This is a genomic window from Pseudomonas sp. NFACC32-1, from assembly GCF_900101215.1.
Classification (GTDB): Bacteria; Pseudomonadota; Gammaproteobacteria; order Pseudomonadales; family Pseudomonadaceae; genus Aquipseudomonas.
In genome coordinates, this window is record NZ_FMUL01000005.1 from 1 (window position 1) to 55291 (window position 55291).

The window sequence follows — 55291 nt, forward strand, 5'->3', positions numbered from 1 at the left end:
AATGAAGTCGTTTTTGTTGCCTTTGACGAACGGCTTAACGTATTGCGGGGCAATCAGTTTTACCTCGTGGCCCAATGCCTCAACCTGTCGAGCCAGCCAGTGGGCACCGCCACACGACTCCATCACCACCGTGCAGGCCGGCAGTTGGGCCAATGTGCCGAGCAATTGGCTGCGGCTGGTTTTCTTGCGCAAAACCTGATGACCTTTGGCGTCCTGGCCGTGCAGATGGAAACTGTGTTTACCAATGTCGATGCCGAGAAGCGTCATCGTGTTCATGAGAGATCCTCCGCCGAAAACGAGAAAAGCCCTGCAAGCGTAAACCTGCAGGGCTTCTCGGTCAGGCTGACCATCTCATTAAACCCGCTTCGGCGGGTTTTTTATTGCGCTGGTTGTTCAGGCAAGAACTTGTTTTGTGGTGAGCGGATGGGTTCCCTTGCCCCAAGAGATCCCTGTCGGCCGTGAGCACAATCGTCATTCAAAGTGACGAATCCAGTGATTGCCCCATCGCCAACCCCTGCCTAGTCTTTCAGCGTTCAGTCACTGGAGGTCACCCATGCAAGGCCCGTTGGCGTCGCTCAAGGTCCTGGATTTCTCGACTCTGTTGCCTGGTCCGTTCGCTTCACTGTTACTGGCGGACATGGGGGCAGAGGTGTTGCGTATCGAATCGCCGACCCGCCCGGATCTGGTGCGCAACCTGCCGCCCCATGACCAGGGGGTGTCGGCCAGTCATGCCTACCTCAATCGCAACAAGCGCAGCCTGGCCCTGGACCTCAAGCAGCCCGCGGCACGAGAGATCATCGGGCAACTGCTTGGCGAGTACGACATCGTGCTGGAGCAGTTCCGGCCCGGGGTGATGGAGCGGCTGGGGTTGGGATATGACACCCTTAAAGCTATCAATCCACGGCTGATCTACGTGTCGATTACCGGCTATGGCCAGACCGGGCCCTACAGGGACCGCGCCGGCCATGACATCAACTACCTGGCCCTGACGGGGCTTGCCAGCCATACCGGCCGTGCCGATAGCGGCCCGCTGCCTTTGGGTATCCAGGCGGCGGACATTGCCGGCGGTTCGTTGCATGGGGTGATCGGGCTGCTGGCGGCGGTGATTGCCCGGCAACAGAGCGGACAGGGCCAGCATCTGGATGTAAGCATGAGCGATTGTGTCTTCAGCCTGAACGCGCTGGCAGGCGCCGGTTACCTGGCCTGTGGTGTCGAACCGGGCAGGGAGGACCAATTGCTCAACGGCGGCAGCTTCTACGATTATTACCGCACGCGGGATGGCCGCTGGATGTCGGTGGGCAGCCTGGAACCGGCCTTCATGCAGGCACTGTGCGAGGCCTTGGGGCGACCGGAACTGGCGGCCCAGGGACTGTCGCCCAAGCCTGAAGAGCAATACGCCCTTAAGCAGGCACTGCAGACCGAGTTCCAGAAGCATGATTTTGCCGAGCTGTGCGGCTTGTTTGCCGGGGTCGATGCTTGCGTCGAGCCGGTGCTGAGCCTGGCGGAAGCTGTCCGGCATCCGCAGTTACAGGCTCGGGAGCTGGTGAAACAGGTGCCCCGAGGGGATGGTTCGAGCCAGGCTCAGATGGCCTGTCCGTTGAGGTTTTCAGATGGCCTGCCCGAACCTCGACATGTTGGCGTGGGGCTGGGGGCGCATACGGATCAGGTGTTGGGGGCGTTGGGGTTCAGTGCTGGGCGGATTGCCGAATTGCGCAGGAGCGGGGTGGTTTTGTAGGGCGGCAAGGCCGCCATCGCGAGCAGGCTCGCTCCCACACTGGATCTTTGGCATTCACGGATCCTGTGGGAGCGAGCCTGCTCGCGATGAGGCCGGCCCACACCACAAGAGCATCACTCCACCCGCGTTTCCCCACTGAACACCAGGGTATTGCGGCAGCTGCGGCACAAGTATCGCCGCCCCTGGCGCACCAGGCGATGGCGCTGGGCCGAAAACGGGAAGTCGCTGCCGTCGCAGGGGCATTTGTAGATGTAGCGGGTCACGCTGCGACGCTTGATTTCGTAGGTGTGGCAACGATTGGGCGGCAGTTCGTAGACCCCGCGCATGATCAGTTGCCATTCCTCGCCGTGGGGCTGGATGCGTTCGCCGAACAATTGATGGGCGATCAGGTGCGCGACTTCGTGGGCGACAGTCTGCTTGAGGAAATCCTCAGCGTTTTCCCGGTACAACTGCGGGTTGAAGCGCAGCAGGTTCTCGTGCAGATGCGCGACACCGGCTTTCTGGCCACGCAATTTGAAGCTGACTACGGGGCGTTTGAAGGAACGTTTGAAAAAGGCTTCGGCTTGTTGGTAACACTCTTCGACGCGGGTATTGAGTTGCTCGAGCATGCTTTACGGGTCTCCAGAACCCCGAGTATGCCGCAAGCGCCGGCCATTGCGAATCGCCCGGGCGCCCAATGGTCGTCTTGGCTGTTCCAGGCACAGGAAGGCCGCCTTGCGGCGGCCTGTATTGGCAGATCCTGTTTTTATAGGTGAGCCTTGGAGTTCAGTTGGTGTAGACCGGGCCGACGCCCAGCCCCCAGACAATGACCGTGAACGCCATGATCGCGACCAGCACCACCAGGCCGACGGCGAGCACCGAGCTGGAAAACAGGAACCCTTCGTCCTGGGGAATGTTCATGAAGGTGGGCAGGCCCACGTACAACAGGTAGACCGTGTAGCAGATCGCTGCCGTGCCGACGATCATCCCCAGCCACATGTGCGGGTAGAGCGCCGCCAGCCCGCCGATGAACAACGGTGTCGCGGTATAGGTGGCGAACGCGACGCAACGGGCCAGGCTCGGATTGGCGTCATAGGTACGGGCCATCCAGTGGATGAAGGCACCCATCACAGCCACCCCACCCAACATGGCGAGGTACGACATGATGGTCATCCATAGCGCGCTTTCCTGGGTAAGCATCACCGGTGGGCGATTGCCGATGACCCATCCCACCTGCGTGGTGCCGATAAACGCCGATACTGCGGGGATGGCCGCGAGAATCAGCGTATGGGTGAGGTACATGTGGCTGATGCTTTCCTCCTGATCGCCACGGATTTCCTTCCATTCTTGATCAGGGTGGGTAAAGAGCCCCACGACATGATGGATCATAGTCAGTCACTCCTTTGTTATTGCCATCGCCCCCCAACGGAGCGCCTACGGGCCAAATGGCCAAGTAAGTAAAGGTCTGAATATGTGTGCGACCTTATGACGCAGTATAGAAAGGAGTTATCCCTAGTGGGACTAGGGGCTTAGAGCAAATCGCGCTGTAGAAAAGTCTATTAATCGCCGATGAGTCTTGCGCCGGTGCGGTAGGCGGGGCTTACCCGTGGCCAGGGGACTTATCCCGCTGGACCATGCAACAGCTCCCCTCATCTGCAGTGTCAGGCTGGGAAGCCAGTGGAGCGGGGCGCTTCGCACTCCAGCAGGGAAAATTCCCTCGCCACAATCAGCGTTCATCATGGGTCTTCGCTGAAAGTGGGTTTTTTGCGTAAAATGCCGGCCTTTCGTCACACCTCACGGATTTCGCGTCATGGGCACTCTTACGGTCAACCAGAACAAACTGCAAAAGCGCCTGCGCCGCCAGGCCGGTGAGGCGGTCGCCGATTTCAACATGATCGAGGATGGCGACAAGGTCATGGTCTGCCTGTCCGGCGGCAAGGACAGCTACACCCTGCTGGATGTCCTGATGCATTTGCAGAAGGTTGCGCCGATCAAATTCGACATCGTCGCGGTGAACATGGACCAGAAGCAGCCCGGTTTCCCCGAGCATGTGCTGCCGGCCTACCTGGAGTCCCTCGGCGTGGAATACCACATCGTCGAGAAGGACACCTACTCGGTGGTCAAGGAGCTGGTCCCCGAAGGCAAGACCACCTGCTCGCTGTGTTCACGCCTGCGTCGCGGTACGCTCTACACCTTCGCCGACCAGATCGGTGCAACCAAGATGGCCCTGGGTCATCACCGCGATGACATCGTCGAGACCTTCTTCCTGAACATGTTCTACAACGGAACGCTCAAGGCCATGCCGCCCAAGCTGCGGGCCGACGACGGGCGCAACGTGGTGATCCGTCCGCTGGCCTATTGCAGCGAAAAGGACATCCAGGCCTATTCGGATTTCAAGCAATTCCCCATCATCCCCTGCAACCTGTGCGGCTCCCAGGAGAACCTGCAGCGCCAGGTGGTCAAGGAGATGCTCCAGGAGTGGGAACGCAAGACCCCGGGCCGTACCGAGAGCATTTTCCGCGGCCTGCAGAACGTCGTTCCATCGCAATTGGCCGACCGCAACCTGTTCGATTTCACCAACCTGCGCATCGACGAAAACGCCACGCCGCGGTTCGTCAACGTGGTGAACCTCTGACGGTGCCAACCGCTCTATTCACGGCGCCAGTGGCTATGAAGGCCACTGGCGCCGTTTTCATTTCAGACCCCAGGAGAGGGCATGCGCGACTACAAGTGGCTGCACGAGTATTGTCTGAACCGCTTCGGTTCGACGACTGAACTGGAGGCTCACCTGCCGGTGCCCAAGACCCCGGCGCAACTGCGCAAGATCAGCGACGATCGCTACCTGTCGACCCTGGCGCTGCGGGTCTTTCGCGCCGGGCTCAAGCACAGCCTCGTGGATGCCAAGTGGCCGGCATTCGAAGAGGTGTTCTTCGGGTTCGACCCGGAAAAGGTCGTGCTGATGAGCGCTGAGCACCTGGAGCGGCTGATGCAGGACGCAAGGATCATCCGGCACCTGGGCAAGCTCAAGAGCGTGCCGCGCAATGCGCAGCTGATTCTGGACGTGGCCCATGAAAAGGGCAGCTTTGGCGCGCTGGTTGCCGACTGGCCGGTGACTGACATCGTCGGCCTGTGGACCTACCTGAAAAAACACGGCCATCAGTTGGGCGGCCTGTCGGCGCCGCGCTTCCTGCGGATGATGGGCAAGGACACTTTCGTGCCCAGCTACGACGTGGTGGCCGCCCTCAATGCCCAGGACATCATCGACAAGGTTCCCACCAGCCTGCGGGATCTGGCGACGGTGCAGAATGCCTTCAACCGGTGGCATGAGGAGAGTGGCGGCAGGCCCATGAGCCAGATCTCGATGATGCTGGCCTATACCGTGAATCATTGAGACCGCATGGCGGCCATCGCGAGCAGGCTCGCTCCCACAATGACTCAGTGACACCCTGTGGGAGCGAGCTTGCTCGCGATAGCGGTTCATCAGGCGACGGGGATATCTCCCTCACCAGCCAAGCGCCGGTTCAACTGGAACCGCCAGCGCACATACAGCAAGGCCGAGCAGAACACCGCCACGCTCGCGGCCATTTCCAGCACGCCGAACCACTGCCGGTTCGGGTCATAGGCCGCCAGCGCACCCTTGATGAAATACAGGTTCACCACAAAGCACATCCAGGAGTGGCCACGGGCGCTGCCCATGATCATGCCCGGCGCCAGGATCAGCAGCGGCACCAGCTCGATCAGCAGGATCACCCAGGGCCGGGCGCCGTGCAGGTCGGCGATGAGCAGGTAGTACACGCAGAGCAGCCCCACCAGGCCGAAAAAGCACAGCAGGCTCACGGCGCGGGCGACGCGCACGCGTGGTTCCAGCCACTGGATCGGCGGCAGGGTCTTGGGCTTCTTAGCCACGGCCGTTCTCCAACAGTTGCGCGGTTTTCGCCAGGCGCGAACCCAGGGCCCGGCACAGGGTCACTTCGTGTTCGTTCAAGCCGCTTTTACCGTCGGCGCCCGCATGATGGCTCGGCCCGTAGGGGGTACCGCCGCCCTGGGTGTCGATCAGTGCCGATTCGCTGTAGGGCAGGCCGGTGATCAGCATGCCGTGGTGCAGCAGCGGCAGCATCATCGACAACAGAGTGGTTTCCTGGCCGCCATGCAGACTGGCGGTGGAGGTGAACACCCCGGCCGGTTTGCCCACCAGTGCGCCGGTCAGCCACAGGTTGCTGGTGCCGTCGAGAAAATACTTGAGCGGTGCGGCCATGTTGCCGAAACGGGTCGGACTGCCGAGGGCCAGGCCGGCGCAGTGCTTCAGGTCATCGAGGGTGGCGTACAGTGGGCCCTGGCCGGGAATTTCCGGGGACACCGCTTCGCACTCGGTGGACACTGCCGGCACCGTACGCAGCCTGGCTTCCAGACCGGCCTGCTCGACGCCGCGGGCGATCTGCCGGGCCATTTCGTTGGTGGCGCCACCGCGGCTGTAATACAGCACCAGGATGTACGGCGTGCTCACGGCAGGATCTCCAGGATCTTTTCCGGTGGCCGGCCGATGACGGCCTTGTCACCGACTTCGAGAATCGGGCGCTCCATGAGTTTCGGGTGCGCGGCCATCGCGGCGATCAGCTGGGCTTCGCTCAGGCCTGGATCGGCCAGGTTCAGGGCCGCGTATTGCTCCTCGCCAGTGCGCAGCAGTTGTCGGGCGGTGATACCGAGCTTGCCCAGCAGGCGCTCCAGCTGCGTGGCGTCGAGCGGGGTTTCCAGATAATGAACCACGCTGGGCGCGAGGCCTCGGTCCTCCAGCAGTTGCAGTGCACCACGGGATTTCGAACAGCGCGGGTTGTGATAAAGCGTCAGGTCGGTCATGAGCGGGTCGCATCTTGCGTAAGGTGGCGGCTATTCTACTGTGCCACGAGGTGCCAGGCATCCTGCGCAGGTGCCAGGCATTCACATTCATACAAGGACAGCACATGACAAGGCGACTGACGGCGGCATTGGCATTGATGGGCTCTTTATTGCTCGCCGGTTGCGGCAATGACTATGGTGTGGACCAGAACGGCCAGGCCATTGCCTCGCAGCGGCTGGACAAGCAATGGCTGGTGGTCAACTACTGGGCCGAATGGTGCGCACCGTGCCGCACCGAAATTCCTGAGTTCAACGCCTTGTCCGAGCAGCTCAAGGGGCGCGGCATCGGCGTGTTCGGGGTCAATTTCGATCAGGTGCAGGGCGAGGAACTCAAGAGCGCCAGCGAGAAGATGGGCATCCGTTTCACCGTGCTGGCCCGAGATCCGGCCGAGATCTTCGACCTGCCCCGCAGCGAGGGGCTGCCGGTGACCTACATCATCGACAACCAGGGCAAGGTGCGCGAGCAGTTGCTGGGGGAACAGACGGCGGCGGGGGTGATGGCGAAGCTTGAGGCGTTGCAGGCGTTCAAATAACCCTTGTTTTGACAGGTGGGATCCCCTCGCCACAGGGGATCCATGCCGGATCCAGGATCTTCGCCTGAAGGACTCAGCCTTCTTCGAGCCACCAGCGCAGCGGCTTGCCCTGGGCCGGCCAGAAACGGATCTGCTCGATGGGGGAAATGTCCCAGCGCTCGACCTTTTCCAATGCCTGCAAGAAGCGCGCTTCCTGCTCCATCAGCGCCGGGCCGCAGAGTTTGCGGGTGCTGCCGATCTTGCCGAAGCTCAGGCGTTCGCCTTCCAGCGTATAAGGCGCGAACCAGTGATTGCAGCCACCGTTGCCATAGGCCCGGCCGTCCTCGCCGAGGGTGATGGTCAGGTGGCTGTAGTCCATCAACGGGCGTTCGCCGATCCATTCCAGGATGTAGCTGCGGTTCTGTTGCAACCGAACCGGCTCGGCGGCACACCCCATCAGGCCGACGCCGATCAGCGCGAGGGCAAGCGGATGTTTCATCAGGCGGCGTCCTGGCATTCGGGGCACAGGTGTTTTTCGCCCTGGGTGGTCCAGCCTAGCTCGGCGATGCGTGCGGTGGCGGCTGGTTTCTGGGCCTTGCTGCCGAGCTTGGCATCCACGGCAAATTCGAAACTCAGTGCCTTGGCGCAGCGATCGCAGTTGACCTGCCAGGTATGGATCGCCAGTTCGCCAAAGACCGGACCGGTGGTCATGGCGGTCCACTGGCCCATGGGCTTGAGCAAATGCCGGACAGTGTCCACGGTAAGGCGCATGGACAAGTCCTTGCTGCCCTTGAGCGTGACCAGCAGCACATCGTTGGCCTGGATCGAACCGCCATTGCCGGTCACCTGGTATCGGCCCGGCGCCAGGGCGCGGACTTCAGTCAGGGTGTGGTGCGGATTCATCAGGGTGTAGCGGAAATCGTGTTCGGCCATGGGTCCTCCAAATAGGCGCGACATGCTAGCACGGGGCATGGCCTGGGATAGTCAACCACGAATCCTGCCGACGAAACTCCCACTGGGGGAAGGCCGGTTCAGGTCTAGCGCTCAACCAGGTTTTTCGGCGTGCCGGCCGCCCACGCTGCGATGTTATCCAGGGTGGTCATGGCAATCGCCGCCAGGGCTTCATGGGTGAGAAAGGCCTGGTGAGCAGTGATCACCACGTTGGGGAAGGTCAGCAGGCGTGCCAGCACATCGTCCTGCAAGGGCTGGTCGGAGCGGTCCATGAAGAATAGATCGGCCTCTTCTTCATAGACATCCAACCCCAAATAGCCCAATTGGCCGTTCTTCAGTGCCTCGATCAAGGCCGGTGTGTCCACCAGGCCACCGCGTCCGGTGTTGATCAACATGGCGCCGCGTTGCATCGACGCCAGGGACTGGGCGTTGATCAGATGGCGGCTCTGTTCGTTCAGCGGGCAGTGCAGGCTGACGATCTGGGCTTGGGCCAGCAGCTCGTCCAGGGGCAGGTAGCGAGCCCCCAGGGCTTGCACCTGAGGGTTGGGGTAGGGGTCATGGGCCAGCAACTGGCAGCCGAAGCCGGCCATGATCCGGGCGAAGGTGGCGCCGATCTGCCCGGTGCCGATCACGCCGACGGTCTTGCCCACCAGGTCGAATCCGGTCAGGCCATGCAGGCTGAAGTTGCCGTCTCGGGTCCGGTTGTAGGCGCGGTGCAGGCAGCGATTGAGGGTCAGAATCAACGCCACCGCATGTTCGGCCACAGCATGGGGGGAGTAGGCCGGTACCCGGGCGATGCTCAAGCCCAGGCGTTTGGCGGCGGGCAGGTCGACATGGTTGTAGCCGGCCGAGCGCAGGGCGATCAGCCGGGTGCCGCCGGCCGCCAGTTGTTCCAGTACCGGGGCGCTCAGGTCATCGTTGATGAACGCACAGACCACCTCGTGGCGCTCGGCCAGGGCCACGGTGTCCAGGTTCAGGCGCGCCGGCTGGAACTGCAACTCGATACCCGCCGGCAGCGGGGCGTTGGTGAAACTGTCGCGGTCATAAGTCTGGCTGCTGAAAAAAATTACGCGCATGGCGGCCTCCTGGCACTGGAATGGCATCAGCTTAGCCGCAATCGTCCCGATGGCTATTGCCCTGGGTCAGGCGCTGACACGCGCCTCGCTGGCCAGACGGTCGATGGCATTGTCCAGATCCTGGAGGGCGGCGGCAGCTTTCGGGTCCTGTTGCTTGAGCAGGGTTTCGCTGCGCTGGCAGGCGGCACGCAACTGGGGGACGCCGCAGTAGCGTGTCGCGCCATGCAGGCGATGCACCCGTTCGATCAGGGCATTGTGGTCGTTGGCTTCGTTGGCCTGGCGAATCGCTTCGCGGTCGGCCTCCAGGGAAGCCAGCAACATGGCCAGCATGTCCGCCGCCAGGTCCGCCTTGCCGGCGGCCAGGCGCAGGCCTTCCTCGTGGTCCAGCACCAGCAGCTCGCCGCTGCCCTGGGCTTCATGGCCCCGCTCCGGCGTCTGGTTGCGCAAGGCCAGGCCAGTCCATTTGAGCACTACCTGGGCCAGCTGGCGCTCGCTGATGGGCTTGGTCAGGTAGTCGTCCATTCCACTTTGCAGCAACGCGCGTTTCTCGTTGGCCATGGCATGGGCGGTGAGGGCGACGATGGGCAGTGGCGTGCAGTGCCGCTCGCTTTCCCACTGACGGATCGCCTCGGTGCTCTGGCGGCCGTCCATGCCGGGCATCTGGACATCCATCAGGACCAGATCGAAAGTCTCCTTCTGCACGGCCTTGACCGCGGCATAGCCACTTTCCACCGCCAGCACCTTGGCCCCCATGTCCTCGAGCAGGGTTTGCACCAGCAGCAGGTTGGCCGGGTTGTCGTCCACGCACAACACCTTGGGGGCGCGGCTGGCCACGGGTTCGCTGGGTTCGCTGCGGGGCGGGCGCGGGTTGATCAGGTCGGACAGAGAGCGACGCAACTTGCGGGTGCAGGCCGGCTTGGCCTGCAGCTGGCTGTGGGGGTTGGGCACCGAGAGGTGGTACAGCGTCTGTTCGGTGGTAGGGCACAGTACCAGGACCTTGCAGCCCAGGTGCTCAAGGTCCCAGACATGCTGGTTGAGGCGTTCCGGCGGCATGTCGTTGCTGGTGATGCCCAGCACGGCCAGGTCGATGGCCTGGTCGGTCTGGTGGGCGATGGTCACGCCGTTGGTCAGGCTCTCCAGGGTATTGAATGGCGTGACTTGCAAGCCACAGTCTTCCAGCTGGTGCTGCAGGGCCTGGCGCGCCAGTTCGTGATTTTCCAGCAGGGCCACGCGACGGCTCAGCAACGGTGGGCCGGGCAGGTCCTCGGCGTCGTCACGGGTCTTGGGCAGACGCAGGCTGATCCAGAACTCCGAGCCCTCGCCCGGTGTGCTGTCGACGCCGATTTCGCCGCCCATCTGTTCCACCAGGCGCTTGGAAATCACCAGGCCCAAGCCGGTACCGCCCGGTTGCCGGGACAATGAGTTATCGGCCTGGCTGAAGGCCTGGAACAGCGCCCGTACGTCCTGGCTCGACAGGCCGATACCGGTGTCCTGGATGCTGATGCGCAGTTGCACGCTGTCTTCATGCTCGTCTTCGAGCATGGCACGGGCGACGATGGTGCCTTCGCGGGTGAACTTGATGGCATTGCTTACCAGGTTCGTGAGGATCTGCTTGAGGCGAAGGGGGTCGCCCACCAGCGACAGCGGGGTGTCCCGGTAGACCAGGCTCACCAGCTCCAGCTGTTTGGCGTGGGCGGCGGGCGCGAGGATGGTCAGGGTGTCCTGCAACAGGTCGCGCAGGTTGAACGGAATGCTGTCGAGCACCAGCTTGCCGGCCTCGATCTTCGAGAAGTCGAGGATCTCGTTGATGATGCCCAGCAGGCTGTCGGCGGATTTCTCGATAGTGCCCAGGTAGTCGAGCTGGCGCGGGGTCAGCTCGCTTTTCTGCAGCAGGTGCGTGAAGCCCAGGATGCCGTTGAGCGGCGTACGGATCTCATGGCTCATGTTCGCCAGGAATTCGGACTTGATCCGGCTCGCCTCCAGGGCTTCCTTGCGGGCCAGGTCCAGCTCGATGTTCTGGATCTCGATGGTCTCCAGGTTCTGGCGCACGTCCTCGGTGGCCTGGTCGATGCTGTGCTGCAATTCCTCCTGGGCATTCTGCAGGGTGCCCGCCATGCGGTTGATGCCCGATGCCAGTTCATCCAGTTCCTGGCTGCCCAAGGGGGGCAGGCGGGTTTCCAGATGACCGTCCTTGAGTTGTGCCACGGCTTGCTTGATCTGGCTCAACGGCCGGTTGATGGTACGGCCCATGCGCAGGGCCAGCAGCGCGGTCAATCCCAGGCCGGCGGCGATCAGCAGCAGGCTGGCGAACAGGCTACGGTAGCCGCGCAACAACATGCCGCTGTGGGACAGCTCCAGTTCGACCCAGCCCAGCAGGCGGTCGGCCTCTTCGGGGATCAGTTCGCCGGCCAGGTTGCGATGCTTGCCGAATACCGGCAACAGATAGCGGGTGGCATCGTTGCCGGTGCGCTGCAGCAACTGGGTGCTGTTGCCTTCCGGCGCACGGTTGAGCATGGTCGGGCCGGCATGGGCCAGCGGTGTGCGGTCGGGCGCGAGGAAGGTCACGGCACGCACGTCCGCCTGTTCCAGGGACTGGGTGGCGATGCGTTCCAGCAGGTCGGTCTCCTGGCGGCTCATGGCCGGGGCGACCAATGGTGCAAGCTGTTCTGCGATCATTTCGCCGCGTTGCAGCAACTGGGCGTGCAGGTCAGATTGCTGCATCCAGGTGAAATAGCCCCCCAGGACCAGCGCCATCAGGCTGGTCGGCAGCAGGGTCAGCAACAGTACGCGGCCTTTGATTCCCAGTTTCTTGAGCACACTTGTCTCCTGCATCCAGCGGTCAGATCGAACTTGCACGCATCCGGCATGCAATACCTGCGCAGTGTAGCGATTTGCGGGCGGGCAATCTCCGTAAAATTCATGCGCGTCTCGTATCCGTACTGCCGGGCAATTGTCCACGGCGATAAACGGCGCTGGCGTCTGGGGGCAGGGTCAAACTCGCGATGATCCGTGGGCAGCCAGACCATGTGTCACTTCCGGCTCGCTATTGACCATCGGTCGGGACTGTCGATCTTGACAGGTGTGGGCTTCTTTTCTGTTTTTTAAGCTCGGTGTCGTTGAGTTATTAACTACCTGAGGAGAAAGACATGAACACCCTGAGCGACAAAGAAAGGATGAAAGCTATAAAAGCTGCTCCCAGGCTTGATGCGAAAGGCTCAATAACCATCACGCTTAATGGGCAGGTCACCAAAACTGAGGACGTTTATATTCTGGATCAGCCCGATAACTCCATTGTCGGGGTTATAGGAGAGGATAAAGGTATTGTCATCGTGCAGTTCAGCTCTCTGACGGCGCCGGGTACCTATGAGATCAAGAAACATAATATCTGGATACAGATGTCGTTCCACGGTTTCTCAGGGGCAGCAAACACTGGAGACTTGACCCTTGAGACCATCGAGATAAAAAACAAATACAAAGGTCGTTTTGACGTGAAAACCGTGGATCACCAGAAAGCTGATGGGGTATTTGACGTACAGAAGGTATAGGTCTGGCAGTCGCGGACAGGTGGACTGGTTCCATGGGAGAGGTTCCCAGCCAGACTTGCTTCACCTCCCCGTGTTCGCGAGGTCGGCGATAGCTCGCAGCCCGGCGGGATCAAGCCCTGTCTCTCCATCTCATGACCCGCTTATTCCCATAAGCCATAACCACCACACTTTGCGTGATATGGCCTGGCAACGTTTGCCGGTATGATAGGCGCCCCCGCAGCCCGGATTGCGAATACGCCATGACATTGCAGTACCCCACCATCGCCGATTGCGTCGGCAACACCCCGCTGGTCCGTTTGCAGCGCCTGCCTGGCGCCACCAGCAACACGCTTTTGCTCAAGCTTGAAGGGAACAACCCGGCGGGTTCGGTCAAGGATCGGCCGGCGCTGTCGATGATCACCCGGGGTGAACTGCGTGGACAGATCCGGCCCGGCGACACCCTGATCGAGGCGACGTCCGGCAATACCGGTATCGCCTTGGCCATGGCGGCGGCCATCAAGGGTTACAAGATGATCCTGATCATGCCCGACAATTCCAGCGCCGAACGCAAGGCGGCGATGACCGCCTACGGTGCCGAATTGATCCTGGTGTCCAAGGACGAAGGCATGGAAGGCGCCCGGGACCTGGCCGAGCGCATGCAGGCCGAAGGGCGTGGCAAGGTGCTGGATCAATTCGCCAACGGCGACAACCCCGAGGCCCACTACACCAGCACCGGCCCCGAGATCTGGCGCCAGACCGGCGGCACCATTACCCATTTCGTCAGTTCGATGGGCACCACCGGTACCATCATGGGCACTTCGCGCTACCTCAAGGAACAGAATCCGGAGGTACAGATCATTGGTCTGCAGCCGATGGAGGGCTCGGCCATTCCGGGCATTCGTCGCTGGCCCGAGGAATATCTGCCGAAGATCTACCAGGCCGATCGCGTGGACCGCATCATCGACATGGCCCAGAGTGAGGCCGAGGACGTGACCCGTCGGCTGGCCCGGGAAGAGGGTATTTTCTGCGGCGTGTCTTCGGGCGGTGCCGTGGCGGGCATGCTGCGCTTGTCCAAGGAAGTTGAAAACGCGGTGATCGTGGCGATCATCTGCGACCGGGGCGACCGTTACCTGTCCACCGGCATTTTCGACGCGCCCAACTGATGGCCAGGCATGAAAGAGGCCTGCGCTTCCAGCCCAGCGGCGGAAGCCGGGCCCCCCAGGTGCCCACCGGCAAAAAGCAGCGCTTGAGCATCGAACGCCTGGCCAACGATGGCCGGGGTATCGGCTTTGTCGATGGCCGTACCTGGTTCGTCATCGGTGCCCTGGCCGGCGAGGAGGTCGAGGCTCGGGTGCTCGGTGCCCATGGCAAGGTGGTCGAGGCGCGCACCGAGCGCGTGTTCCAGACCAGTGAACTGCGCCGCCCGGCAGCCTGTGCCCACGCCGGTCAATGCGGAGGCTGCAGCGTCCAGCATTTGCCCCACGAAGAACAGCTCGCCCTGAAACAGCGCATGCTCGCCGAGCAGTTGTCGCGGGTGGCCGGCGTCGAACCCGAGGAGTGGGCCGCGCCGCTGAGCGGGCCGGAGTTCGCTTATCGACGTCGCGCCCGGGTGGCCGTGCGCTGGGATCAGAAAGCGAAGAAGCTCGAGGTGGGTTTGCGTGCGGCCGGCAGCCAGGACATCGTTGCCATTGGCGATTGCCCCGTGCTGGTACAGCCCTTGCAGCCGATCATGAGCCGCCTGCCGGATATGCTCAGGCGCCTGAGCAAGCCCCAGGCACTTGGCCATGTGGAGTTGTTCGCCGGCTCGTCCCTGGCGGTGTTGCTAAGGCACATGGCACCACTATCGGAGGCCGACCTGACGATCCTCAAGGATTTCTGCGCGTTCCATGAGGCCCAGTTGTGGCTTCATGGAGAGGGCGAGCCGCAACCGGCGGAGCCCGGCCAGACCCTGGGTTATCGCCTGGATCCCTGGGGCCTGGAGCTGGCCTATCGACCGGGGGATTTCATCCAGGTGAACGCCGGCATCAACGAGGCGATGATTGCCCAGGCCTTGCAATGGCTGGCGCCTCGGCCCGAGGAGCGGGTGCTGGATCTGTTCTGTGGCCTGGGCAATTTCGCCTTGCCACTGGCCAGGCAGGTACGCGAAGTCGTCGCCGTCGAGGGCGTGCAGGTCATGGTGGATCGGGCTGCGGCCAACGCGCTCAGCAACAATTTGCATAACACTGCCTTTTTTCAGGCCGATTTATCCCAGCCGCTGGCGGGTGCCGAATGGATCGGCGAAGGCTTTTCTGCGGTACTCTTGGACCCACCCCGTGACGGTGCTTTCGAGGTGGTGCGCAAGCTGGCCTCCCTGGGCGCCGGACGGTTGGTATATGTATCGTGCAACCCGGCAACTTTGGCCCGGGACACGGTCGAATTGATCAAGCAGGGCTACCGGTTAAAACGTGCCGGGATTCTCGATATGTTTCCTCAGACGGCGCATGTCGAGGCCATGGCGTTATTTGAAGCGAGCCAGGATGGCTTGTCCGACTGACCCGTTCGTGCCAACCCGCTACAGTCCTGGGCGGAAGCACGGACAACGAAGGTCAGCGATGTTGACGCATTGAATCTGCGTCATAGGGAAGGTAAGTAAAGATGGTACAGGTGAGAGCACACCAGCCGATCAACACCGACGGCAGTATCAATCTCGAGGCTTGGCTCGATCACGCGGTCAGCATCGACATGGCGTTGGATCGCGAAGCCTTGAAGCAAGCCTGCGAGTTCGCTCGCGAGGCGGAACAGCAACACAATGCGGCGAAGAACCTCTGGTCCGAAGGCACCTCGAGTTTTCATACGGGCCTGGAGATTGCCGAGATCCTCGCCGACCTCAAGCTCGACCAGGATTCCCTCGTGGCCGCGGTGCTGTACCGCGGCGTTCGCGAAGGGCAGATCCCGCTCCCGGTGGTCAGCCAGCGCTTCGGTGCGGTGGTCGCCAAGCTGATCGACGGCGTGCTGCGCATGGCGGCCATCAGCGCCAGCCTCAGTCCGCGCCATTCCATGGTCCTGGGTACCCAGGGCCAGGTAGAGAACCTGCGCAAGATGCTCGTGGCCATGGTCGACGACGTGCGCGTCGCGTTGATCAAGCTGGCCGAGCGGACCTGTGCGATCCGTGCGGTGAAGTCCGCCGACGACGAGAAGCGCAATCGCGTCGCCCGGGAAGTGTTCGACATCTATGCCCCCCTGGCCCACCGTCTCGGCATCGGTCACATCAAGTGGGAGCTGGAGGATCTGTCCTTCCGCTACCTGGAGCCCGACCAGTACAAGCAGATCGCCAAGCTGCTGCATGAGCGACGCCTGGACCGTGAGCGTTTCATCACCGATGTGATGACCCAGCTGCGCGAAGAATTGCAGGCCACCGGCGTGGAAGCCGATATCAGCGGCCGGGCCAAGCACATCTATTCGATCTGGCGCAAAATGCAGCGCAAAGGGCTGGAATTCAGCCAGATCTACGACGTTCGCGCTGTTCGCGTGCTGGTTCCGGAAATGCGCGATTGCTACACCGCCCTGGGGATCGTCCATACCCTGTGGCGACACATTCCCAAGGAGTTCGACGACTACATCGCCAACCCCAAGGAAAACGGCTATCGCTCGCTGCACACTGCGGTGATCGGTCCCGAAGGCAAGGTACTGGAGGTGCAGATCCGCACCCACGCCATGCACGAGGAAGCCGAGCTGGGTGTCTGCGCGCACTGGAAATACAAGGGCACCGACGTCAAGTCCGGCTCCAACCACTACGAAGAAAAGATTTCCTGGCTGCGCCAGGTCCTGGAGTGGCACGAGGAACTGGGTGATATCGGCGGCCTGGCCGAGCAGTTGCGGGTGGATATCGAGCCGGACCGGGTCTACATCTTCACCCCCGACGGGCATGCCATCGACCTGCCCAAGGGTGCGACGCCCCTGGACTTCGCCTACCGGGTCCACACCGAGATCGGCCATAACTGCCGTGGCGCCAAGATCAACGGGCGGATCGTACCGCTCAACTACAGCCTGCAGACCGGTGAACAGGTCGAGATCATCACCAGCAAGCACGGCACGCCGAGCCGTGACTGGCTGAACCCGAACCTGGGCTATATCACCACGTCGCGGGCTCGGGCGAAAATCGTCCATTGGTTCAAGCTGCAGGCTCGCGACCAGAACGTCGCCGCCGGCAAGACCTTGATCGAGCGCGAGCTCAGTCGCCTTGGCCTGCCGCAGGTGGATTTCGACAAGCTGGCCGAAAAGGCCAACATGAAGACCGCCGACGACATGTTCGCCGCCCTCGGGGCCGGGGACCTGCGCCTGGCGCAACTGGTCAACCTGGCCCAGCAACTGGTGGAGCCGGAGCGTGGCAACGAACAACTGGAGCTGATCCCGCGCAAGGCCACTGGCTACAAGCCGGGCAAGCGCGGCGATATCCAGATCCAGGGGGTCGGCAACCTGATGACCCAGATGGCCGGCTGCTGCCAGCCGTTGCCGGGGGATGCGATCGTCGGCTACATCACCCAGGGGCGCGGCGTGAGCATTCACCGCCAGGACTGTGCCTCGGTGCTGCAACTGGCCGGCCGCGAGCCGGAACGGATCATCCAGGTCAGCTGGGGCCCGGTGCCCGTGCTCACCTATCCGGTGGACATCATCATTCGCGCCTACGATCGCTCCGGGTTGCTGCGTGACGTGTCTCAGGTGCTGCTCAATGAGCGGATCAACGTGTTGGCGGTCAACACCCGTTCGAACAAGGAAGACAACACCGCACTGATGTCCCTGACCATCGAGATTCCGGGGCTGGATGCGCTAGGCCGCCTGTTGGGGCGGATTTCCCAGTTGCCGAACATCATCGAGACCCGGCGTAACCGGACACCAGGTTAAGCGCAGTCCGAAAAAGTGGGAGCGAGCTTGCTCCCACAGGACTTTTTTGTGATGGGATGGATTGATGTACAGCCTCGAAGACCTGCTCCACTTGATGAACCGTCTGCGGGACCCCCAGTACGGTTGCCCGTGGGACATCAAGCAAACCTACGCGACCATCGTTCCCCATACCTTGGAAGAAGCCTACGAAGTCGCCGATGCCATCGAGCGCGGCGACTTCGATCACCTGCAAGGCGAATTGGGCGATCTGTTGTTCCAGGTGGTGTATTACAGCCAGCTGGCCCGGGAAGAAAACCGCTTTGAATTCGCCGGTGTGGTCGACAGCATCACCCGCAAGCTGATCCGGCGCCATCCTCACGTATTTCCCACCGGCGATCTCTACGCGCCGCTGGATGTACCGCGCCTGAGCGAGGAGCAGGTCAAGCATCGCTGGGAGCAGATCAAGGCTGAGGAGCGGGCTGAAAAGGCCTGCGCTCCGGAGCAGTTGTCACTGCTCGACGATGTGCCAGCGGCCCTGCCGGCGTTATCCCGGTCGGCGAAGCTGCAGAAACGGGCGGGCCAGGTCGGTTTCGACTGGCCGGGTCCACTGCCGGTGCTGGACAAGGTTCGCGAGGAGCTGGACGAAGTGCTGCAAGCCATGGCCGACAATGACCCACAAGCCATTGGCGAGGAGGTCGGCGACCTGCTGTTCAGCGTGGTGAACCTGGCCCGTCATCTCAAGGTCGATCCGGAAACCGCACTGCGCGGCGCCAATGGGAAATTCGAGCGGCGTTTTCGATTTATCGAACAGGCATTGCGCGACACCCACCGTCCCATGGAAGATTGCACCCTAGAAGAATTGGACGCCTTGTGGGGCGAAGCCAAACGTCAGGAAAAGAATTTGCCCAGCTGCGGCTGAGGCCGTTGCCTAAGTGAGTAAGCACCATGAGCCTTTCCCTTCGCGACCAGTTGCTCAAAGCAGGGCTGGTCAACCAAAAGCAGGTCAAGCAGGTCGGCAAAGAGAAGCAGAAGCAGCAGCGCCTGGCCCACAAGGGCCAGATCGAACTGGACGACTCCCAGCAGCGCGCGGCCCAGGAGGCCATGGCGGAGAAGGCGCGGCGTGACCAGGAGCTCAATCGCCAGCAACAGGAAAAGGCCGAGCAGAAGGCCCGTGCCGCCCAGATCAAGCAGTTGATCGAAGTCTCGCGCCTGCCGAAGCTGACCACCGATGATTACTACAACTTTGTCGACGACAAGAAGGTCAAGCGTATCTCGGTCAACACCCTGATGCGTAACAAGCTGAGCAGCGGCTCGCTGGCGATCGTCCATCATGCCGGCGGTTATGAAGTGATCCCCCGCGAAGCGGCGTTGAAAATCCAGGAGCGAGATCCCAAGCGTATTGTGCAGCTCAATACCCAGACCGAAGAAGTGGATGCCGACGATCCGTACGCGGCGTATCAGATTCCGGATGATTTGATGTGGTGAGCCGGACGCAATATCAGTTGAACTGAAACACAAAACCTGTGGGAGCGAGCGTGCTCGCAATAGTGGTTATCAGTGCCCCATATGGCGACTGACACTCCGCTATCGCGAGCACGCTCGCTCCCACAGGTTTTTCGTTGTTCAGGATTCTGCCGTCTCCCGCGAGCGCAGCATTTCCTCGCGCTCCAGCTCCGCCTTGTAGCTATGGGCGTCTGTCTCCGAATGGAACATCCCCACCAGCAGATCCTGCTGATGCACATCCCAGATCCGGATGCCGGCGGCAATGGCTTCGTGGGACATGTGGGCATCATCGCGTTCAATTACTTTCACAGTCATCTTTGCAAACTCCAATCTCTGTCATCTGCAGCAAAACGTGTGCAGGACTTTGTTATAGGTTTGCGTAGCCTGCTAAGTAAATGCCCCGGTCCGTTAAGAAGTTTTCATGGAAAGCGCAGCGGTCGTACAGCCCAGGCCGGGCGCGGCATTCGGTCGCAGGGAGGCATCATGAAAAAGGTTTCATATTGGCGCGGCAACCATCCAGCGAAGCTGCTTCCCTGGGGAAAGAGGCTGCCCGCGATACCGTGTGCCAGCCCACTTCCATCGTGAGCAGGTGCACGCAAGGCATGGCATCCCGGACAAAAAGAAGCCCCGCATATGCGGGGCTTCCTGATTATCGAGCCGGATCAGCTGCCTTTGACTGGCTTGCCGTTGACCGTGCCGTCCTGGAGCATGATGTTGTACTCCTTGCCGTCGGTCTCGACCTGTTGCAGGCGTACCAGCAGGTAATCCCAGTCCTTGGCGAACCAGAGTACGGTGATGCGCTTGCTTTGTGTCGGGTCGCGCACACGCTCCACTTTGATCGCGTCGATCTGCCCGGCCTTGGTTTCGACTTTTTCGGCGCCCAGTACGCGGAAGTCATAGGTGTCGACTTCGCCGTCATCGACCACCTGATAGCTCATGCTCTTCTTGCCGGCGGCCACATCGTGCTGCAAGGCCAGCTGGTAGGTGGATTTATCCACCATGCCTCGGTTGAGCGGCAGCTTCACCGCGTCGCCGCGATCGGTGCCGGTGACCATCTTCGTGTTCCAGTCGAAGTCCAGGTCGGCCTTCTTGGCCTTGCCCAGGCCGCTGCGCTCGAAGTGGTAGGACTGAGGCAGCAGGGTGTCCTTGTCCAGGGTCAGGGTGCTTTCTTCCGTCAGGCCGGCAATCATCATCGATGCCTTGAAGCTCAGCTTCCAGGTGCCGTTGGCTTCCTTGGTCAGGCTGCGCTCGGCAGTGCCGCTCATGGGCAATTGTTTCCAGTCGGCGGTGTAGCTGGCGGAGAAGGGTTGAAGCTCCGCGGCCTGTGCCAGAGGCAGGGCAAGCAGGGCGCAGGCGAAGAGCAGGGCGCGACGCATAAAATCTCCTAGTATCGAATCAAATGGCCGCTGGCGGCGAGCAACTGGCCGTCCAGCGAGGCACCACGATCGTCGAGGGTCAGCCGTCCTTCGGCAAACCAACGCACGGCCATCGGGTAGATCTGGTGTTCCCGGGCGTGGACCCGTTGTGCCAGGCTTTGCGGCGTGTCGTGCAACTCTACCGGTATTACTGCCTGTACGACCAGTGGTCCGCCATCGAGTTCCTCGGTGACGAAGTGCACCGAGCAGCCATGCTCCGTGTCCCCGGCCTCCAGTGCGCGCTGGTGAGTGTGCAACCCTTTGTATTTGGGTAGCAACGAAGGATGGATATTGAACAGCCGGCCCTGGTAATGACGCACGAAGCCGGCGCTGAGGATGCGCATGAAGCCGGCCAGGACCACCAGTTGGGGACTGAAGGCGTCGATCTGTTCGATCAGTGCGGCGTCGAAGGCTTCGCGGCCATCGAATGCCTTGTGATCCAGGACGCGGGTCTCGATTCCCGCCTCCTTGGCGCGTTGCAGGCCGTAGGCATCGGCGCGGTTGGAAATCACCGCGCGGATGCGGACCGGGTTGTCTCCGGTCCGCGTGCTGTCGATCAGGGCCTGCAAGTTGCTGCCGGTGCCTGACAGCAGCACCACGACGTCACAGGTTGCAGACATCCGTTCGTGCATCAGTGTGCCTTAAGGTTTTTCAGCTCGACCTGGGCGGCGCCTTCGGCTGCCGCAGCGATGTGGCCGATGACCCAAGGCTGCTCGCCGGCTTCACGCAACACGTTCAGGGCGGTCTCGACGTGCTCCTGGGCCACGCAGATGACCATGCCCACGCCGCAGTTCAGCACGCGGTGCATTTCGGTTTCATTGACGTTGCCTTTTTCCTGCAGCCAGTCGAACACCGCGGGGCGGGTCCAGCTCGCCACGTCGACCACCGCCTGGGCGCCTTTTGGCAGGACGCGCGGGATGTTGTCCAGCAGGCCGCCACCGGTGATGTGGGCCATGGCCTTGACGGCGCCGGTGTCCTTGATCAGCTTGAGCAGCGGCTTGACGTAGATGCGGGTCGGGGCCATCAACAGGTCGGTCAACGGCTTGCCGTCGAGCTGGGTGTTTTCGATGTCGGCGCCGGACACTTCGATGATCTTGCGGATCAGCGAGTAGCCGTTGGAGTGCGGACCGGAGGACGGCAGGGCAAGCAGGGCGTCGCCGGTGGCGACTTTCGACCCGTCGATGATCTCGGCTTTTTCCACGACGCCGACACAGAAGCCGGCCAGGTCGTAGTCCTCGCCTTCGTACATGCCTGGCATCTCGGCGGTTTCACCACCGACCAGGGAGCAGCCGGACAGCTCGCAGCCGGCGCCGATGCCGGTCACCACCTGGGCTGCGGTGTCGACGTTCAGTTTGCCGGTGGCGTAGTAGTCGAGGAAGAACAGTGGCTCGGCGCCGCAGACGACCAGGTCGTTCACGCACATCGCCACCAGGTCGATACCGATGCTGTCGTGCTTGTTCAGGTTCAGTGCCAGGCGCAGCTTGGTGCCCACGCCGTCGGTGCCCGAGACCAGCACCGGTTGCTTGTAGCCGGCCGGGATCTCGCAGAGGGCGCCGAAACCGCCCAGGCCGCCCATGACTTCCGGACGCGCAGTGCGCTTGGCGACGCTCTTGATGCGTTCGACCAATGCTTCACCGGCGTCGATGTCTACACCGGCGTCCTTGTAGCTCAGGGAGGGTTGCTTGCTCATGATCCAGGCCTTTAGGGGGGGATTTCTGGGTAACGACCGACCGCCGGGGCCATTGAATACTCGTTGTGCGAGTGATTCCGGATGCCCAGCCGTTGCCGGTCTGCGAAGGCGCGCGATTTTATCAGGCTTGTGGGGCAGCGGCCATCCTCGCGCCGACGGGCAGGAACATATCCGCAGAAAAAAACCGATATTTCTTCTATTGGTGCTGCACGATGCGGCTGTATAAGGTGTAGCCGTAACCGGCTATGGTGACGACCGCGCAAAACTTCCATCGGTGTGTGAGTGTTTTGGCGCATGCCGTGGTCACAGCCATGCTTCGTTTTCTTCACACGGCCTGTTCCAGCCGTCATGTCCGGGAATCTTCCATGCGTCTGATCAAATTCTTGTCTGTGGGCTGCCTGGCGTTGATCAGCCTGGCGAGCCAGGCCGAACCCCTCAATGGTCTTTATCAAGTCTACGAGCCCGTCGCGAGCCAGTCGCCGGACGAGCGCAACCAGGCGACATTGCGCGCCCTGGACACGCTGGTGCTGCGTCTGACCGGCGATGCCGGGGCGGCACAGAACCCCGGGCTGGCGGCGCTCCGCAAGGACCCGCAGCAGATCATTCTCCAGTATGGCTACGACGCCGGCCCTCCCGAGAGCCTGAAGGTGGACTTCGATCCGGTGAGCACCGATCGCGCCCTGCGTTCGGCAGGGCTGTCACTGTGGGGCGCGAACCGGCCTTCGATCCTGGGCTGGTGGCTGAACGACTCGACCGAGGGTTCGAGCCTGGTGGGTGACGGGCAGCCCAGCGCCGCGCCGTTGCGCCGCGCCGCCCAGCATCGGGGCTTGCCACTGCTATTGCCACTGGCTGACCTGAGCGAACAGATCGTCGCTACCGCGCCGAACCTGGAGGGCACTGACCCGGCTCCGTTGCGCGCCGCATCGGAGCGCTACGGCGCCGATGCGCTGCTGGCGGTCCATGCCAAGGAAGAGGGCGGTCAGTGGAAGGGCACCTGGCGCCTGTGGCTGGGCAATCAACGGGAACAGGGCAGTGCCCAGGGCGCCGATGCCGCCGCGCTGGCCGATGCGGTGATGCTGGCGGTGAGTCAGCGTCTGGCCCCGCGCTTCGTCGCCAAGCCAGGGGTGGCAACCGAACAGTTGCTGGAAGTGCAGGGCATGAACTTCGAGCGTTATGCCGCCCTGGGGCGTTTGCTGGAGCCGTTCGGCGGGCAATTGCAGCGGGTCGAAGGGGATCGGATCGTCTATCGGGTCAATGGCAGTGCGGAGCAGCTCAAGGCGCAGCTGGCCCTGGCGAAACTGCAGGAAATTCCGGCCGGCGAGAGCATCGCGCCCGTTCCTGCGGCACAACCGCCAGCCGAGGGTTCGGCCACGGCCCCCGCTGCGCCCCCCGCACCGACGGCCAACCTGCGGTTTCGCTGGTAGTTTTCCTTCTATATAGCCAGGAGTTGTTCATGGGTGATACGCGGCGTTGGTTCTGGTTGGGCGGGGTCGCCCTGCTGTGCGCGCTAATCTATCTGTTGCATCCGATTCTGACCCCGTTCCTGGTGGCGCTGCTCTTGGCCTATCTGTTCGATCCGGTGGTGGATCGCCTGGAGAAGCTCGGCCTGTCGCGGACCTGGGGCGTGGTGACGGTGTTTGCCCTGTTTACCCTGATCGTCATCGCGCTGTTGCTGGTGTTGATTCCCATGCTGGCCAAGCAACTGCTGCGCCTGTATGAACTGGCACCGCAGATGCTCGATTGGCTACAGCACACAGCAGTGCCCTGGGTACAGTCCAGGCTGGGTCTGGCGGATGGTTTCTGGAAGTTCGACAAGGTCAAGGCTGCCATCAGCGAACATATGGGCCAGACCACCGACATCGTTGGCGTGGTGCTGAGCCAGGCCACAGCCTCGAGCCTGGCCTTGATGGGGTGGCTGGCGAACCTGGTGCTGATTCCGGTGGTGAGTTTCTATCTGTTGCGGGACTGGGACCTGATGATGGCCAAGATCCGCGGCCTGCTGCCGCGTCACCGGGAGGAGCAGATCATGACCCTCACCGGCGAATGCCACGAGGTGCTGGGTGCGTTTGTGCGGGGGCAGTTGCTGGTGATGGTGGCGCTGGGCTTCATCTATGCGGCGGGACTGATGCTGGTTGGGCTGGAGTTGGGTCTGCTGATCGGCATGATCGCCGGCCTGGCGGCCATCGTACCGTACATGGGCTTCGTGATCGGTATCGGCGCGGCGTTGATCGCCGGGCTGTTCCAGTTTGGTGGCGACCTGTATCCCATGGTCGGCATCGTGGCGGTATTCATGGTGGGCCAGGCCCTGGAAGGCATGGTGCTGACTCCGTTGCTGGTGGGCGATCGCATCGGCCTGCACCCGGTGGCGGTGATCTTCGCGATCCTGGCAGGCGGTGAGTTGTTTGGTTTTACCGGGATCCTGCTGGCGCTGCCGGTGGCGGCGGTCATCATGGTGCTGGTGCGCCACGCGCGTGACCTGTATAAGGATTCGGACCTCTACAGTGGCGTCGAAGACCCCGATCTGTAGGGCGCGACCGGCCGGGGCGCCAGGGAAATGGTCGCCATGCCGTGTTGCTGCTGCAAACCTTTGATTTTGCTCGTGGAGCGGCGCATTGTGCGGTCTGCTTCACGAGTATAAACTTTGCGAACTTTACACAGAGGCCACTAACGGTTCCTTGGAACTGTCCAGCCAGCATGAAACCGATTCAGTTGCCCCTAGGTGTGCGTCTGCGTGATGACGCCACCTTCATCAACTACTACCCAGGCGCGAATGCCGCTGCACTCGGCTATGTCGAGCGGCTATGCGAAGCCGACGCCGGCTGGACCGAGAGTCTGATCTACCTGTGGGGCAAGGATGGGGTTGGGCGTACGCACCTGTTGCAGGCGGCCTGCCTGAGATTCGAGCAATTGGGCGAGCCGGCGGTGTACCTGCCATTGGCTGAATTGCTGGACCGTGGCGTTGAAATCCTCGACAACCTCGAACAATACGAACTGGTCTGCCTGGACGATCTCCAGGCCGTGGCCGGCAAGGCCGATTGGGAAGAGGCGCTGTTTCATCTTTTCAACCGGTTGCGGGACAGTGGTCGGCGCCTGCTGATCGCTGCCTCCACGTCTCCCCGGGAGTTGCCGGTAAAGCTGGCGGACCTCAAGTCTCGTCTCACCCTGGCGCTGATCTTCCAGATGCGTCCGCTTTCCGATGAAGACAAGCTGCGTGCCTTGCAGTTGCGCGCTTCCCGGCGCGGACTGCATCTGACCGATGAGGTGGGGCATTTCATTCTTACCCGTGGCACCCGCAGCATGAGTGCACTGTTCGAGTTGCTCGAGCGCCTCGACCAGGCCTCCCTTCAAGCCCAGCGCAAGCTGACCATTCCTTTCTTGAAAGAAACCTTGGGCTGGTAGAGCCTGTCCGACTAGTGGCTCTTGGCCTGCTTTGCGCACGAGCAAACCCGCGGCCCTGCTGGGTTGCAGGCCACGCGACATTCAAAATGGGCTTAAGCGCTTAGATGTGATGGCAAAACCGGGAAGTCACATTTTTATCGATTGAATTTGCAAATGAAGTCGATAGAAGGCATAGTCTCGCCATCTTTACAACTACAGCCACGGTCGTGCCCATGCTAAATCGCTTCGCACCCCTCGTGCCTCTCGCACTCGTTACCCTGTTGTTCGGTTGCGCTGCCCACTCCCCAGTGACCCAGCAAGAGCAGCAACCACAGGTCAAGAATTCCGTTACCGCCCAGTCTTCCTCCGTTGCGTTCCAGGAAGAAGTGGCCTCCGACAAAGAGCTGGCGGCCTTCGCCAGCAACAAGCCCTATCAGCTTCCCGTGCTGGCCGACAGCATCCTGGAGCGTGGCATGTCCCTGATCGGGACCCGCTACCGTTTTGGCGGCACCTCCGAGGCGGGCTTCGATTGCAGCGGTTTCATCGGTTATCTGTTTCGCGAAGAGGCCGGCATGAACCTGCCGCGCTCCACCCGCGAAATGATCAACGTGAATGCCCCGCTGGTGGCTCGCAATCAACTGGAGCCGGGTGACTTGCTGTTTTTCAGCACCAATGGGCGCCGTGGACGTGTCAGCCACGCCGGTATCTACCTGGGTGACAACCAGTTCATCCACTCCAGCAGCCGTCGCAGCGGTGGCGTACGCATCGATAGCCTCGGTGACAGCTACTGGAGCAAGACCTTCATCGAAGCCAAGCGCGCCCTGGCCATGGCGCCGACTGTGGTCACCGCTCGCAAGTAAGCGCACAGTTTGTAAGGCAAACTTAAAGTCTTACTTGAAGTTTGCCTCATAGCCGCTAGAATCCTTGATCATTGATTGATGGCAATCCGCCTGCGTCCCAGCAGGCGGATTTGTTTTCATGCCCCGGCAGGAAAAAGCCGCATCCAGATCAGGATCGTTCTGCATATGTCGACGTCGGCCCGCCTCGCTCCCCTTCTCCTGGCCGCGCTGCTCAGCGCATGCGCCAGTCGAACCCCGCCCCCTGCGCCTGTGCGTGCTCCGGTGGTATTCGCTCCCTCGCAACCCGTGTCCCCGGCCGCCGAAGACGTACTCTTCCGGGCGCTTGGCCTGGTGGGCACGCCTTATCGCTGGGGTGGCAACACACCGGATTCGGGTTTCGATTGCAGCGGCCTGATCGGTTATGTCTATCGCGACGCGGCCGGTATTTCCCTGCCACGTTCGACCCGCGAAATGATCGGCATGCGAGCCCCGGAAGTCGGTAAGGATGCGTTGCAGAGCGGGGATCTGGTTTTCTTCGCCACCAATGGCGGTTCCCAGGTCAGCCACGCCGGAATCTACGTCGGAGAGGGCCGTTTCGTGCATGCGCCGGCCACCGGTGGGACGGTCAAGCTCGATAGCCTGTCCAAGGCCTATTGGCAGAAGGCTTACCTGGGCGCCAAGCGTGTATTGCAGCCGGAGCATCTGGCACGCAATCCCTGACGTGGATTTTCAGGTCAGCGAAGACCTGTGGCGAGGGGATTTACCCCCGCTGGGCTGCAAAGCAGCCCCAAAGACAGCGGCTTGGATGCGATCGGCCTGAAAACTCCGCATTTCAAGCTCTAGGGCTGCTGCGCAGCCCCGCGGGGATAAATCCCCTCGCCACAGAAGAGTGCGATCAGCGCTATTGGGCAGACACCCGCCAGATCTTGTTCCCCACATCATCGGCTACCAGCAATCCACCCTGTTTGTCGATCACGACACCTACCGGGCGGCCCTGGGCTTTTTCGTCGGCGTTCAGGAAGCCGCTCAGCACATCGACAGGTTGCCCGACCGGCTTGCCAGCACTGAAGGGGACGAAAATCACTTTGTAGCCACTGTGGGGCTTGCGATTCCATGAGCCATGCTGCCCGATGAACGCTCCCTCGGTAAATGGCGCGGGGAGGTTGCTGCCCTCGGCGAAGGTCAGGCCCAGCGACGCGGTGTGAGGCCCGACGGCATAGTCCGGGGCTATGGCTTTGGCCACCAGGTCCGGTTTCTGGGGCTCGACCCGAGTATCGACATGCTGCCCGTAATAGCTGTAGGGCCAGCCATAGAAGCCGCCATCCTTGACCGAGGTGATGTAGTCCGGCACCAGGTCGCTGCCGATCTCGTCCCGTTCGTTCACCGCTGTCCACAGCGCTCCGCTGCGCGGCTCCCAGGCCAGGCCGTTGGGGTTGCGCAGGCCCGAGGCAAAGATGCGGTGGTTGCCGCTGGCGCGGTCCACTTCCCAGATGGCCGCACGACCTTCTTCAGCCTCCATGCCGTTCTCCGCGACGTTACTGTTCGAGCCGGTGGTGACGTACAGCTTGCTGCCGTCGCGGCTGGCGATGACGTTTTTGGTCCAGTGGTGGTTGAGCGTGCCGCCCGGCAAGTCGACGACCTTGGTGGGCTGCGCCTTGATTTGCGTGTCGCCGTCCTTGTAGGGAAAACGAATCAACCGGTCAGTGTCGGCCACGTACAGGTCATTGCCCACCAGGGTCATGCCGAACGGCGAGTTGAGGTTCTCCAGGAAAACCGTGCGGGTTTCGGCGATGCCGTCGTGATTGGCGTCACGCAGCAGTGTGATGCGATTGGGGCTTGGCACTCCGGCGCCGGCGCGACCCATGACCTTTTTCATCACCCAGCCGCGCACGCCCTTGGAATCGTCTGGCTTGGGCGGGGCATTGGTTTCGGCTACCAGCACATCGCCGTTGGGCAGCACATAGAGCCAGCGTGGATGATCCAGGCCTTCGGCGAAAGCCTTCACTTGCAGGCCCTGGGCCGGCGTCGGCTTGGCGCCGTCCGGCCAGCCGACAGCTTCGGCGATGTTCACGGTGGGGATCAGGGTCTTGTTCGGTTCCGGCAGCTTCGGCGATGGGCCGGTGCCATCGGACACTTGCAGCGTGGACGATTCGCCGCAAGCGACAAGCCCTGCGGCAAGGACAATGGTCAGGAGATGAGGCGGCTTGAGCATGCTGGCTTCCCTATGAATGCATGTGGTTATTCATAGAGAAGCGTAGACGCGCGATGGTTCCACCCGTCAGCCGTGGGCCTGCTTGAACAGCACGGCGATCCCCGGATGATAATGACCGGCCTCGTTGCGCAACTTGCGATAGGCGTAAGGGAAATACCAGGCCACGGCGCAGGTGTTTTCCTTCTGCAGTTCATCGACCATGTCCTGCAGCTCTTCGGGCGTGGTGCTTTGCTGGGCTTTTTGCGGCGCGACGAACAGGCAGCCCAGCTTCAGGTCGCTGGCGTAGCTGATGCGCTTGGCGTCGCTGGTGGCTTCGAGCAAGGGCTGGGTCAGGTTGAGGTTCTTGACCTTTGGCCAGCGCTGGGTGGCCTGGATGAAGGCGCGCTCATCCGTACCGGCAATGAACAGGTGGGCCCTGGCGTTGCGTTCGCCTTCTTCATTCTGCTTGCGGGTCGGGGCGTCCTGCAGCGTGACCATCTCGGCCATCCAGGCCGCTGCCGAGAGCAATCCCAGGTTGGCTTTTTCGTCGAACCAGTACGGCGTGTCGTTATCCCCGCGCACGGTGTTGTAGCGATCGATGCAGTCGAACCAGCGTTCGAGCATCGGGCGCAGGAACTCCAGTTTTGGATTGCTGATGATCATGCCTTGCATGCGTTGCCCCCTGTTGTTCTTGTGATATCGGGTGGTAATGTCCATTTGATATCATTTGCCGCAGCATGGCACAACATTGACGTCATTTTATTGATCCTGGCCAATAAGCGACGCCCGGCCCGCGGTGGCTTTAATTGACGCTCCTGCCCCAACCCTCTAACCTTCGCGGCTTGTTTCAGGTGCTTTGTGGCCGCAGGCCGACAAAGTGAAACAGGGAAGCCGGTGAGCCCATGCGAGCCCGGCGCTGCCCCCGCAACGGTAAATGAGTCAAGGCTGCCCATGAGCCACTGCGTCCAAGGACGTGGGAAGGCGGGTAGCCCGGCATCACGCCGCTCATGAGCCCGGAGACCGGCCTGATCCATTCAACGGCGTCACGGTGGGCGATGCCAGGCTTGTTGCCGTCTCTTTTTGTGCCCGCCCGCCGTTATCCAGTCCCAACGGAGGCCTCCCCATGACCGGTTCCCCCATTTCCGATGCGTCCGATCGCGACGAACGTCACCTGGCGCGCATGCTGCGCAAGAAAGCCGTGATCGACGAGCGTATTGCCAACGCGCCGAACGAGTGCGGCCTGCTGCTGGTGCTGAGCGGCAACGGCAAGGGCAAGAGCAGCTCTGCGTTCGGCATGCTCGCGCGGGCCATGGGGCATGGCATGCAATGCGGCGTGGTGCAGTTCATCAAGGGGCGCAACAGCACCGGGGAAGAACTGTTTTTCCGTCGCTTCCCGGAGCAGGTGCGTTTTCATGTGATGGGGGAAGGATTTACCTGGGAAACCCAGGACCGCCAGCGCGATATCGCTGCTGCCGAAGCCGCCTGGGCGGTGTCGCGCCAGTTGCTGGGCGATCCGTCCATCGGCCTGGTCGTGCTCGATGAACTCAATATCGCCCTCAAGCATGGATACCTGGACCTGGACCAGGTGCTGAGCGACCTGCAGGCCCGCCCGCCCATGCAGCATGTGGTGGTGACCGGGCGTGGCGCCAAGCCGGAAATGATCGAGTTGGCGGATACCGTCACCGAGATGGGCATGATCAAGCACGCCTTCCAGGCCGGCATCAAGGCGCAGAAGGGCGTCGAGCTGTGAGCGATGCCCGCATGCACAGCCGCCAGTGCCCGGCCGTCCTGATCGCAGCCCCTGCCTCGGGGCAGGGCAAGACCACCGTCACCGCCGCGCTGGCCCGGTTGCATCGCACCCAGGGGCGCAGGGTGCGGGTATTCAAGTGCGGTCCGGATTTTCTCGATCCGATGATCCTGGAGCGCGCCAGCGGTGCGCCGGTCTATCAGCTGGACATGTGGATGGTCGGCGAGCAGGAAAGTCGACGGCTGTTGTGGGAAGCCGCCGGGGAGGCGGACCTGATCCTGATCGAAGGCGTGATGGGGCTGTTCGACGGCACCCCGTCCAGTGCCGACCTGGCGCGGCATTTCGGTGTACCGGTGCTGGCGGTGATCGACGGAACGGCCATGGCCCAGACGTTCGGCGCCCTGGCCCTGGGCCTGGCGCGTTATCAAGCGGACCTGCCGTTTGCCGGGGTGCTGGCCAACCGGGTCGGCACCTTGCGGCATGCGCAACTGCTCGAAGGCAGCCTGACCGAAGGGCTGCGCTGGTACGGCGCGTTGTCCCGGGAGACCGGTATCGAATTGCCCAGCCGTCACCTCGGCCTGGTCCAGGCCAGTGAGCTGAATGATCTGGATCTGCGCCTCGATGCTGCCGCCGAGGCCCTGGCGAGCAGTTGCGAAGTGACGCTGCCGCCGGCCGTGACGTTTGCCGCACCCGAGGTGGTGGCCGTGCAACCCTGGCTCGACGGCGTCCGTATCGCCGTGGCGCGGGACGAAGCGTTTGCGTTCACCTACGGCGCAAGCCTCGACCTGCTGCGGGCCATGGGCGCGCAGTTGAGCTTTTTCTCTCCGATCCATGACACGACGCTGCCCGAAGCGGACAGCCTCTACCTGCCTGGCGGTTACCCGGAGCTGCACCATGTCGCCCTGGCCCGGAACGCGTCGATGCTGGCGGCGATCCGGGCTCACCATGAGGCCGGCAAGCCCTTGCTGGCCGAATGCGGCGGCATGTTGTACCTGCTGGATTCGCTGACCGATGTCGAAGGTACTCGCGCCGAGCTGCTGGGCCTGCTGGCCGGCGAGGCGCAGATGCAGAAACGCCTGGCGGCCCTGGCCCTGCAAGCGGTGGAGCTGCCGGAAGGCACCTTGCGGGGCCATACCTACCATCATTCGCTGACCAGCACCGATGTTGCGCCGATCGCTCGTGGCCAGAGTCCCAATGGCGGGCGTGGAGCCGAGGCGGTTTTCCGGCAGGGGCGGATGACGGCTTCCTATGTTCACTTCTATTTTCCATCGAACCCGAGGGCGATCGCCGCGCTGTTCGCGCCGGTCCCCGAGGCCGCCTTCGCGAACACGTTCGATCACCTGACTCCAGTGGAAGCGGGCTTGCTCGCGAAAAGGCCATGACCGACAACGCTTTCTCCCAGGCCGAACGCGACGCCATCTACCGCGCCATCGCCGAGCGCCGCGACATGCGCCACTTCGCAGGTGGCTCGATTGAGCCGGCCTTGCTGCGGCGCCTGCTGGAAGCGGCGCATCAGGCTCCCAGCGTGGGCCTGATGCAGCCGTGGCGATTCATTCGCATCAGTGACCGCGCCCTGCGCGGCAATATCCGGCAGTTGGTGGAAGAGGAACGTGTTCGCACCGCCGAGGCCCTGGGCGAGCGTAGCGATGAGTTCATGAAGCTCAAGGTCGAAGGCATCGACGACTGCGCCGAAGTGTTGGTGGCCGCGTTGATGGATGATCGCGAGCGGCATATCTTCGGGCGTCGGACCTTGCCGGAAATGGATCTGGCCTCGCTGTCCTGCGCCATCCAGAACCTGTGGCTGGCCGCCCGTGCCGAAGGGTTGGGGATGGGCTGGGTGTCGTTGTTCGAGCCCCAGGCCCTGGCCGACCTGCTGGGGTTGCCCGTCGGCGCCAAGCCCCTGGCGATTCTGTGCCTGGGGCCGGTGCAGAGCTTTTACCCGGCTCCGATGCTCACCCTGGAGGGCTGGGCGCAATCGAGGCCGCTGAATGAACTGCTTTATGAAAACCGTTGGGGCGTGAGCTCATGAGCGTGGCACTGCTCAGCGCTGCTGCGGTGGCGTTGGATGCGTTGCTGGGCGAACCTCGACGCTGGCATCCGTTGGTGGCGTTCGGCGGATTTGCCGATCGCATCGAACAACGTTTCAACGCGGGCGGGCGCGGCTGGCGCAGCCACGGTGTCACGGCGTGGTTCATCGCCGTGGTGCCGTTGACCTTGCTGGCCACGGCCTTGTCCTGGGCCCCCCTGGTGGGTTGGCTGGTGGACATCCTGGCCTTGTACTGCGCCCTCGGACTGCGCAGCCTGGGGGAACATGTCGAGCCGGTAGCCCGGGCGTTGCGCAGTGGGGACCTGGACGAAGCGCGTCAGCGGGTGGGCTATCTGGTCAGCCGTGAGACCCGTGAGCTGGACGAAACCGCTGTCGCGCGCGCTGCCACCGAATCGGTGCTGGAGAATGGCAGCGACGCGGTATTCGCCGCCTTGTTCTGGTTCGCCGTGGCCGGCGCGCCCGGCGTGGTGTTGTACCGCTTGAGCAATACCCTCGATGCGATGTGGGGCTACCGCAACGAACGCTTCGAGCGGTTCGGTTGGGCTGCGGCCAGAATCGATGATGGCCTCAATTACATTCCGGCGCGGCTGGTGGCGTTGACCTACGCGTTGCTGGGGAAAACCCGAGTGGCGCTGCGGTGCTGGCGTCGCCAGGGGCCGACCTGGGACAGCCCCAACGCCGGGCCCGTCATGGCGGCCGGTGCCGGGGCGCTTGGGGTCGAGCTGGGAGGCGCGGCGGTTTACCACGGCGAGCTGCACCAGCGTCCGCCTTTGGGCGAGGGCGTTCCGGCGAGCGCCGATTCCATCGATCGCGGCTGGCAACTGGTCCAGCGCGGCGTATGGTTGTGGTTGCTGATCCTCTGCCTGGGAGCCGAGTTTTATGCTTGAGCACGGTGGGCGCCTGCGCAACGCGGCCCGGCAATACGGTATTGCCGAGGCGCAATGGCTCGATCTGTCCAGCGGCCTGGCGCCCTGGCCGTTCGAGGTTCCGGCGATTCCACTGCGCGCCTGGGCCCGGCTGCCTGAGACGGATGATGGGCTGGAACAGGCGGCCCGCGATTATTACGGCGCTGAGCATGTGCTGCCGGTGGCAGGTTCCCAGATGGCCATCCAGTTGTTGCCCCGCCTGCGTCGCACCGGCAAGGTCGGCGTGCTGTCGCCCTGTTACGCCGAGCACGCCGAGGCCTGGCGCCGAAGTGGCTACATCGTGCGGGAAGTGCTGGAAGCGGAAGTGGATTTCTTCCTCGACAGCCTCGATGTGCTGGTGGTGGTCAACCCGAACAACCCCACGGGCCTGAGCCTGAGCCCGGAGCGTCTGCTCGACTGGCATGCCCGGCTGGCCCAGCGCGGTGGCTGGCTGGTGGTCGATGAAGCGTTCATGGATGTCACGCCGCAACTGAGCCTGGCGGCCCATGCCCATCAGGTTGGTCTGATCGTGCTGCGTTCGTTCGGCAAGTTCTTTGGGCTGGCCGGAGTTCGCCTGGGCTTTGTATTGGCCGAGCGGCACTTGCTCAGGTTGTTGGCCGAACAGGTCGGGCCATGGGCCGTCAGCGGGCCGACGCGGGTGCTGGGGCAGGCCTGTTTGCTGGACCATGCCGCTCAGGTCCGCCAGCGACAGCGCTGTGAAGTCACCAGCCAGCGCCTGGCGCTGACCCTGGAGCGTCATGGCTTCAAGCCCCAGGGCGGCTGCGGGCTGTTCCAGTGGCTGGTGACCGAGCATGCCCAGGTGCTTCACGATTTCATGGCCCGCCGCGGCATTCTCCTGCGCTTGTTTTCCCACAACAGCAGCCTGCGGTTCGGGCTTGCAGCCGACGATGCAGAATTCCTGCGCCTCGAACAGGCGTTAGAGGCCTACACCAAGGATCTTCCATGACCACTTTGATGGTGCAGGGCACCACATCCGATGCCGGCAAAAGTACCCTGGTGACGGCGCTGTGCCGCTGGGTCCGCCGCCAGGGCGTCAGCGTGGTGCCGTTCAAGCCGCAGAACATGGCGCTCAACAGCGCGGTGACCGCCGATGGCGGCGAAATCGGGCGCGCCCAGGCAGTACAGGCCCAGGCCGCAGGCCTTGAGTCCCATACCGACATGAACCCGGTGCTGCTCAAGCCCAACAGCGACACCGGGGCCCAGGTCATCATCCATGGGCGTGCCGTGACCACCATGAACGCCGTTGCCTATCACGATTACAAAGCCATCGCGATGCAAGCGGTATTGGCCTCTCACCGGCGGTTGAGCGAGGCCTATCCGGTGGTGATGGTGGAAGGTGCGGGATCGCCGGCGGAAATCAATCTGCGGGCCGGCGACATCGCCAACATGGGCTTTGCCGAAGCGGTGGACTGCCCGGTCCTGCTGATCGCCGATATCAATCGCGGCGGGGTCTTCGCCCATCTGGTGGGCACCCTGGAATTGCTGTCGCCCAGCGAGCAGGCGCGGGTGAAAGGCTTCGTCATCAACCGATTTCGCGGCGACATCGCCTTGCTGCAGCCGGGCCTGGATTGGCTTGAGGCGCGTACCGGCAAACCGGTTATTGGCGTGTTGCCCTACGTGACGGATCTGCACCTGGAGGCCGAGGATGGCCTCGACCAGCGCCAGGCCGACAAGGTCGGGCAGGTGCTCAAGGTGGTGGTGCCGGTGTTGCCGCGCATCAGCAACCATACCGATTTCGATCCGTTGCGCCTGCACCCGCAGGTGGACCTGCAATTCATCGGCCCTGGCCAGGCCATTGCGCCGGCCGACCTGATCATCCTGCCCGGTTCGAAAAGCGTGCGCAGCGACCTGGCCTATTTGCGTGCCAACGGCTGGGAGGCGGCTATCCAACGCCACTTGCGCTATGGCGGCAAACTGCTGGGGGTCTGCGGTGGTTTGCAGATGCTCGGCCAGCAGGTCCACGACCCGCTGGGGCTGGAGGGCGCGGCGGGCTCCAGTGCGGGGCTGGGTTTGCTGGCCTTTGAAACGACGCTGGAGCACGAAAAACAACTGCGTAATGTCCGCGGGCGATTGGCCTTGGAAGAGGCTGAGGTCAGCGGCTATGAGATTCACGCGGGGGTGACCACTGGACCGGCCCTGGAAAACGCAGCGGTGTACTTGGAAGACGGCCGTTGCGACGGCGCGAAAAGTCTCGATGGGCAGATTGTCGGCACCTACCTGCATGGACTGTTCGAATCTCCCCAGGCCAGCAGTGCGTTGTTGCGCTGGGCTGGGCTACAGGATGTGCAGGCAGTGGATTACCACGGCTTGCGCGAGCGGGACATCGAGCGGTTGGCGGATCTGGTGGAGCGGCATCTGGACACTGGGTTGTTGCGTGAACTCTGCGGGATCTAGGGTGGCTGTGCCGGCCTCATCGCGGGCAAGCTCGCGTCCACATTGGATTTCTGATGACCACAGAATTCATGAACCCACAGGATCAACTGTGGGAGCGCGCTTGCTCGCGATGGCGCCAGTCGCCACACCGCCAAATAAAGGTAATGACTCATGCTCCAACTGATCCTCGGCGGCGCCCGCTCCGGCAAGAGTCGCCTGGCGGAAAAACTCGCCACGGACACTCAATTACCCGTGACCTACATCGCCACCAGCCAACCCCTGGACGGCGAGATGAACGCACGGGTCGCCCAGCACCGCGCCCGTCGCCCGGCCGAATGGGCGCTGGTGGAAGAACCCTTGGCCCTGGCCCGGGTGCTACAGGAAAACGCCGCACCCGGGCAATGCCTGCTGGTGGATTGCTTGACCCTGTGGTTGACCAACCTGCTGATGCTCGACGACGCCGAGCGGTTGAACGCAGAACGCGATGCGCTGCTGGACTGCCTTGCTGCGCTGCCCGGCGACATCATTTTTGTCAGCAACGAGACCGGCATGGGTGTCGTGCCGCTGGGTGAGTTGACTCGCCGTTATGTCGATGAAGCCGGTTGGCTGCATCAAGCCTTGGCCGAACGGTGTCAGCGTGTCGTGCTGACCGTCGCCGGCCTGCCCCTGACTCTCAAAGGTACTGCGTCATGACTCACCGCTGGTGGCTGGACCCCTGCAAGCCCCTCGATACCCAGGTCCTGGAACAGGCCGCGGCTCGTCAGCAACAGCTGACCAAACCGGCCGGCTCACTCGGCCGGCTGGAGTCGGTGGCGGTGCAACTGGCGGGGTTGCAAGGGCAGCTCAAGCCGAGTCTGGATCAAATCTGGATCGCGATTTTTGCCGGCGATCATGGAGTCGTGGCCGAGGGCGTATCAGCCTTCCCCCAAGAAGTGACCGGGCAGATGCTGCTCAACTTCGTCAGCGGCGGCGCGGCCATCAGTGTCCTGGCGCGGCAACTGGAGGCCCGGCTGGAAGTGGTGGACCTGGGCACGGTGACGCCGTCGCTCGAATTGGCGGGTGTCAGGCATCTGCGGGTCGGGCCTGGCACCGCGAATTTTCTCCATGGCGCGGCGATGACCCCGAAGCAGGGCGTGCAGGCTTTGCAAGCGGGGCACGACAGCGTGGCGCGCGCGGTCGAGGTCGGCACGCAGTTGTTCATCGGTGGCGAAATGGGCATCGGCAACACCACCGCGGCCAGCGCCCTGGCTTGCGCCTTGCTGGATTGCCCGGTGGCTCACCTGGTGGGGCCGGGTACGGGACTGGACGCGGCGGGTATCAGCCGCAAGGCGCTGGTCATCGAACGCGCCCTGGCGTTGCATGGTGCCCAGGGCAACGACCCGCTGCAGACGCTGTTCAACCTGGGCGGTTTTGAAATCGCAGCGCTGGTCGGTGCCTACCTGGCCTGTGCCCAACAAGGTGTCGCGGTGCTGGTGGACGGTTTCATCTGCAGTGTCGCGGCATTGGTGGCGGTGCGGCTCAATCCGGGCTGCCGGCCATGGCTTCTGTTCGCCCATCGCGGTGCCGAGCCAGGGCATCTCCATGTGCTGGAAACCCTCGGAGCCGAACCGCTGCTCGATCTGGGCCTGCGCCTGGGCGAGGGCAGCGGCGCGGCGCTGGCGGTGCCGCTGTTGCGCCTGGCTTGTGGCCTGCACGGGCAGATGGCGACGTTTGCCGAGGCCGCCGTGGCGGATCGCCCGGCATGACCTTGCGCCTGGACCTGTTGCGTCACGGCGAAACCGAGCTGGGAGGCGGGCTGCGAGGCAGTCTCGACGATGCCCTGACGGCCAAGGGGTGGGAGCAGATGCACACGGCCGTCGCTCAAGGCGGGCCCTGGGATCGGCTGGTGAGTTCACCCTTGCAGCGCTGTGCCCGTTTCGCCGAACAACTCGGCGCCCGGCTCAACGTGCCGGTGCACTTGGAAAAAGACCTGCAAGAGCTGCATTTTGGCGCCTGGGAAGGTCGCAGCGCAGCGGCGTTGATGGACACTGATGCCGAGGCACTGGGCCAGTTCTGGGCCGATCCCTACCGGTTCACCCCGCCCGACGGCGAGCCGGTACTGGCGTTCTCGACACGGGTCCTGGCGGCGGTGGACCGTCTGCATGCGGCCTATGCGGGGCAGCGCGTCCTGCTGGTCAGTCATGGCGGTGTGATGCGATTGCTGCTGGCTCGTGCCCGGGGGCTGCCACGGGAGCAGTTGCTCAACGTCGAAGTGGCCCATGGCGCGCTGTTTTCACTGCGCGTGTCCTCCGGTTCGGTTCTGGCGGAGATGACCTGACGATGTTGTCGTTCTGGATCGCCTTGCAGTTCCTCAGCAGCCTGCCGGTTCGTCTGCCCGGCATGCCCGAGCCGACGCAGCTCGGTCGGTCGCTGTTGTTCTATCCGTTGGTGGGGGCGTTGTTCGGCGCATTGCTGTGGATCCTCAGCGCTGCGCTGTCCGGAGCGCCGCCACTGCTTCACGGAGCCCTGCTGCTGACGGCGTGGGTGCTGCTCAGTGGCGGCCTTCACCTGGATGGTCTGGCCGACAGCGCCGATGCGTGGCTCGGTGGTTTTGGCGACCGGGAGCGTACGCTGTCGATCATGAAGGACCCTCGCAGCGGCCCCATTGCCGTGATCACGCTGGCACTGGTGTTGCTGCTCAAGTTCACTGCGCTGCTGGCGCTGATCGAGCAAGGCCAGGCCGTTGCCCTGATCATCGCGCCGGTTCTGGGACGTTGTGCGCTGCTGGGCCTGTTCCTGAGTACGCCTTACGTGCGAGCTGGCGGATTGGGCCAGGCACTCGCCGATCACTTGCCACGAGACGCGGGCTGCAAAGTGCTGTCGATCAGTGTGCTGGGCTGTGTTCTGCTGACGGGGTGGACGGGGATCCTGGCATCGATCATCGCGACTGCTGTGTTTATCGGCCTGCGGCACATGATGCTGCGCAGGCTCGGGGGTTGCACTGGAGACACGGCCGGGGCGTTGCTGGAGCTGCTGGAAATGGCCGTGCTGGTGGGCTTGGCATTGGCCTGATCCGTACTTGGTCTTGATTGACAAGGGATTCATTTCGCTTCGCTGCGCAGGCATCCTCGCCAAATTAAAATTTGCATTCACTTAGTCGCGGGTATATACACGCATCATGCTTCCCTCCCAATGTCTATGCATCAACCTGCGTCGTGCCGCCCGGGGCGTCAGCAGGTACTACGACGGAGCCCTCGACGGTTTCGGCATCAACGTTGCCCAGTATTCGCTGTTGAACAACCTGGCGCGCCTGGATCAGCCGAGCATTTCCTCCCTGGCCGAGGCCATGGGCCTGGATCGCAGTACCCTTGGGCGAAACCTGCGAGTACTGGAGGGCGAGGGGCTGGTCCGGCTCGCAGAGGGTGAAGACCTGCGCAACCGCATCGTGATGTTGACGGAGGCCGGGCATGCCCGGCTCGAGGCCGCGTTGCCGGCCTGGGAAGCGGCGCAACAGAAACTGATCGATAAGCTGGGTGCCGAGAAACGCGCCACCTTGCTGGCCTTGCTGGATGAACTGGCGTGAAGCCGGTTCGTTCGACGATAAGTGGGTATATACCCACAACCGGAGAATAAAATGACATCGATGTGGCGTACCTGTGGTTGGGTCCTGGTGGGCAGCGCGCTGATCCTGGCGTTGTCCCTGGGGGTGAGGCATGGCTTCGGGCTGTTCCTGGCGCCCATGAGTGCCGAATTCGGCTGGGGCCGCGAAGTGTTTGCCTTCGCCATTGCCTTGCAGAACCTGATCTGGGGCCTGGCACAACCCTTCACCGGAGCCTTGGCCGATCGCTTCGGTGCGGCCAGGGTCGTGCTGATCGGTGGCGTGCTTTATGCCCTCGGCCTGTTGTTCATGGGGCTCTCGGATTCTGCCTGGTCGCTGTCGTTGAGTGCGGGACTGCTGATCGGGATCGGCCTGTCCGGTACGTCGTTCTCGGTGATCCTGGGGGTGGTCGGTCGCGCGGTGCCGGCGGACAAACGCAGCATGGGCATGGGCATCGCCAGTGCTGCCGGCTCGTTTGGCCAGTTCGCCATGCTGCCGGGCACGCTGGGGTTGATCGGCTGGCTGGGATGGTCCGCCGCGCTGTTGGCGCTGGGCCTGCTGGTGGCGTTGATCGTGCCGTTGGTCAGCATGCTCAAGGACGTGCCGGCGCCGCTGTCCAGTCATGAACAAACCCTGTCTGAAGCCTTGCGCGAGGCGTGCAGTCATTCCGGGTTCTGGCTGCTGGCATTCGGTTTTTTTGTCTGTGGTTTCCAGGTCGTGTTCATCGGCGTGCACCTGCCCGCCTATCTGGTGGACCAGCACCTGCCCGCCAGCGTGGGAACGACCGTGCTGGCGCTGGTGGGGTTGTTCAATATCTTTGGCACTTACACGGCGGGCTGGCTCGGTGGCCGGATGTCCAAGCCGCGCCTGCTGACGGGCTTGTACCTGCTGCGCGCGGTGGTGATCGGCCTGTTCCTGTGGTTACCGGTGACTACCACCACTGCCTACCTGTTTGGCATGGCGATGGGCTTCTTGTGGCTGTCTACGGTGCCGTTGACCAATGGCACGGTGGCGACTCTCTTCGGGGTACGCAATCTTTCGATGCTGGGAGGGATCGTGTTCCTGTTCCACCAGTTGGGGTCATTCCTCGGTGGCTGGTTGGGTGGGGTGGTGTACGACCGCACCGGCAGCTACGACCTGATCTGGCAAGTGGCGGTCCTGCTCAGCCTGCTGGCGGCTGCGCTGAACTGGCCGGTGCGTGAGCGTCCGGTAGCGCGCCTGCAGGTGCAGGCGGGTGCCGCATGAGCCGCGTCGGTCCGTGGTTGCTTGTCCTGGGCGCTGGCGTGCTGCTGGCGTTGGCCTGGTGGGGCTGGCATCAGGGCGGGCTGGCATTGATGCAACTGGGCATGGGCAACTGCTGAACAATGGACGGCACCGTGCGTGCGGAGTAACGTCGTGGTCTGATCGGCTTTCAAGGACATTCGACATGCTGATGCGCTGGCTTGCTGTTTCCGCTCTACTGCTGGCCGTGGCCGGACAAACCCAGGCCGCTGGCTGCCCGCCGTTGCTGGAGGGTTCGTTGCCCAAGCTGCGGGCCAAGGAAACCATCGATCTTTGCCAGCACTTCGCCGGTAAGCCGTTGGTGGTGGTCAATACCGCCAGTTTCTGTGGGTTCGCCCCGCAGTTCAAAGGCCTTGAGGCTCTCAACCAGCGTTACAAGGGCGAAGGGCTGCAAGTGTTGGGCGTGCCATCCAATGATTTCAAGCAGGAGTCCAAGGACGGCGCCGAAACGGCCAAGGTTTGCTACGTCAATTACGGCGTGACCTTCACCATGACCGAGCCTCAACCGGTACGCGGCGCTGACGCCATCCCATTGTTCAAGCATCTGGCCGAGCAATCCAGCGCACCGAAATGGAATTTCTACAAATACGTCGTGGACCGCCAGGGCAAGGTGGTGGGTAGTTTCTCCAGTCGTATCAAGCCCGATGATCCCGAATTCATCAAGGCAGTGGAGGCGGCCATCGCATCCCGACCCTGATCGCTCTCATGGAAAAGCCCCGTCTCTTTGCAGAGGTCGGGTTTTTTTTGGCTTTGAAATTTGCCGTGATCCACTCGAGTCTCAGTCATATCCAATACGTTTTATTGCTTGGAATGTCGTGAATGTTGAGTTATCCAGTTTGCAAATAATTGTCTGGTTGTGTGTGGTGGGTTCAATAGTTAGTGAGGAAGTTGGATAAGGCAAATAAAGTTGAAAGCTTTATTGTGATCCATGGCAGGAAGAGTCTGTAGCTAGTTCTGGAAAGAGGGAGCTGCCCGGACTGGAAAGATACATTTTTATCCCACTCGATCGCTCGGGTATTGATCGGGGACACCAGCGTCGGCTGGCTGTGCGGCCATCTAGTGAAGTAGCGCGCAGTCCTGAGAAGTGCCTCAGAAGTCCCGCTCTAGAGGCATCAGAACTTCTCGGTCCTTCTGCTTGGCAACATTCGGTTGCATCGAATGATTTCATATAGCTATCATTTGGCTTGTAGCGCGTCCTATTGGTCGCTATCGGACTCAGGAAAACGGTCCTGGTCTTGGCCCAAAGTTATCGTGATCGTCGTTGTATCGATGATTCAAGAAGTTCGGAGTTCACACGAATGATCACTGTTGATGCGGCTGTGGAAGAGTTTGTGCGCTTACTTGATGTCGCGACTGCCATTGCGCAAGAAATGAAGAATAGTTCCAGGGATGCCTTTGTTATCCAGGCGGCTGAAGTCACGATCAAGAACCTCAAGGGCTTTCGCAGCCTGGCGCTGTCCGGCGGGCTGCCGAGGCCATCGAGAGGTGAGGTTGCCCTAGGGGCAGGTCTCGATTTGCGTCGTGGTGTTGGCGAATGGGCAGGAGCCGGTAAGTTGGTGGAGGCTATTGGTCAGGTCGAACATCACTACGAACATTCGCTGTAAGCTGACCGCCTGGCGGATAGAGCGTTGGATACAAAACGCCCGATGCTGGGCACCGGGCGTCAGGTTGAAGCAAAGCGGCGAGCGTACAGCCTCGCCGTGAGTTGTCAGAAGCGGTAGGTTGCGCCAACGCCGAAGCCGTTTGCGCTGTTTTCGTATTCAGCGTTATAGGACTGGCCCAGTGCGTTGGTTTGATTGACGTTGACTTTCTCTTCCTTCAGGTAGGAATAGGCCACGTCGATGGTCAGGTCTTCGGTTGGGCTCCAGCCGGCACCCAGGCTGAAGATGGTCCGATCGCCGGTTGGAATACGAGGCGAACGGTCCGTGTTGTTGGCCGGCGACTGGTCGAACGTCAAACCGGTACGCAGCACCCACTGCTTGTTCAACCGATAGGACGTACCGATGGCATAGGCCCAGGTGTCATGCCAGTTCTGCTCTTCGGTGATGGTGCCGAGAACCGGGTTCAGCAGGCCGCCGCCCGTCTCGGTCCCTTTGTTTTCCACAGTGATATCTTTCAGGCGGCTCCAGCGAGTCCAGGTGCTGCCCGCATAGACGGTCCAGGCATCGTTGATTTCCTGGGTAACCGAAAAGTCCACCGACTCTGGCGTGGTAATGTCCAGCGAAGCATCGTAGCGTGCGCCGCTGAGGAAGCCGGCGGGGACGCCAGCGCCCGGGCTCACTTCGGTATGGCCGTCGAGTTTGTACTTGACCTTGGAGTGGTAGGTCAGGCCAACGCGCGTGGTGTCGGTCGCCTGGACCAGCAGGCCGATATTGTAGCCGTAGCCAATGTCGTCGCCCTTGATCTTGACGTTGCCATCAGTACCCGGCAAAGGCGCTGGCAAGGTCAGTGCCGATTCCAGGGAGCCCGAAATGCGGTTGATGGTGGGACCGAAACCGATCGACACCTTGTCATTGAAGGCATAGCTGACAGTCGGCTGGAAGGTGACGACCTTCACTTCGCTCTTGCTGCCGAAATTACGGCCCTGGAAACTGCTTTCATAGTCAGTGATCAGGCCGAACGGTGCGTACACGCCCAGGCCGAAAGCCCACTGGTCATCGATAGGCTTGACGTAATAACCCATCGGAACGCCGGTGAGCGGAACCATGTCGCCCTTGTTGGTGCCCGATTGGGAGCCACTGGCATCGTTGATATCGGTGGAGGCGTCGATGGCGGCAAAACCGCCAGTCACTTGCTGGCGCTTGAGGCGCGACATGCCGGCAGGGTTACCAAATACGGTGCTTGCGTCGTCTGCGGAAGAGGAACGACCAGCGAAACCAGTGCCCATGCCACTGATGCTTTGTTCGTTCAAGGCAAAGCCACTCGCGAAGAGTTGGCTGGATGCCAAGGTAACGGCAAGGCCGAGGGTGGTTTTGAGCATCATTTTTTTCATTGTTAGAACTCCTGGTGATCACCGGCGCAAAAACTACCAATATTTTCGTTCAAGCGCTATAGCCTGTTTCGCTTGATTTAGAGCGGTTTTGTAGGACAATCCGACCAGAATCGCGACCAATACCTGAACTTTTTAAAATCCCGTTCAGCAGGCGACCTGATTCAAGGGTGAAACACATTGTTGCCAGGCGCAGGTGAAATCTCTCAAGCGCCCTTGGGGATGAAAGGTCTGGCGCCAGATCCGGGCCATGCCCAGCAGATCGTCGGCCTCGGGAAGCGGTGTGTTCTGTTCTTCCACCAGTAGCCATGCGATTGCGGTGGCGTAGCGAAGATTGACGGTCAGCTCCAGGTGGGGGCCGCTGAGAAAGGCGTGCTGGCTGGCGAGGCCGCGCACCAGGCTGGCGCGTTCAGGGTCGCGGGCCAGATAGTCGTCCCAGAGCGCGCGATGACGAGGCTCGGGAATGCGATACAGGCCATGTCCGCGGCGGTCATGCAGGGCTGATCCCAGGGCCGACTGGCTGGCGGCGATCCCCAGCAACAGGCATTCCGCCGTGGTGCTGTGGCTCCCCAGGTAAAGGAGCGTAGGGCGGATCACATATCGACACAGTTCGCTGGCAGCGATACCCATAAGACCCTCGAAGCGTAGAAAAGGGCGAAGCCTGAAGATGTGGGCTTGGCAGCGGTGGATCGGTCCAGGCTCCGCCGGAAGCGGATCATGCCGCTTGACTTGAAGTGTAGTGTCATATTTGCGCTGTAAAGGACTGTTTTTAAAACATCTTCAGCGAACGGTTATAACCGTTATATCCCTTGGTACTTAAGCCGTTGCGCTTCTACGGGCTTTTCCAGGCAATAAAAAGCCCCGCTTTTTCAGGGCGGGGCCTTTGGTTTCAGCTTGCTGGCGTTCAGGCAACCAGGGCCTGGCGGGTACGCTCGATCACGGCCTGCAGCGGTTCTGCGCTGGAGTACTGATCGGGATACAGGCGTTCGCTGTGACGGGCGATGCCGTGTTCGTTGACCAGCGTGAAGCTGAAGCAGCCTTTGCGAGCGGCCAGGATCAGGCAGTTCATTGGAGCAAAGGCGTTGGTGAGGGTGCGGATGGCATCCTGTGTCTGGATTTGAGTCGACATGTTATGGGTGTTCCTACAAATGACACGGTTAAGAACCGTGCAACGTTAAAACGTTCCAGTAACGTCGACCACCATTGGTCGAACGAAGAACCCGACTGGAACAAAGCAGCCAGTTTGAGCGCTGTATAAGTGCGCGCTTGGGCCGGCAGGTAGGTACTTAGGAGGGCAGGCGACACATCAAGGGCAGAGGTTCTGGGCCCAGGGTGAAGATCCTGATCAATTTGCAGGGTGGTTCGTTCAGAGTAAGGGACTTGGCGACGCCTTTGTATTCTTCCAAAGGCTGTGTTGTCGCGAGTGTTACCTGGAAACCATCGAGGGGTCCGGTCTCTTTCACCGGTGGGCTATCCTTCTGGATGGCTGACCGTAGCGTGAAGAGTTTGACCCGGAATTGATTTTCAGCTTGGTACTAACGGCGCGGATAGTAACGGATCGATCCGGCAAAGGAAAGGCCGTTGATCAAAAAATCTCCAATGCAACGGTCCCGGGTCACAGGCCCCGGATCTCCGGGACACGGGCGAACGGACCTAGCGATGAATGTCGGGGGCTACCCGGCCGCGGCGGTTGTGCAAACGCACCAAAAAAAAGCAGGGATATAACCGTTTCGTTGTTACTTGTGCACACTTGTGGCGACGGCTGTCACTCAACTGTCATGTCGAAACAATCCCGGGTGGGTGCCTGTATCCAAAATTTAAGTCAATGAAAAACATCGCTTTTTTTTACTGGTGAAAAAATCGTCAGTTTAAGCGCAGGCCCCGTCCTACAGGGCTTGCGACCCATTCAAGGGGGGTTGTCCACTGAGTTATCCACAGCTTCTGTGGATTGTCCCAAGCACTTGCTCTAGGACGGGCGTGCCGGATTTTTTCGACTTTACCGGCACGAAAAAAGGAGTAGAGTGGCGCGCCTTCCGATCTGTCCCGCAGTGCTTTATGAAGTTTCGCTCAGTATCAACGGTTGTTACCTCCACACCCTCTGGTGTTACCTCTCCCAAGCGTATTTCGATGCGAGTTGCCGAGTGGCTGCTCGACAGTCCCCGACTCGCGGCAAGCCCCAGCGTAAAGCGCCTGGCTGGCCGTTTGCTCAAGCAGCCGGCTCGCGACGGCGTGGTGGCCGCACAAAGTCGCCTGGGTCAGTTGATGTGCCGTGAATGCGGGAACGCCAGGGACCGGCGCATCGGCCAGGACCTGTTGCGCCAGGCCGCTCGGGCCGGGGACTCGCGGGCACAAAAGGCCCTGACTGAAATAGAAAGGTGAAATCGAAGACGCGACTGGGCAACCTGCAGCGGCTTGGTTAACCTTCGGGCTTTATTCGACCGGCAGGATTTGTCATGGCTATGGATTTGACCAGCCTGTTGTTTGGCCTGGCAGGCGCAGCAGTGCCGCTGCTCGCTTTGGCCTGGCATCTGCAGCGCCAGGCCGCTGCCGCGCAGTCGGAGTTGGCCTTGCTCGAAGAGCGCCTGGCAATGGCCCATATGGCCCATGATGGCTTGAACGCCCAGCTCGATGCCTGCCGTGACGAAATCAGCGACCTGAGCCAAGCCAATGCCGCCAGGCAAGCCGAGCTCGCTGCTGCCTGCCGTGAAGTCGAGTTGTTGCAGATCGAGCGCGACAACGCCCGGGATGCCGCCCACGCCTGGAACCTGGAACGTGCCAGCAAGGAGGCGGAACTGCGACGGCTCGATGCCCAGGCCGCGTCCCTGAACGCCGAATTGCGCGAACAGCAGGAAAGCCACCAGCAACGCCTGAACGACTTGCAAGGCTCGCGAGACGAACTGCGCGCGCAATTTGCCGAGCTGGCGGGAAAGATCTTCGACGAACGCGAGCAGCGTTTCGCCGAAACCAGCCAGCAGCGCCTGGGACAATTGCTCGATCCGCTGAAAGAGCGCATCCAGTCCTTCGAGAAACGCGTCGAGGAAAGTTATCAGGCCGAGGCACGGGAACGTTTTTCCCTGGGCAAGGAGCTGGAGCGCCTGCAACAGCTGAACCTGCGCCTGAGCGACGAAGCCACCAACCTCACCCGGGCACTCAAGGGCCAGAAGACCCAGGGCAATTGGGGCGAGTTGATCCTGGAGCGGGTGCTCGAACACGCGGGGCTGGAAAAGGGGCGCGAATACCAGACCCAGGTCAGTCTCAAGGGGCCGGACGGCGAACGATTCCAGCCCGATGTGTTGATTTACCTGCCCGGCGACAAGCAGGTGGTGGTGGATTCCAAGGTCAGCCTGACGGCTTATCAGCAGTACGTGGGCGCCGAGGACGATGCCGTTGGCCTGCATGCCCTCAAGCAACACGTCGCTTCATTGCGAGCCCACGTCAAAGGCTTGGCCGGCAAGGATTACAAGCGGCTGGAAGGTCTGCACAGCCTGGATTTCGTCCTGCTGTTCGTGCCGATCGAAGCCGCGTTTTCCGCAGCCTTGCAAGCCGAACCTAACCTGTTCCAGGAAGCCTTCGACCGCAACATCGTGATCGTCAGTCCTACCACGTTGTTGGCGACGTTGCGGGTCATCGACAGCCTGTGGAAGCAGGAGCGCCAGAGCCAGAATGCCCGTGAGATCGCCGAGCGGGCCGGATGGCTGTACGACAAGTTCGTCTTGTTCATCCAGGATCTGGACGAAATCGGCAGCCGTCTGCAGCAGTTGGACAAGGCTTACGGTGCGGCGCGTAACAAGCTGACGCAAGGGCGTGGCAACCTCATCAGCCGCAGCGAGCAACTGAAGCTGCTCGGTGCCCGGGCCAGCAAGAGCCTGCCCACTGAACTGCTCGAGCGGGCGATGAGCGATGGGGATGGGGTGCCTGAGTTGCCGGAAGAAACCGCAAAAATCCAGGATTGATGAAATCCTTGGGTCTGGTGCGAAACCTGTGGCGAGGGGATTTATTCCCGTTCGGCTGTGCAGCAGTCGTAAACCGGCTTGCATGGTTCGTCTGCTGCGCCGCAGTGCCCAGGGCAGGGGGCACAACCCAGCGGGGATGAATCCCCGCGCCCACAGCTCGGTGCCCGGCCGGAAAACCCTTGCGCCTACAACGGCAAATGCCGGCTCAATAATGCTCGCAACGCCGCCGGCTTCACCGGTTTGGCCAGGAAGTCCAAGCCCGCGGCGTGCACTTGGGCGACAGTTTCGGGCCGACCGTCTGCGCTGATCACCACTCCCGGCACGGGTTCGCCCATACGCTTACGCAGCCAGGCCATCAGTTCCGTGCCGGTCTCGCCACCGTCCAGGTGGAAATCCACCAGGGCCAGTTGCGGGCGGCCACCCTGGGCCAGCCAGGACTCGCATTCCTCGCGGTTGCGCGCTGTCCGCACCTGACAGCCCCAGCGCGTCAGCAGACTGTTCATGCCGATCAGGATGCTGTCTTCGTTATCCACGCACAGCACCTGGGCACCGCTTGGCAGGACACCGTTGGGTTCGACGACGGCACTGGGCACGGCGTTCTGGGTACGGGCCAACGGTACGCTGACGCTGAAAACACTGCCACGCCCAGGCCAGGAGCGTACGCGCAAGGTATGGCCAAGCACGCGGCACAGCCCGTCGGCAATCGCCAGGCCCAGGCCGAGGCCTTTTTCGGCCCGGGTCTGATGGCTGTCCAGCCGTTTGAACTCTTCGAAAATCACCTGTTGCTTGTCTTCGGCGATGCCGGGCCCGCGATCCCAGACCTCCAGGCACAGCTCGCCGTTGCGCCGGCGTACGCCCAGCAGTACCGGGCCCTTGGCATAGCGGAAGGCATTGGTGAGAAAGTTCTGCAGGATGCGCCGCAGTAACTTGATATCGCTGTCGACCCGCAGCCGCGAGCCGCGCACCCGGAATTTCAAGCCTTGTTCCTGGGCCAATGCGGTGAATTCGGCGCCGAGGATATCGAACAGCTCGTCCAGGGCGAAGGGCTTGCGATCGGGGTTGATCTTGCCGTTTTCCAGGCGCGAGATGTCCAGCAGGTCGGTGATGAGGTCTTCGGCCGAGCGCAGCGAGCTGTCCAGGTGCTGCACCAGTTGCCGGGCCTCGCTCGGCAGGCTGTCATGCTGGTGGGACAGGGCGGCGGAGAACAGGCGGGCGGCATTGAGCGGCTGCATCAGGTCATGGCTGACCGCCGCCAGGAAACGGGTCTTGGACTGATAGGCCGCCTCGGCGGTACTTTTGGCTTCGGTCAGCGCCTGGTTCAACTGCGACAATTCCCGGGTGCGCTCAGCGACCCGTTGCTCCAGTCCTTCGTTGGCTTCGGTCAAGGCCTGTTCGGCTTCGCGGAACGCGGTAATGTCGGTAAAACTCATGACGAAACCGCCACCCGGCATCGGGTTGCCGATCAGCTCGATCACCCGGCCATTGGGAAACAGTCGTTCGGAGGTATGGGCGCGTCCCTGGCGCATCCAGTGCAGGCGCCGGGCAACGTGGACCTCCGCCTCGCCCGGCCCGCAGAGGCCGCGTTCGGCGTTATAGCGGATGATGTCGGCAATGGGCCGGCCAACGCTGATCAGGCCGTCCGGGTAATTGAACAGCTCCAGGTAACGACGGTTCCAGGCCACCAGCCTGAGGGACTGGTCCACCACGCTGATGCCCTGGGTGATGTTCTCGATGGCCCCCTGCAGCAGGGCCCGGTTGAACTGCAAGACTTCCGAGGCTTCGTCAGCGATCCGTACGACATCTTCCAGTTGCATCTCGCGACCTTCGATCGCCGCCTTGACCACCGCCCGTGTCGAAGAAGCCCCCAGCACACCGGCCAGCAGGCGTTCGGTGTGGGCAATCCATTCGCTGTCGGCATTCTGGTTCGGGTTGAATCCCTTGCCTTGACGGTAGGCGAAGCGGATGAAGCTCTGGCGTGCCCGTTCCTCGCCGACGAACCGGGCGGCCAGTTGCAGCAGATCTTCGATATGCACCGCCAGCATCGAACGGGCATTGGGGCGTGGGCTGATCTCCTGGCCGATGAAGCGTCCGGCCTGCCAGTGTTCCGAGACACGGGTGCGCGACAGCAGGGAGACCCAGGCAAACAGGCTGAAGTTACCGGCCAGGGACAGCACGACACCCTGGGTCAGCGGGGTGATAGGCAGGTCCAGGGGATTGCCATGCAGCCAGGCCAGCCCCGGGAAACTGTCCAGCGACCAGCCCAGGCTGTGGGCCGTGATGGGCAGCACCAGGGTGTAGAACCACAGGAAGATCCCGGCGGCGAGACCGGCGAATACGCCGCGGCGGTTGGCCTGTTTCCAGTACAGCGCGCCCAGCATGGCGGGAGCCAGCTGGGTCACGGCGGCGAAGGCGATCTGGCCGATGGTGGCCAGGCTTGCCGTCGAGCCCAGCAATCGGTAGCTGACGTAGGCCAGCAGCAGGATCACCACGATACTCACCCGACGAACCGAGAGCATCCACTGGCGGAACACTTCGAACGGCCGCTCGGCGTTGTTGCGACGCAGCAGCCAGGGCAACAGCATGTCGTTGGACACCATGGTAGAGAGCGCGACACTCGCCACGATCACCATGCCGGTAGCCGCCGAGGCGCCCCCGATGAACGCCAGGACCGCCAGCGACGGGTGGGCCTGGGCCAGTGGCAGGCTGATGACGAACGAGTCGGGCAGCACCGAGCTGGGCAGCATCATTTGTCCGGCGAGGGCAATGGGCACCACGAACAGCGCGGCCAGGGCCAGGTAGGCGGGGAATACCCATTTGGCCAGGCGCAGGTCCTGGGGATCGATGTTCTCCACCACGGTGACGTGGAACTGTCGCGGCAGGCAGATGATCGCCATCATCGCCACCCCGGTCTGCACCACCATGGAAGGCCAGTTGATGGTTTCCTTCCAGTACTGTTCCAGTCGCGGCGCGAGCATCGCCTGGTTGAACAGGTCATCGAAGCCGTCATAGAGACCGAATGTCACGAAAGCGCCGACCGCTAGGAAAGCGAACAGCTTGACCAGGGATTCGAAGGCGATGGCCAGCACCATGCCGCGGTGGTGCTCGGTGGCGTCCAGGTTGCGGGTGCCGAAGACGATGGTGAACAGGGCCAGGATCAGCGAGACGATCAGCGCGGTGTCCTGGGCGCGAGTGCCCATGGCGTCGGCGCCGGCGCCGATCAGCAGGTTCACGCCGAGCACGATGCCCTTGAGCTGCAAGGCAATGTAGGGCAGCACGCCGACCAGGCAGATCAGGGCGATCACGATGGCCAGGGATTGGGATTTGCCGTAGCGGGCGGCAATGAAGTCGGCAATGGAGGTGATGTTCTCCTGCTTGCTGATCAACACCATTTTCTGCAGGACCCATGGCGCCAGCACTAGCAGCAGGATCGGTCCGAGATAGATCGGCAGGAATGACCAGAGTTGTTCGGCGGCCTGGCCCACGGCGCCAAAGAACGTCCAGCTGGTGCAATACACCGCCAGCGAGAGGCTGTAGACCCAGGCCCGCACCCGCGGCGGCAGCGGTGTGCTGCGCCGGTCGCCATAGAAGGCGATGGCGAACATGATGGCCATATAGGCCAGGGCAACGACGGCGATCAGCCCGCTGGACAACGACATGAAAACTCCCGAACGAAGAACACCGGGACCGGGCCCGGCACGACAGTCTCGCACGCCCGCTCGGGTTCGTCAGTGTCGACCAAGGTCGAGGCGTGGCGAGGTGTCGCGGGCCATAGGGAGAGGGCTTTGCCGGAGCGATTCGCGAGCCGGTCCGTTGCCGTCGCAGGCTACCGAGCCAAGGCCAGATCGATCAATCGATACAACTCTTCGACCTCCAGCGGAGCGGTCGCAAAGAGAATGCGAAACACCGTCGGCGCCACCACCACATTGATCAGCCGCTCGATGCCCGGGTTTGGCGCCTCGGGATAGCGATCCAGGATGATCTGCAACTGAGCGCTGATAATCCCCACGCAATGCCCAGGCGTAGCGCAGGCCTGGATGTCGCGCATCATGTTGCGCCCGGGTTCGGAGCTCATTTCGTCCAGATACTGCTCGGCCCAGGCGCGCAGGTCGCCGCGCAGACTACCGGTGTTGGCTGGTTCGCTGTCGGGGCGCATGCGGGCGATGGCGACGTCTGCCAGCAAGGCAGCCAGATCGCCCCAGCGCCGGTAAATGGTGGACGGCGTCACGCCGGCACGCGCGGCGATCTGCGGCACGGTGAGGGTGGCGCGGTCCTGCTCCTGGAGCAGGGTGCGGACCGCCGAATGAATCGACTCCTGGACCCGGGCGCTTCGACCGCCGGGGCGTAAACCTTCTTTAATAGCCATGCAGCGGACCTTAACACAAAGAATTTGCTTTAAGCACCCATCGGTAGCACACTGCGCAAAAGCAAAAAATTAGCTTTTGCGGATGATCCCTTGCGGAGTGTGCCCATGTCTCGTCCAGCTTCGACCCGTGCCAGCCTGATTTTCCTGGCCATCACCTTGCTCGGTTTTCTCGCCGCTTCCAGTGCGCCGACGCCGTTGTATCACCTTTATCAGGAACACATGCAATTCTCCCCGGCGATCCTGACGCTGATCTTTGGCGTATATGCGTTCAGTCTGCTCGCCGCCTTGCTGACGGTGGGGTCGCTGTCGGATTACCTGGGGCGCAGGCCGGTGATCTTTGTGGCGTTGTTGCTCAACATATTGGCCATGTCGCTGTTCATCAACGCCGACAGCATCGGTTGGCTGATCTGGGCCCGTCTGATCCAAGGTTTCGCCACCGGCATGGCCACCAGCGTGCTTGGCGCTGCGCTGTTGGATTTCGACCGCCGCCAAGGTCCCTTGATCACCAGTCTCGCACCCTTGCTCGGCATGGCCTTTGGGGCCTTGGGTTCTGGCCTGTTGGCGCAGTACGCCCCATTGCCGCTGGAACTGGCCTACTGGATCCTGCTGGGGTTGTTCCTGCTCCAGGCCGCTTACCTCTGGCGCCTGGCCGAAAGCGTCAGTCCGCAGCCCGGGGCCTGGCAATCCCTGCGTCCGACCTTGCATGTCCCTGTGCAGGCGCGGCGGGCGTTATGGCTGGTATTGCCACTGAACCTGGCGGCCTGGGCAGTGGGTGGTTTCTATCTGTCCTTGGCCCCGTCCCTGGTTCGCGCGGCAACCGGATCGACCTCCAACCTGATGGGGGGCGCGCTGGTGGCGGTGCTGACCCTGACGGGGGCATTGTCCATCTATACGCTGCGCAACCAGGGAGCGGACAAAATACTGCGTCTTGCCGCCGGCTTATTGATGAGCGGCCTGGCCCTGGTGTTGATCGCGGTGCATGGCGGCAGCCTGCCGCTGTTTTTCCTCGGTACGCTGGTGACCGGCAGTGGTTTCGGTGCCGGCTTCCTGGGCGCGTTGCGCAGCATCATGCCGCTGGCTTTGCCCCACGAGCGGGCTGGCTTGATGTCGGCGTTCTATGTCCTCAGTTATCTGGCTTTCAGTCTTCCATCATTGCTGGCCGGAAACCTGACCCGGGTGTTCGGATTGATCGCCACCACCGATGGCTACGGCGCCATATTGATGTTGCTGGCCGCCGGAGCGTTATGGGGGCTGCTGCGTCAGGCGCAGGGTAGGGCGGTGGAGCAACGCAGTGTGTGACTTATCTATAAAATAGATTAGCTATAAAAAAATTACCCGTTATATAGATATTCAATTCGGATCTAGCATGGCTCCACCTCATTCGAGGACAGGAGTTCGCCATGACATGCTGCACCGAAAGAAATCGCTTGCGCCCATTGAGCCATTTGCCCAGGCCGTTGGAAGCCATTCGCCAGTTCACCCCGAACTGGTTCGCCGTGACCATGGGCACCGGGGTGCTGGCCCTGGCCTTGGCCCAGTGGCCGGGAGGAGGATCCGGGCTGCGCCTGCTGGGTGAAGGACTGTGGCTGTTCAATGCCGCGTTGTTCGTGCTGTTCGCCGGCCTGTACGCCGCCCGTTGGGTGTTGTTCTTCGATGAGGCGCGGCGGATCTTTGGGCATTCCACGGTTTCGATGTTCTTCGGCACCATTCCCATGGGGCTGGCAACCATCATCAACGGTTTGCTGGTGTTCGGCTTGCCTCGCTGGGGGGAGGCAACAGTGCCCATTGCCGAAGTCTTGTGGTGGATCGACGTGGCAATGTCGCTGGCCTGCGGCGTGCTGATTCCATTTCTGATGTTCACCCGTCAGGAGCACCGGATCGACCAGATGACCGCCGTTTGGCTGCTGCCCGTGGTGGCCGCCGAGGTGGCGGCTGCCAGCGGCGGGCTCCTGGCACCGCACCTGGCGGACGTGCATTCGCAATGGGTGATGCTGGTCACCAGCTATGTCCTCTGGGCGTTCTCCCTGCCCGTGGCCTTCAGCATCCTGACGATTCTGCTGTTGCGCATGGCCTTGCACAAACTGCCTCACGAAAACATGGCGGCCTCGAGCTGGCTGGCCCTCGGTCCGATCGGTACCGGTGCCTTGGGCATGTTGCTCCTGGGCAGCGAAGCGCCAGGGATATTTGCCGCCAACGGCTTGCCGGGCGTCGGCGAAATCGCTGCCGGGTTGGGCTTGGTGGCGGGGATTACCCTGTGGGGCCTGGGCTTGTGGTGGATGTTGATGGCGGTGCTGATCACCGTCCGCTATCTGCGCGACGGCATCCCGTTCAACCTTGGTTGGTGGGGGTTCACCTTTCCCCTGGGGGTCTACGCCCTGACGACGCTGAAGCTGGCGAGCCTGTTGGGCCTGGCGTTCTTCACCGGGTTCGGTTGCCTGCTGGTGGTATCGCTGTTGCTGATGTGGCTGATCGTCGCCCGTCGTACCCTGCTGGGGGCATGGCACGGTGAGTTGTTCGTGTCGCCCTGCATCGCGGGGCTGGCGAAATAATTGCCCGGCCCCTCCAAAGCGGCGTGTCGTGGGGTAATGTGTGGCCTGGATCGAAAAACGTCATTCCAATAAGCGTCCAAGCCACTCAGGTACATGGAAGATGAGTCACTCGTCACAGTTCACCTTGCTCCGCAAGCGGCGGTTCCTGCCGTTCTTCATCACGCAGTCCCTTGGGGCGTTCAACGACAACGTGTTCAAGCAGTCGCTGATCCTCGCGATCCTCTACCGGCTGACCATCGAGGGTGACCGTTCGATCTGGGTCAACCTCTGCGCGCTACTGTTTATCCTGCCGTTCTTCCTGTTCTCGGCATTGGCGGGGCAGTTCGGGGAAAAATTCGCCAAGGATGCGTTGATTCGTCTGATCAAGCTTGGCGAAATCGTCATCATGGCAGTGGGCGCAGTGGGGTTTCTGTTCGACCACCTATGGCTGATGTTGCTGGCGTTGTTCGCCATGGGGACACATTCCGCGCTGTTCGGGCCGGTAAAGTATTCGATCCTGCCGCAAGCGTTGCACGAAGACGAGTTGGTCGGTGGCAATGGCCTGGTGGAGATGGGCACTTTCCTGGCGATTCTCGCCGGTACCATCGGCGCGGGGATCATGATGTCCTCGACTCATTATGCGCCAGTGGTGTCCACGGCGATCGTCGGTATTGCCGTGCTTGGCTACCTGGCCAGTCGCAGCATTCCGAGGGCAGCGGCGGCTTCGCCGCAGATGCGCCTGAACTGGAACATCTTCAGCCAATCCTGGGCCACCCTGAAGCTGGGGTTGGGCCAGACCCCATCGGTATCCCGCTCCATCGTCGGTAACTCCTGGTTCTGGTTCGTCGGGGCGATTTACCTGACGCAGATTCCCGCCTATGCCAAGGAGTGGATGCACGGGGACGAGACCGTGGTGACCTTGATCCTGACGGTGTTTTCCGTGGGCATCGCCCTGGGCTCG

At 62.2% G+C, this 55291-nt stretch carries 55 protein-coding genes and 1 riboswitch (1 of these 56 cut by a window edge); of the genes, 34 read left to right on the plus strand and 21 right to left on the minus strand.

Going from position 1 to position 55291, the window contains the following annotated elements:
- The coding region (locus BLP99_RS09805) for a transposase (protein ID WP_143007941.1) at window positions 1–276 on the minus strand (276 nt) is incomplete at its 3' end.
- A 277-nt stretch (window positions 277–553) separates the two neighbouring features.
- Between BLP99_RS09805 and BLP99_RS09810 the strand changes: the two genes are divergently transcribed.
- Window positions 554–1735, plus strand: coding sequence for a CaiB/BaiF CoA transferase family protein (locus BLP99_RS09810; RefSeq protein WP_092180248.1), 1182 nt, complete (start codon window positions 554–556; stop codon window positions 1733–1735).
- 113 nt (window positions 1736–1848) lie between these two features.
- Here BLP99_RS09810 and BLP99_RS09815 read toward each other — a convergent pair whose 3' ends face one another.
- Both BLP99_RS09815 and BLP99_RS09820 read right to left on the minus strand, forming a co-directional pair.
- Window positions 1849–2343 (minus strand): SprT family zinc-dependent metalloprotease, encoded by a 495-nt coding sequence (locus BLP99_RS09815; protein ID WP_072394093.1) that lies wholly within the window; start codon window positions 2341–2343, stop codon window positions 1849–1851.
- A gap of 157 nt (window positions 2344–2500) precedes the next feature.
- On the minus strand, window positions 2501–3103 hold the full coding sequence (locus BLP99_RS09820; RefSeq protein ID WP_039591896.1) for a Yip1 family protein: 603 nt from the start codon (window positions 3101–3103) through the stop codon (window positions 2501–2503).
- 421 nt (window positions 3104–3524) lie between these two features.
- Between BLP99_RS09820 and ttcA the strand changes: the two genes are divergently transcribed.
- Both ttcA and BLP99_RS09830 read left to right on the plus strand, forming a co-directional pair.
- Window positions 3525–4349 carry a tRNA 2-thiocytidine(32) synthetase TtcA gene (gene ttcA, locus BLP99_RS09825; protein WP_072394090.1) on the plus strand — a complete coding sequence of 275 codons (825 nt, stop codon included), beginning with the start codon at window positions 3525–3527 and terminating at the stop codon, window positions 4347–4349.
- 81 nt (window positions 4350–4430) lie between these two features.
- Window positions 4431–5105 carry a DNA-3-methyladenine glycosylase I gene (locus BLP99_RS09830; protein WP_072394088.1) on the plus strand — a complete coding sequence of 225 codons (675 nt, stop codon included), beginning with the start codon at window positions 4431–4433 and terminating at the stop codon, window positions 5103–5105.
- Between the two features lie 89 nt (window positions 5106–5194).
- Here the strand turns inward: BLP99_RS09830 and BLP99_RS09835 are convergent, their stop codons facing one another.
- From BLP99_RS09835 to arsC, 3 genes are read right to left on the minus strand one after another with little or no spacing between them, the layout of a single operon-like run.
- Window positions 5195–5620 carry a DUF2069 domain-containing protein gene (locus BLP99_RS09835; protein WP_072394085.1) on the minus strand — a complete coding sequence of 142 codons (426 nt, stop codon included), beginning with the start codon at window positions 5618–5620 and terminating at the stop codon, window positions 5195–5197.
- Window positions 5613–6218, minus strand: a complete 606-nt coding sequence (gene wrbA, locus BLP99_RS09840) for an NAD(P)H:quinone oxidoreductase (RefSeq protein WP_072394082.1) — start codon at window positions 6216–6218, stop codon at window positions 5613–5615. Before wrbA ends, BLP99_RS09835 begins: the two co-directional genes overlap by 8 nt.
- Window positions 6215–6568, minus strand: coding sequence for an arsenate reductase (glutaredoxin) (arsC, locus tag BLP99_RS09845; RefSeq protein WP_072394079.1), 354 nt, complete (start codon window positions 6566–6568; stop codon window positions 6215–6217). Before arsC ends, wrbA begins: the two co-directional genes overlap by 4 nt.
- 104 nt (window positions 6569–6672) lie before the next feature.
- Between arsC and BLP99_RS09850 the strand changes: the two genes are divergently transcribed.
- Window positions 6673–7140: a TlpA disulfide reductase family protein gene (locus BLP99_RS09850; protein WP_072394076.1), complete on the plus strand. Its 468-nt coding sequence runs from the start codon at window positions 6673–6675 to the stop codon at window positions 7138–7140.
- Between the two features lie 73 nt (window positions 7141–7213).
- Here the strand turns inward: BLP99_RS09850 and BLP99_RS09855 are convergent, their stop codons facing one another.
- The 4 genes from BLP99_RS09855 to BLP99_RS09870 all read right to left on the minus strand — a co-directional run bounded on the left by BLP99_RS09855 (window position 7214) and on the right by BLP99_RS09870 (window position 11963).
- Window positions 7214–7618, minus strand: a complete 405-nt coding sequence (locus BLP99_RS09855) for an META domain-containing protein (RefSeq protein ID WP_072394073.1) — start codon at window positions 7616–7618, stop codon at window positions 7214–7216.
- A complete protein-coding gene (locus BLP99_RS09860; RefSeq protein ID WP_072394070.1) occupies window positions 7618–8052 on the minus strand; it encodes a hypothetical protein in 435 nt (144 codons plus the stop codon). The genes BLP99_RS09855 and BLP99_RS09860 overlap by 1 nt, the downstream gene beginning before the upstream one ends.
- Window positions 8053–8156: 104 nt before the next feature.
- A complete protein-coding gene (locus BLP99_RS09865) occupies window positions 8157–9146 on the minus strand; it encodes a 2-hydroxyacid dehydrogenase (RefSeq protein ID WP_072459618.1) in 990 nt (329 codons plus the stop codon).
- 66 nt (window positions 9147–9212) lie between these two features.
- Window positions 9213–11963: a response regulator gene (locus BLP99_RS09870; protein ID WP_072394063.1), complete on the minus strand. Its 2751-nt coding sequence runs from the start codon at window positions 11961–11963 to the stop codon at window positions 9213–9215.
- A 329-nt stretch (window positions 11964–12292) separates the two neighbouring features.
- Here BLP99_RS09870 and BLP99_RS09875 point away from each other — a divergent pair, with 329 nt between their 5' ends.
- The 6 genes from BLP99_RS09875 to BLP99_RS09900 all read left to right on the plus strand — a co-directional run bounded on the left by BLP99_RS09875 (window position 12293) and on the right by BLP99_RS09900 (window position 19015).
- Window positions 12293–12691: a hypothetical protein gene (locus tag BLP99_RS09875; protein ID WP_072394059.1), complete on the plus strand. Its 399-nt coding sequence runs from the start codon at window positions 12293–12295 to the stop codon at window positions 12689–12691.
- 239 nt (window positions 12692–12930) lie between these two features.
- The gene (gene cysM, locus BLP99_RS09880; protein ID WP_072394056.1) at window positions 12931–13833 is read left to right on the plus strand and encodes a cysteine synthase CysM; all 903 of its coding nucleotides are present in this window, start codon (window positions 12931–12933) and stop codon (window positions 13831–13833) included.
- Entirely contained in the window at window positions 13833–15203 is a 1371-nt protein-coding gene (rlmD, locus tag BLP99_RS09885) for a 23S rRNA (uracil(1939)-C(5))-methyltransferase RlmD (protein ID WP_072394053.1), read from the plus strand. The genes cysM and rlmD overlap by 1 nt, the downstream gene beginning before the upstream one ends.
- A gap of 101 nt (window positions 15204–15304) precedes the next feature.
- A complete protein-coding gene (relA, locus tag BLP99_RS09890; protein ID WP_072394050.1) occupies window positions 15305–17551 on the plus strand; it encodes a GTP diphosphokinase in 2247 nt (748 codons plus the stop codon).
- Window positions 17552–17615: 64 nt separating this feature from the next.
- A complete protein-coding gene (gene mazG / locus BLP99_RS09895; RefSeq protein WP_072394047.1) occupies window positions 17616–18449 on the plus strand; it encodes a nucleoside triphosphate pyrophosphohydrolase in 834 nt (277 codons plus the stop codon).
- A gap of 26 nt (window positions 18450–18475) precedes the next feature.
- On the plus strand, window positions 18476–19015 hold the full coding sequence (locus BLP99_RS09900; RefSeq protein ID WP_072394044.1) for a DUF2058 domain-containing protein: 540 nt from the start codon (window positions 18476–18478) through the stop codon (window positions 19013–19015).
- A 138-nt stretch (window positions 19016–19153) separates the two neighbouring features.
- Here BLP99_RS09900 and BLP99_RS09905 read toward each other — a convergent pair whose 3' ends face one another.
- From BLP99_RS09905 to purM, 4 genes are all read right to left on the minus strand, one after another.
- Window positions 19154–19348, minus strand: coding sequence for a hypothetical protein (locus tag BLP99_RS09905; RefSeq protein WP_072394041.1), 195 nt, complete (start codon window positions 19346–19348; stop codon window positions 19154–19156).
- 347 nt (window positions 19349–19695) lie between these two features.
- Window positions 19696–20409: a DUF3108 domain-containing protein gene (locus tag BLP99_RS09910; protein ID WP_072394038.1), complete on the minus strand. Its 714-nt coding sequence runs from the start codon at window positions 20407–20409 to the stop codon at window positions 19696–19698.
- Window positions 20410–20417: 8 nt separating this feature from the next.
- Entirely contained in the window at window positions 20418–21068 is a 651-nt protein-coding gene (gene purN, locus BLP99_RS09915) for a phosphoribosylglycinamide formyltransferase (protein WP_072394152.1), read from the minus strand.
- Between the two features lie 11 nt (window positions 21069–21079).
- Window positions 21080–22138 carry a phosphoribosylformylglycinamidine cyclo-ligase gene (gene purM, locus BLP99_RS09920; RefSeq protein ID WP_072394035.1) on the minus strand — a complete coding sequence of 353 codons (1059 nt, stop codon included), beginning with the start codon at window positions 22136–22138 and terminating at the stop codon, window positions 21080–21082.
- A gap of 365 nt (window positions 22139–22503) precedes the next feature.
- Between purM and BLP99_RS09925 the strand changes: the two genes are divergently transcribed.
- The 5 genes from BLP99_RS09925 to BLP99_RS09945 all read left to right on the plus strand — a co-directional run bounded on the left by BLP99_RS09925 (window position 22504) and on the right by BLP99_RS09945 (window position 27075).
- Window positions 22504–23562, plus strand: coding sequence for a DUF2066 domain-containing protein (locus BLP99_RS09925; protein ID WP_072459621.1), 1059 nt, complete (start codon window positions 22504–22506; stop codon window positions 23560–23562).
- Between the two features lie 29 nt (window positions 23563–23591).
- Entirely contained in the window at window positions 23592–24665 is a 1074-nt protein-coding gene (locus BLP99_RS09930) for an AI-2E family transporter (RefSeq protein WP_072394029.1), read from the plus strand.
- 167 nt (window positions 24666–24832) lie between these two features.
- Window positions 24833–25537, plus strand: coding sequence for a DnaA regulatory inactivator Hda (hda, locus tag BLP99_RS09935; RefSeq protein WP_003178999.1), 705 nt, complete (start codon window positions 24833–24835; stop codon window positions 25535–25537).
- A gap of 212 nt (window positions 25538–25749) precedes the next feature.
- A complete protein-coding gene (locus tag BLP99_RS09940) occupies window positions 25750–26376 on the plus strand; it encodes a C40 family peptidase (protein ID WP_072394026.1) in 627 nt (208 codons plus the stop codon).
- A gap of 165 nt (window positions 26377–26541) precedes the next feature.
- Window positions 26542–27075, plus strand: coding sequence for a C40 family peptidase (locus BLP99_RS09945; RefSeq protein WP_072394023.1), 534 nt, complete (start codon window positions 26542–26544; stop codon window positions 27073–27075).
- A gap of 181 nt (window positions 27076–27256) precedes the next feature.
- Here the strand turns inward: BLP99_RS09945 and BLP99_RS09950 are convergent, their stop codons facing one another.
- Together BLP99_RS09950 and BLP99_RS09955 are read right to left on the minus strand one after the other, a co-directional pair.
- Window positions 27257–28567 carry a PQQ-dependent sugar dehydrogenase gene (locus BLP99_RS09950; RefSeq protein WP_072394020.1) on the minus strand — a complete coding sequence of 437 codons (1311 nt, stop codon included), beginning with the start codon at window positions 28565–28567 and terminating at the stop codon, window positions 27257–27259.
- A 66-nt stretch (window positions 28568–28633) separates the two neighbouring features.
- Window positions 28634–29218 (minus strand): hypothetical protein, encoded by a 585-nt coding sequence (locus tag BLP99_RS09955; RefSeq protein ID WP_072394149.1) that lies wholly within the window; start codon window positions 29216–29218, stop codon window positions 28634–28636.
- Between the two features lie 160 nt (window positions 29219–29378).
- Window positions 29379–29589, plus strand: a riboswitch (cobalamin riboswitch).
- Between the two features lie 80 nt (window positions 29590–29669).
- Here BLP99_RS09955 and cobO point away from each other — a divergent pair.
- From cobO to BLP99_RS10025, 14 genes are all read left to right on the plus strand, one after another.
- Entirely contained in the window at window positions 29670–30296 is a 627-nt protein-coding gene (cobO, locus tag BLP99_RS09960) for a cob(I)yrinic acid a,c-diamide adenosyltransferase (RefSeq protein ID WP_207956415.1), read from the plus strand.
- A gap of 11 nt (window positions 30297–30307) precedes the next feature.
- Window positions 30308–31675, plus strand: a complete 1368-nt coding sequence (locus BLP99_RS09965; protein ID WP_072394146.1) for a cobyrinic acid a,c-diamide synthase CobB — start codon at window positions 30308–30310, stop codon at window positions 31673–31675.
- On the plus strand, window positions 31672–32322 hold the full coding sequence (gene bluB / locus BLP99_RS09970) for a 5,6-dimethylbenzimidazole synthase (protein ID WP_072394017.1): 651 nt from the start codon (window positions 31672–31674) through the stop codon (window positions 32320–32322). The genes BLP99_RS09965 and bluB overlap by 4 nt, the downstream gene beginning before the upstream one ends.
- A complete protein-coding gene (gene cbiB, locus BLP99_RS09975) occupies window positions 32319–33227 on the plus strand; it encodes an adenosylcobinamide-phosphate synthase CbiB (protein ID WP_072394014.1) in 909 nt (302 codons plus the stop codon). The genes bluB and cbiB overlap by 4 nt, the downstream gene beginning before the upstream one ends.
- Window positions 33220–34212 (plus strand): threonine-phosphate decarboxylase CobD, encoded by a 993-nt coding sequence (gene cobD, locus BLP99_RS09980; protein WP_072394011.1) that lies wholly within the window; start codon window positions 33220–33222, stop codon window positions 34210–34212. Before cbiB ends, cobD begins: the two co-directional genes overlap by 8 nt.
- Window positions 34209–35660, plus strand: a complete 1452-nt coding sequence (locus BLP99_RS09985; RefSeq protein ID WP_092180250.1) for a cobyric acid synthase — start codon at window positions 34209–34211, stop codon at window positions 35658–35660. Before cobD ends, BLP99_RS09985 begins: the two co-directional genes overlap by 4 nt.
- A gap of 150 nt (window positions 35661–35810) precedes the next feature.
- Window positions 35811–36332, plus strand: coding sequence for a bifunctional adenosylcobinamide kinase/adenosylcobinamide-phosphate guanylyltransferase (gene cobU / locus BLP99_RS09990; protein ID WP_072394005.1), 522 nt, complete (start codon window positions 35811–35813; stop codon window positions 36330–36332).
- Complete coding sequence (gene cobT, locus BLP99_RS09995; protein ID WP_092180252.1) at window positions 36329–37384, plus strand: nicotinate-nucleotide--dimethylbenzimidazole phosphoribosyltransferase; 1056 nt, start codon at window positions 36329–36331, stop codon at window positions 37382–37384. Before cobU ends, cobT begins: the two co-directional genes overlap by 4 nt.
- Complete coding sequence (cobC, locus tag BLP99_RS10000) at window positions 37381–37956, plus strand: alpha-ribazole phosphatase family protein (RefSeq protein ID WP_072431634.1); 576 nt, start codon at window positions 37381–37383, stop codon at window positions 37954–37956. Before cobT ends, cobC begins: the two co-directional genes overlap by 4 nt.
- Before the next feature lie 2 nt (window positions 37957–37958).
- Window positions 37959–38690 carry an adenosylcobinamide-GDP ribazoletransferase gene (locus BLP99_RS10005; RefSeq protein WP_072393996.1) on the plus strand — a complete coding sequence of 244 codons (732 nt, stop codon included), beginning with the start codon at window positions 37959–37961 and terminating at the stop codon, window positions 38688–38690.
- Window positions 38691–38796: 106 nt separating this feature from the next.
- Window positions 38797–39201, plus strand: a complete 405-nt coding sequence (locus BLP99_RS10010) for a MarR family winged helix-turn-helix transcriptional regulator (RefSeq protein ID WP_072393992.1) — start codon at window positions 38797–38799, stop codon at window positions 39199–39201.
- A 51-nt stretch (window positions 39202–39252) separates the two neighbouring features.
- Entirely contained in the window at window positions 39253–40461 is a 1209-nt protein-coding gene (locus BLP99_RS10015; RefSeq protein ID WP_072393989.1) for an MFS transporter, read from the plus strand.
- A gap of 181 nt (window positions 40462–40642) precedes the next feature.
- Window positions 40643–41194: a glutathione peroxidase gene (locus BLP99_RS10020; RefSeq protein WP_072393986.1), complete on the plus strand. Its 552-nt coding sequence runs from the start codon at window positions 40643–40645 to the stop codon at window positions 41192–41194.
- A gap of 601 nt (window positions 41195–41795) precedes the next feature.
- On the plus strand, window positions 41796–42101 hold the full coding sequence (locus tag BLP99_RS10025; RefSeq protein WP_072393983.1) for a hypothetical protein: 306 nt from the start codon (window positions 41796–41798) through the stop codon (window positions 42099–42101).
- A 104-nt stretch (window positions 42102–42205) separates the two neighbouring features.
- Here the strand turns inward: BLP99_RS10025 and BLP99_RS10030 are convergent, their stop codons facing one another.
- The 3 genes from BLP99_RS10030 to BLP99_RS10040 all read right to left on the minus strand — a co-directional run bounded on the left by BLP99_RS10030 (window position 42206) and on the right by BLP99_RS10040 (window position 44615).
- On the minus strand, window positions 42206–43489 hold the full coding sequence (locus tag BLP99_RS10030) for an OmpP1/FadL family transporter (protein ID WP_072393980.1): 1284 nt from the start codon (window positions 43487–43489) through the stop codon (window positions 42206–42208).
- A 144-nt stretch (window positions 43490–43633) separates the two neighbouring features.
- Window positions 43634–44116, minus strand: coding sequence for a hypothetical protein (locus BLP99_RS10035; RefSeq protein WP_072393977.1), 483 nt, complete (start codon window positions 44114–44116; stop codon window positions 43634–43636).
- 274 nt (window positions 44117–44390) lie between these two features.
- Window positions 44391–44615 carry a hypothetical protein gene (locus BLP99_RS10040; protein WP_053147385.1) on the minus strand — a complete coding sequence of 75 codons (225 nt, stop codon included), beginning with the start codon at window positions 44613–44615 and terminating at the stop codon, window positions 44391–44393.
- Between the two features lie 926 nt (window positions 44616–45541).
- Between BLP99_RS10040 and BLP99_RS10050 the strand changes: the two genes are divergently transcribed.
- Window positions 45542–45865, plus strand: coding sequence for an SEL1-like repeat protein (locus BLP99_RS10050; RefSeq protein ID WP_092180347.1), 324 nt, complete (start codon window positions 45542–45544; stop codon window positions 45863–45865).
- A 188-nt stretch (window positions 45866–46053) separates the two neighbouring features.
- Window positions 46054–47439: a DNA recombination protein RmuC gene (rmuC, locus tag BLP99_RS10055; RefSeq protein WP_168199072.1), complete on the plus strand. Its 1386-nt coding sequence runs from the start codon at window positions 46054–46056 to the stop codon at window positions 47437–47439.
- 185 nt (window positions 47440–47624) lie between these two features.
- Here rmuC and BLP99_RS10060 read toward each other — a convergent pair whose 3' ends face one another.
- Together BLP99_RS10060 and BLP99_RS10065 are read right to left on the minus strand one after the other, a co-directional pair.
- A complete protein-coding gene (locus BLP99_RS10060; RefSeq protein WP_092180254.1) occupies window positions 47625–51095 on the minus strand; it encodes a hybrid sensor histidine kinase/response regulator in 3471 nt (1156 codons plus the stop codon).
- A 167-nt stretch (window positions 51096–51262) separates the two neighbouring features.
- Window positions 51263–51802, minus strand: a complete 540-nt coding sequence (locus tag BLP99_RS10065) for a TetR/AcrR family transcriptional regulator (RefSeq protein ID WP_072393964.1) — start codon at window positions 51800–51802, stop codon at window positions 51263–51265.
- Between the two features lie 105 nt (window positions 51803–51907).
- Between BLP99_RS10065 and BLP99_RS10070 the strand changes: the two genes are divergently transcribed.
- From BLP99_RS10070 to BLP99_RS10080, 3 genes are all read left to right on the plus strand, one after another.
- Entirely contained in the window at window positions 51908–53101 is a 1194-nt protein-coding gene (locus BLP99_RS10070) for an MFS transporter (RefSeq protein ID WP_072393961.1), read from the plus strand.
- Window positions 53102–53202: 101 nt separating this feature from the next.
- Entirely contained in the window at window positions 53203–54351 is a 1149-nt protein-coding gene (locus tag BLP99_RS10075) for a TDT family transporter (RefSeq protein WP_072431626.1), read from the plus strand.
- 100 nt (window positions 54352–54451) lie between these two features.
- Window positions 54452–55291, plus strand: the 5' portion of a protein-coding gene (locus BLP99_RS10080; protein ID WP_092180256.1) for an MFS transporter. 1035 nt of this gene lie beyond the right edge of the window; the window shows 840 of its 1875 coding nt (coding positions 1–840); it begins with the start codon at window positions 54452–54454; its stop codon lies beyond the right edge, outside the window.

What these genes read in the sequence shown, in the direction of transcription:
- cbiB (WP_072394014.1), top strand. Translation starts at nt 32,319, where the DNA reads ATGAGCGTGGCACTGCTCAGCGCTGCTGCGGTGGCGTTGGATGCGTTG.
- BLP99_RS09950 (WP_072394020.1), bottom strand. Translation starts at nt 28,567, where the DNA reads ATGCTCAAGCCGCCTCATCTCCTGACCATTGTCCTTGCCGCAGGGCTT.
- BLP99_RS10020 (WP_072393986.1), top strand. Translation starts at nt 40,643, where the DNA reads ATGCTGATGCGCTGGCTTGCTGTTTCCGCTCTACTGCTGGCCGTGGCC.
- relA (WP_072394050.1), top strand. Translation starts at nt 15,305, where the DNA reads ATGGTACAGGTGAGAGCACACCAGCCGATCAACACCGACGGCAGTATC.
- BLP99_RS09810 (WP_092180248.1), top strand. Translation starts at nt 554, where the DNA reads ATGCAAGGCCCGTTGGCGTCGCTCAAGGTCCTGGATTTCTCGACTCTG.
- BLP99_RS09850 (WP_072394076.1), top strand. Translation starts at nt 6,673, where the DNA reads ATGACAAGGCGACTGACGGCGGCATTGGCATTGATGGGCTCTTTATTG.
- BLP99_RS09940 (WP_072394026.1), top strand. Translation starts at nt 25,750, where the DNA reads ATGCTAAATCGCTTCGCACCCCTCGTGCCTCTCGCACTCGTTACCCTG.
- BLP99_RS09925 (WP_072459621.1), top strand. Translation starts at nt 22,504, where the DNA reads ATGCGTCTGATCAAATTCTTGTCTGTGGGCTGCCTGGCGTTGATCAGC.
- arsC (WP_072394079.1), bottom strand. Translation starts at nt 6,568, where the DNA reads ATGACCGACCTGACGCTTTATCACAACCCGCGCTGTTCGAAATCCCGT.
- cobU (WP_072394005.1), top strand. Translation starts at nt 35,811, where the DNA reads ATGCTCCAACTGATCCTCGGCGGCGCCCGCTCCGGCAAGAGTCGCCTG.
- BLP99_RS10040 (WP_053147385.1), bottom strand. Translation starts at nt 44,615, where the DNA reads ATGTCGACTCAAATCCAGACACAGGATGCCATCCGCACCCTCACCAAC.
- bluB (WP_072394017.1), top strand. Translation starts at nt 31,672, where the DNA reads ATGACCGACAACGCTTTCTCCCAGGCCGAACGCGACGCCATCTACCGC.
- BLP99_RS10065 (WP_072393964.1), bottom strand. Translation starts at nt 51,802, where the DNA reads ATGGCTATTAAAGAAGGTTTACGCCCCGGCGGTCGAAGCGCCCGGGTC.
- cobC (WP_072431634.1), top strand. Translation starts at nt 37,381, where the DNA reads ATGACCTTGCGCCTGGACCTGTTGCGTCACGGCGAAACCGAGCTGGGA.
- BLP99_RS09965 (WP_072394146.1), top strand. Translation starts at nt 30,308, where the DNA reads ATGCACAGCCGCCAGTGCCCGGCCGTCCTGATCGCAGCCCCTGCCTCG.
- BLP99_RS09865 (WP_072459618.1), bottom strand. Translation starts at nt 9,146, where the DNA reads ATGCGCGTAATTTTTTTCAGCAGCCAGACTTATGACCGCGACAGTTTC.
- cobO (WP_207956415.1), top strand. Translation starts at nt 29,670, where the DNA reads ATGACCGGTTCCCCCATTTCCGATGCGTCCGATCGCGACGAACGTCAC.
- purN (WP_072394152.1), bottom strand. Translation starts at nt 21,068, where the DNA reads ATGTCTGCAACCTGTGACGTCGTGGTGCTGCTGTCAGGCACCGGCAGC.
- hda (WP_003178999.1), top strand. Translation starts at nt 24,833, where the DNA reads ATGAAACCGATTCAGTTGCCCCTAGGTGTGCGTCTGCGTGATGACGCC.
- BLP99_RS10025 (WP_072393983.1), top strand. Translation starts at nt 41,796, where the DNA reads ATGATCACTGTTGATGCGGCTGTGGAAGAGTTTGTGCGCTTACTTGAT.
- BLP99_RS09905 (WP_072394041.1), bottom strand. Translation starts at nt 19,348, where the DNA reads ATGACTGTGAAAGTAATTGAACGCGATGATGCCCACATGTCCCACGAA.
- BLP99_RS09910 (WP_072394038.1), bottom strand. Translation starts at nt 20,409, where the DNA reads ATGCGTCGCGCCCTGCTCTTCGCCTGCGCCCTGCTTGCCCTGCCTCTG.
- mazG (WP_072394047.1), top strand. Translation starts at nt 17,616, where the DNA reads ATGTACAGCCTCGAAGACCTGCTCCACTTGATGAACCGTCTGCGGGAC.
- BLP99_RS10050 (WP_092180347.1), top strand. Translation starts at nt 45,542, where the DNA reads ATGAAGTTTCGCTCAGTATCAACGGTTGTTACCTCCACACCCTCTGGT.
- BLP99_RS10035 (WP_072393977.1), bottom strand. Translation starts at nt 44,116, where the DNA reads ATGGGTATCGCTGCCAGCGAACTGTGTCGATATGTGATCCGCCCTACG.
- BLP99_RS09985 (WP_092180250.1), top strand. Translation starts at nt 34,209, where the DNA reads ATGACCACTTTGATGGTGCAGGGCACCACATCCGATGCCGGCAAAAGT.
- rlmD (WP_072394053.1), top strand. Translation starts at nt 13,833, where the DNA reads ATGGCCAGGCATGAAAGAGGCCTGCGCTTCCAGCCCAGCGGCGGAAGC.
- BLP99_RS10075 (WP_072431626.1), top strand. Translation starts at nt 53,203, where the DNA reads ATGACATGCTGCACCGAAAGAAATCGCTTGCGCCCATTGAGCCATTTG.
- purM (WP_072394035.1), bottom strand. Translation starts at nt 22,138, where the DNA reads ATGAGCAAGCAACCCTCCCTGAGCTACAAGGACGCCGGTGTAGACATC.
- BLP99_RS10005 (WP_072393996.1), top strand. Translation starts at nt 37,959, where the DNA reads ATGTTGTCGTTCTGGATCGCCTTGCAGTTCCTCAGCAGCCTGCCGGTT.
- BLP99_RS10060 (WP_092180254.1), bottom strand. Translation starts at nt 51,095, where the DNA reads ATGTCGTTGTCCAGCGGGCTGATCGCCGTCGTTGCCCTGGCCTATATG.
- BLP99_RS10030 (WP_072393980.1), bottom strand. Translation starts at nt 43,489, where the DNA reads ATGAAAAAAATGATGCTCAAAACCACCCTCGGCCTTGCCGTTACCTTG.
- BLP99_RS09875 (WP_072394059.1), top strand. Translation starts at nt 12,293, where the DNA reads ATGAACACCCTGAGCGACAAAGAAAGGATGAAAGCTATAAAAGCTGCT.
- cysM (WP_072394056.1), top strand. Translation starts at nt 12,931, where the DNA reads ATGACATTGCAGTACCCCACCATCGCCGATTGCGTCGGCAACACCCCG.
- ttcA (WP_072394090.1), top strand. Translation starts at nt 3,525, where the DNA reads ATGGGCACTCTTACGGTCAACCAGAACAAACTGCAAAAGCGCCTGCGC.
- BLP99_RS09820 (WP_039591896.1), bottom strand. Translation starts at nt 3,103, where the DNA reads ATGATCCATCATGTCGTGGGGCTCTTTACCCACCCTGATCAAGAATGG.
- BLP99_RS09855 (WP_072394073.1), bottom strand. Translation starts at nt 7,618, where the DNA reads ATGAAACATCCGCTTGCCCTCGCGCTGATCGGCGTCGGCCTGATGGGG.
- BLP99_RS09900 (WP_072394044.1), top strand. Translation starts at nt 18,476, where the DNA reads ATGAGCCTTTCCCTTCGCGACCAGTTGCTCAAAGCAGGGCTGGTCAAC.
- BLP99_RS09955 (WP_072394149.1), bottom strand. Translation starts at nt 29,218, where the DNA reads ATGCAAGGCATGATCATCAGCAATCCAAAACTGGAGTTCCTGCGCCCG.
- cobD (WP_072394011.1), top strand. Translation starts at nt 33,220, where the DNA reads ATGCTTGAGCACGGTGGGCGCCTGCGCAACGCGGCCCGGCAATACGGT.
- BLP99_RS09930 (WP_072394029.1), top strand. Translation starts at nt 23,592, where the DNA reads ATGGGTGATACGCGGCGTTGGTTCTGGTTGGGCGGGGTCGCCCTGCTG.
- BLP99_RS10015 (WP_072393989.1), top strand. Translation starts at nt 39,253, where the DNA reads ATGACATCGATGTGGCGTACCTGTGGTTGGGTCCTGGTGGGCAGCGCG.
- BLP99_RS09830 (WP_072394088.1), top strand. Translation starts at nt 4,431, where the DNA reads ATGCGCGACTACAAGTGGCTGCACGAGTATTGTCTGAACCGCTTCGGT.
- BLP99_RS10070 (WP_072393961.1), top strand. Translation starts at nt 51,908, where the DNA reads ATGTCTCGTCCAGCTTCGACCCGTGCCAGCCTGATTTTCCTGGCCATC.
- BLP99_RS09860 (WP_072394070.1), bottom strand. Translation starts at nt 8,052, where the DNA reads ATGGCCGAACACGATTTCCGCTACACCCTGATGAATCCGCACCACACC.
- BLP99_RS09945 (WP_072394023.1), top strand. Translation starts at nt 26,542, where the DNA reads ATGTCGACGTCGGCCCGCCTCGCTCCCCTTCTCCTGGCCGCGCTGCTC.
- BLP99_RS09815 (WP_072394093.1), bottom strand. Translation starts at nt 2,343, where the DNA reads ATGCTCGAGCAACTCAATACCCGCGTCGAAGAGTGTTACCAACAAGCC.
- cobT (WP_092180252.1), top strand. Translation starts at nt 36,329, where the DNA reads ATGACTCACCGCTGGTGGCTGGACCCCTGCAAGCCCCTCGATACCCAG.
- BLP99_RS10010 (WP_072393992.1), top strand. Translation starts at nt 38,797, where the DNA reads ATGCTTCCCTCCCAATGTCTATGCATCAACCTGCGTCGTGCCGCCCGG.